Genomic DNA, 56,942 nt, shown 5'->3' on the forward strand with positions numbered 1-56,942 from the left:
CTGGACTTCCCGGGTCACGAAGAACACCGACGGTTCCTACTCCATCAAGGAGGTGGCGGGCCCCGACGAGTACAGCAACGGCGTGAACGACGCCGTCTACACCAACGCCGTCGCCGCCACCGCCCTCCGCGCCGCCACCGAAGCGGCCCGCACTCTGGGCCGATCCGCCCCCGCCGACTGGCTCACCATCGCGAACCACCTGCGCATCCCGTACGACCCGAAACGCAGGATCTTCCTCCAGTACGACGGCTACGACGGCTCGCAGATCAAGCAGGCCGACACCGTGCTGCTGATCTACCCGCTGGAGTGGCCGATGCCGGCCGGCGCCGGGGCCGCCACCCTCGACTACTACGCCCAGCGCACGGACCCGGACGGCCCCGCCATGACCGACGCCGTCCACGCGATCGACGCGGCGGCCGTCGGCGAGCCGGGCTGTGCCGCGTACACCTATCTGCGGCGGGCCTACCAGCCCTTCGCGCGCGGCCCGTTCGCCCTCTTCTCGGAGTCGCGCGGCGACAAGGCGGGCGCCTCCGACCCTCTCGCCGGCTCCCCCGCGCAGGACTTCCTCACCGGCAAGGGCGGCTACCTCCAGGTCTTCACCCACGGCCTGACCGGCCTGCGGCTGCGCCCCGACGCCCTCCACCTCGACCCGAGCCTGCCGCCCCAACTCTCGGACGGGGTACGCCTGTCGGGCCTGCGCTGGCGCGGCCGTACGTACGACATCGCCATCGGTGGCAAGACGACGACCGTACGGCTGCGCTCCGGGGCGCCCTTCGTGCTGGACACCCCCGAGGGCCGCCGCACCCTCTCCGGCACGGTCACCCTGAAGACCCGGCGCCCCGACCTCACGCCCACCACCGACCTGGCCCGCTGCCGGCCGGCGACGGCGAGCTCCTCGGAGTCCGGCCGCTACCCGGAGGCCGCGGTGGACGGCAGCCCCGCGACCGCCTGGTCCCCGGGCGCCGACCGCGCCTCGCTCACCGTCGACCTGGGGCGCCCGGTGCGGGTCGGGACGGTCCGGCCCACGTGGACGAAGCGGCCGGGGTCTTACACCGTCGAGGTCTCGGCGGACGGCCGCGCGTGGCATGCCCCGAACGGGACGCCTGCCCGGTACGTCCGGGTCACCGTGCGAGGCGGCACGGGTGCCGCTCTCGCCGAGCTCGACGTGCGCTCGTGACGGCCACATACCGGTGACAGCCGACTGCCCTGACGGGCAGGGTCAGTTGGCCTCGGCCGCCAGCCGCTGCTGCTCCTCCTCGACTATGCGGCGGGCCAAGGTGGCGTCCGATATGTCGACCGCGTCCGGGGTGGCGTCCGCGAGGTCGCTGCGGCGGGCGAACCGGTCGAAGAGTCGGTCCTTGTTCTTGAGGATGGTCAGGAGCCGGTCGTCCACGCTGTCGGTGGCGAGCATGCGGTGCACCTGGACCGTGCGTATCTGGCCCATGCGGTGCACGCGGGCCACGGCCTGGTGCTCCACCGTCGGCTTCACCTGGGGTTCGCAGAGGATGACCAGGGAGGCGGCCTGGAGGTTGAGGCCGACCCCGCCCGCGCTGATCTGGGCGAGCAGCACGGCGTGGCCGCGGGCCTGGGTGAAGTCGTCGACCAGTTGCTGCCGGCGGAGGGCCGGGACGCTCCCGGAGATCGTCCCGGTCACCCGCATGCCGGGCCCGTCCAGTGCGCGCCGGACGGTGGTCAGCACATCTCGGAAGTACGAGAAGACCACCACCTTCACGCCGTTCTCCGCGGCCTCGGCGACCAGTTCCCGCAGGCGCTGCAGCTTCGCCGACTTCTCGGCGTCGGCGTAGGCGGCCCGGCGCATCGCCATGAAGTTCCCGGCGCCGACCGCGCGGTCGTAGGCCTCGCGGTCGGCGGCGCCGAGTTCCACCCACTCGTCGACCTGGACCAGGGCGGGCAGTTCGGTGAGGACGTCCACCTGGTTGCGGCGCAGATAGGCGGGGGCGACGGACTTGCGGAAGGCCTGCGGTCCGGCCGCCGCCGTGCCGTTGCGGACCGTCGGCAGCAGTTCGGGGCGGAGATGGCGGACGAGGGTGCGGAACTCGTCCACGTGGTTCTCCATCGGCGTGCCGGTCAGGAAGAGCACGCGGTCGCAGCGCTCGGTCCACAGGGCGACCGACTTGGTGCGGCGGGTGTCCGGGTTCTTCACGTAGTGGGCCTCGTCGACGACGAGCATGCCCGGGATGGGGCCGGGCGGTGCCTCGCCCTTGGGCCTCCAGCGCTTCAGCTTCCCGCTCTCGGGCGCGGGCAGGGTGTGCAGCGTGTCGAACGTCGTGATCGCGACTCCGCCGCGCTCGCGCCACTCGCCGTAGGCGTCCTGCCGGTCCGGGCCGTGCACGGGCAGGGCGCGCAGGGTGCTGCGGGCGCCGATCTCGCGGGTCCAGTTGATGAGCACGCCGGCCGGGCAGACCACCAGGAAGTGGCTGTGTCCCTCGGCCGCGAGATGGGCCAGGACGGCGATGGCCTGGATGGTCTTGCCGAGTCCCATCTCGTCCCCGAGGACGACCCGGCGCTGGGCGAGCGCGAACCGGGCGCCGAACGACTGGTACCCGCGCAGCGAGACCCGGCGGTGGGTGTCGTCCAGCTGCTGGGCGTGCACGCGCTCGGCCAGCTCCGAGGGCAGGAAGCCCTCGCTCGCCGCATGGTCCGGCCGCCGGCCGTCGACCTCGGCGAGCTGGCTGTAGTACTCGGCGGACCGCAGCTCGAAGTCGACCAGGGCCTCGATGTCGGAGACCGGCGGGCGCAGCAGATCGGTGGAGGCCTGGGCGATCAGCAGCGGTACGTCCCGGGCCGTCGCGTCGGCGACGAGTTCATGGAGTTCGGCGACCGCGGCGAGCGCGCCGGCCCTGCGGCGGCGGCCGGCGAGCGCCATCAGCAGCCTGCTGGTGGCGGGCCGGGCCACCGGCAGCAGCGCGCCGAGCCGCTCGTCGAGCCGGGTGGCCGCGTCCAGCGCGCGGCGCAACTCGGGGCCCGCCTCGACGAGCCGCTGCAGGGCGATCACCAGGGCGGTGGTGCGGGGTTCGGGCTCGTCCACGTCGATACGGACGGAGACGGTCTCCCCGACGGCCCGCGCGATCTGCCGGGCCGCGGCGAGCGCCCGGTCCGCGGTCTGCTGCCCCACTCCGGGCAGCTGCCGCACCTCGTACCGGCTCGCCTCGTGCACCGCGCGCACCGAGGTGAGCCCCGCCGCCTCCACGGCGCCGAGCCGCAGCCGCCCCTCGGTCACGTCCTTCAGCCTGCCGACCGGGATGGACTCCAGCTCCTGGGCGACGAGTTCGGCCCGCAGCGGCTCCAGTGCGGAGCTGACGGTGTCGAGGGCGCGGGTGTGGTCGGCCCGCAGGGCGCGCGCCACGTCGTACAACCGCGTCCCTCGCGAGCACAGCTCCCTGATCTGCCGCCCGCCGCGCGGAAACTCCCCCTCCATGTCACCCCCCGCTCGCATGCGTCCCGTCGTGCGTCCATCGTGGCACCCACCACTGACAACGGGGACGGGAGCGGGCGGGCCAAGGGTTCCCGGCCGTCCGTCGGGCACGGGGACTGGAGCCGGCGGGCCGGGCTTCCAGCCGTCCGTCAGGCGTCGAACCCGGTCGCGCGGGTCCGCTTCTCCCAGGCCGCGATGTCGCCACGCACCTGGTCGAGGTGGCCGAGGACCGCGTCGACGGCGTCGTCGCCCAGCGGCAGGTGCAGCGGGGTCTCCTCCACGTCGAGGGCGGCGAGGATGAGGGCCGCCGCCTTCGCGGGGTCGCCGGCCTGGCCGCCGTCGCCGCCGCCGCCGCCGGAGACGAAGCCGCGGGTCTGGGTCACCTTGGCGTACACACCGCTGTCGGCGCTGACCCCGGCCCGGCTCGTGTCCAAGAGGGCGGTCCGGAAGGCGCCCGGCTCGACGATCAGCACCTTGATGCCGAACTCGGCGACCTCGTCCGCGAGCGCCTCGGACAGTCCCTCCAGCGCGAACTTCGTTCCGCTGTACGCCGAGAAGCCCGCGAAGGACATCTGCCCGCCCATGCTGCTCATCTGCACGATCGCCCCCGAGCGCCGCTCCCGCATGCGCGGCAGCACCGCGCGCGTGAGCGCGGCCGGCCCGAAGACATGCAGGTCGAACAGGTCCCGCAGCTCCTGCTCGGTGGTCTCCTCGAAGGCCCCGACGTGGGTACGGCCCGCGTTGTTGACGAGGACGTCGATCCGCCCGTGCCGCGCCACCACGTCCCGTACGGCCGCCTCCGCCGCCCCCGTGTCGGTGACGTCCAGCCGCAGCGCCTCCAACTGGTCGGGGTGGGCGGCCACCAGGTCGTCCAGCGCCTCGGTCCGCCGGGCAGCGCCGACCACCACGTCACCGGCGGCGAGCGCGGCCTCGACGATCGCCCGCCCGAAGCCGCTGCTGGCGCCGGTCACGAGCCACACCTTGTTCATGACGTCTCCCCTTGAGATCCCTGTTTCCATCTGCGGACCAGCCTGCTCCGGCCCCCGGCGACGCGTCCAAGACCTAAGCTCATAACCGATGGCTATGACGAGAGACGTCCATGTACGGGACCTGCGCTACTTCGTCGCGGTCGCCGAGGAACTGCACTTCACGCGCGCGGCCGAGAAGCTGTACGTGTCGCAGCCCGCGCTGAGCAAGCAGATCCGGGCGCTGGAGCGGCAGTTGGGCGCCGAGCTGTTCCGCCGCGACCGGCAGGCCGTGACGCTCACCGCCGCCGGGACGGCCCTGCTGCCGTACGCCGAGCGGATGTTGGCCCTCTGGGCGGAGGGCGCGTCCGCGCTGGCGGAGGTCAGGGCGGCCGAACGCAGCACCCTGGTGGTCGGCATGAGTACCAGCCCCGGCCGGGGCGGCCTGCTGCCCGCGATCCGCTCCCGGTTCACGGCCGCGCGTCCGGAGGCGGTCGTACGGCTGCGGCAGGTGAGCTGGGACGATCCGACGGCGGGGCTCGCGGACGGCGGCGCGGACGTCGCCTTCGTCTGGCTGCCGCTGCCCGACGCGGAGCGCTACGACTGGACGGTGGTCGCCGAGGAGCCCCGCCTGGTCGCCCTCCCGGACGCCCATCCGCTGGCCGCCCGCGCCGAGGTCGACTTCGCGGACCTCGTCGACGAGCCGTTCCTCGCCCTGCCGCCCGACGCGGGTCCACTGCGCGACCACTGGCTCGCCCTCGCCGAACGCGGTGGCCGACCCCCTCGTATCGGCGCGGAGATCGCGAGCACGGAGGAGACGTACGAGGCGCTGGTCGCCGGTCTGGGCATCTGCCTGGTGGCCACGGGCAACGCGCATCTGATCACCCTCGGCGGTGTCACCACCCGCCCGGTGTACGGCGTTTCGCCGAGCCAGTACGCCCTCGCGTGGCGGCGCGAGAACGGCGGACAGCCGCTGGTGAGGGCGTATGCCGAGGCTTGCCGGGGGGTCAGGAGTGGAGGGTGAGGCGCGTGGCTACTATGAGTCGGCTTTGGGGAGTTCGGGTCACTAGGGGGTTGTCATAAGCCCGCTCCGGATCCGCCTGGAAGGCTGCGGTGCACAACCCGGCGTCCGGCGCGGTCGCCCTGCGCTCCCAGGTGACCGACTCCACGGGCGGCACGTCGACGGAGACGGTCTACCGCGCCTACGCGATCGGCTGATCCACCTCGGCCGCCCGGTCACAGGGGCGGTCACCACCGCCCGGGGTCTCAACAGGTGTGGGGGCGGGGGAAGTCGGAGGTTCCACGGAGGGTTCCGGTGACGGTACGGAAGGGGTCGTGGGTTCCGGAGTGGTGGGCTCCGGGCTCTCCTTCACGGGATCACTCGGAGCCGGGTATGTGGGCGTCGGATCCGGATCCGTGACCACCGGTGGCGTCGGAGTGGGCGTCGGCTCCGGAGTCTCCGGCGGCGTGGGTACAGGCGTAGGCGTAGGAGTCGGCGTCTCAACCGGGGCCGTGGGAACAGGTGTTGGGCTGCTGTCCCCCACCGGTATCGCGACCGTCCCGGGTCCGCTGTCACCAAGTACGGCCGGAGGCACGGCGGTTGCGGACCCGTCCGGTGCCGATGCGGTCGAACCACCGCCGCCCGGCGTCTTCGCGGGCTTCCCCGACCCCGCCCCCGGCTGCGATGCCACCGGCGCCTGGGAGACCGGGACTTCAGCCACCGGGCCCTTCGCCACCGGGACTTCGGCGGAGTCGCTGCCGCCCAGGACGACGATCACCGCGACGGCGCCCGCGACGGCCGCGCCGACCGCCGCCCCCACCTGTGTCTTGGAGGCGCCGGCCGCCGCGTGCCGTATCCCGTGCAGAATTCCGCCGCCGTGCCCGCCCACCGCGGTGACCGCGCCCGCGGACCCCGCACCGAAGGCCAGCAGGAACTTGCCCGCGCCGCCGAGCACGAACACCAGCAGCGCCGGTGCCACGAGCGCGGGCAGCCGGTCGTTGGCGCGCATCAGGGCGGCGAGCCGGGCCCGGCAGTCGGCGCACGCGTCGACATGGCCGAGGAGCCGTTCGGACTGCCGCTCGGTGGCGCCGCCGCGCACATACGCGGGCATCCGGGCCCAGTGCACCTGGCACGCGGGATCGTCCGGAGCGCCGGTCTGCGCGCGCAGGAACGCCTGCCGCATGCCCTCCCGCGCACGGTGCAGCAGTACGGCCGTGGCCCCCTGCTTGGTGCCGAGCTGGGGGCCTATCGCCGCCAGCGGCAGCCCCTCCGCCTCGGCCAGCCACAGCGCCTTCACCCAGCGCTCGGGCAACTGCTCAAGCACCCTCACCAGCAGGTCGGTCGAGGACACCTGCTCGGCTGGATCGTCCCCGTGGAGATGCGCGGAATCGGCAACGGTCCGCTCGTCGGCCTGCGGATCCCGCGGCGTCTCGCGTACGGCGGCTCCGGCGGCGCTCGCGAGATGCTTCACCGTGGTCATGAGGTACGCCGGTACGTTGTCGATCTCGTGCCCGGCGGACAGCCTGCGCCACACCCTGAAGTGCGCCTCGGCGACGAGGTCTTCGGCGACCCAGGTGTTACGGGTGAGCGAGCGGGCGTAGGCGACGAGGCGCGGCTGCTGCTCCTCGTAGATCCGGGCGTACGCCGCGGTGGGGCCGTCGTTCATGGCAGCAACGCTCCAGTTGCCAGTGGGGCGGGGACAAGGGTTTGTACCCTAGATGGCAAAACTTTCAATTAAAGTTGCAGCCGTTACCCAAGGTGATGCAGGTCACATAAATGCTTGGGGTGATGGCGTAATCAAAGCCCTCTCCGCGTGATCAAGGAGGGTGCGTCGGCACAACGGCCGCCGCCCCGCCCGAATCGGAGACCGCCCATGAGTCCCATCACCCTGGAACAGCCCACCGGCGCCCGCCTGATCGCCGACGACGACCAGGAGTTGGCCGTGACGGTCACGCTCCGCTACTCCTCCGGCGACCCCTTCGCCGTCCAACTCCTGTTCCCCGCCTGGATATCGCTCGACGGCAAGAAGGTGACCTGGACCTTCGCGCGGGCGCTGCTGGAGGAGGGTCTCGACACCCCCGCCGGGATGGGCAACGTGCACATCAGGCCGTACGGCCCCGCCCACACGGCAGTCGAGTTCCACTCGGCGGAGGGCATCGCGATGATCCGTTTCGACACGGTCGCCCTGCACCACTTCCTGCGCCGCACCTACCGGGTGGCCGAACCCGGCCGGGAGGCCGTGGGACCGTCCCTCGACCGAGGCCTCGCCTCGCTCCTCGACGGCGCGTGACGCGAGGGGGCCGGGCAGAGCTCCAACTGCCTTCTGTGGCAGGTGAATTGTGCTTGTTATCTTCGCCCCATGAGTGAATCGCCGCAGCGGCTTCCCCAGGTGTCCCGGACGTCAACCCGCGCCGTGGTCGTCGGAGGAAGTCTCGCCGGCATGCTCGCCGCAGCCGCCGTCAGGGACCACGTCGACAGCGTCGAGATCATCGAGGCACACGACCTGCCCGACGGGCCCGAGTCACGCCCGGGCGTACCCCAAGCAGCGCATTTCCACGTCCTGTTGTCGGGAGGAGCGGACGCGATGGACGACCTCTTGCCCGGCGCGATCACCGAACTGCTCGCCGCGGGCGCCAACCGCGTACCCATGACGACCAACATGGTGCTGTTCTCCCCCGAGGGCTGGTACCGCCGCTGGAAGCGCGACAGCCACTATCTGATCGCGGCGAGCCGGGACCTCATCGACTCCGTCATCCGCAGGCAGGTACTGAAGGACCCGCGGATCCGAGTACGCCCCCGCACCAAGGTCACCGCCCTGCTGGGAAGTTCGCGCCGGGTCACCGGGGTACGGCTGAGCGCGGCCGACGGCACCGAGAGCGAGCTGACCGCGGACCTGGTCGTCGACGCCTCCGGAAAGGCGGCGCGCACTCCGCGCTGGCTGGCCGAACTGGGCGTCCCCGCCCCGGCCGAGGCCCGCATCGACTCCGGAATGGCCTACGCCAGCCGCATCTACCGCGCCCCCGTCGCCACCCGGAACTGGCCCCTGATCAGCATCCAGGCCGACCCCCGGAGCGGCGGACCCGGCCGCGCGGGCGGCATCGTCCCGATCGAGGACGGCCGCTGGCACGTCAGCCTGATGGGCACCCCGGGCGGCCAACCCCCGCGCGACGCGGCCGAGTTCGAGAACTACGCGCGCACTCTCCGCCACCCGCTCGTCGCCGACCTCCTGGCACACGCGGAACCGCTCACCGACGTTGTCATGACTCACAGCACGGTCAACCGCCGCTACTACTACGAACGCCTCAAGTCCTGGCCCGAGGGCCTGGTCGCCCTCGGCGACTCGGTGGCCGCGTTCAACCCGGTGTACGGCCACGGCATGTCGGTGGCGGCCCTGGGCGCCGTGGCTCTGCGCACCAAGCTCTCTGCCCTGGGCCTCGGCAAGGGCCTGTCCCGCACGGCCCAGCGGGCCGTCGCCGGGCCCGTCGAACTCGCCTGGAGCCTCGCCGTGGGCCAGGACATCCACTACGCGACCACAACGGGCAAGAACGCGGGCCCGGCCGACCGACTCCTGCAGCACTACGTCAGCCGCCTCTCCCGCACCGCCACCGGCTCATACCACGTGGCAACGGCAATGACAGAGGTCCTGACCCTCCAGTCCCCGGGCACGGCGTTGCTCCGGCCGGGCGTCCTCACGGCGGCACTGCTGGGGCCGCTGCGGCCTCGACTTGGCGGGCCTACGTTCACTGCCGAGGAACGACGGCTTCTGTCGGACGCGGGTGTCGCACTGCCCGGGCTCACCTCATAGGCGGGGCACCGGATTGCCAGTGGCGGCTGCTAACCCGGGGCAACCGCCCGCCCCGTCTGCTGCGAGATCATCCCCGCGCACAGACCACGGGCGGCCAACCCCTGCGCGATGCGCGGGATCGCCGTGACCGTGTTGGCCGGCCAGTCGTGCATCAGGACGATCTGGCCGGCGGTGAGCCGGCCGGCCGCCGCGACGATCGCATCGGTGCTCGCGCCGTTCCAGTCCTGGGAGTCGACGTCCCAAATGATCTCTGTCAGACCGTACTTGGACTCTACGGCCTTCACCGTCGCGTTGGTCTCGCCGTACGGCGGGCGGAAGAGTCTGGGCGTGCCGCCGCCCGCTGCCGCGATGGCCTGTTGGGTCCGGGAGATCTCCGAGTCGATCGTCGCCTGGGTCTGCTGGGTGAGGTGTGGGTGGGTGTAGCTGTGGTTGCCGACCCACATGCCGGCGGCGACCTCCGCCTTGACCTGCGTCGGGTAAGAGGCCGCGTACTGGCCCTCGTTGAACATCGTGGCCCGAAGGCCGTTCTGCTTCAGCGCGTTGAGGAGTGCGGGGGTGTTGCCGGACGGGCCGTCGTCGAAGGTGAGACCGACGTAGCCGCTGCAAGTGGCGGCCCGCGCGGGGGTGTTGACGCCAACGGCCAGGGTGCCCGCGGCGATCAGGGCGGCGACGGCGAGCGTGGCGACCGGCGTGGCCGACCGGGATCGTAACGAGAAGTGCGGTGCGGACTTCATGTGAAGTGTCCTCCCGAACTGGTTCAGCCCACCGTGATGTTGGAGTTGCCGCTGCTCTGGTAGCCCTCGGTCGCGAGGATCATGTAGTAGCTGAAGCTGCCCAGCGGCATTCCCGCGCGGGCCCAGGCGTCGAAGTGGTTGCCGGTGGTGATGGTGCCGCCGGTGCGCTTCGTCTGCCGGACGCTCCAGTACTGGTCGAAGGTCTTCGTGCCCTCCACCGAGGGGGCGTTGTACCGGGTGGTCTTGTAGATGTCGTAGGTGCCGCCGTCACTGGTGACGGTGCCCTTGTACGTCCCCGTGGGCCGGTAGGTGCCCCAGTTGTCGACGATGTAGTACTCGACGAGCGGGTTCGACGTCCATCCGTAGAGCGACAGGTAGCCGTTGCCGGACGGGTTGAAGGTGCCCGAGTACGTCACGCTCCGGCGGGCGCCGGTGCTCCAGCCCTTGCCTGCCACGAAGTTGCCGGTGTTGCTCCACGTGGTGCTGTAGTTGCCCGCGGAGTTGAGGGTCATGGAGACCGTGCCCTGGGAGTCGGTCCAGAACGAGTAGTAGTAGCCGTTGTTGGTGCCGGTCTGGTTCGTGGTGATCACGGTGGCGGCACTGGCGGTGCCGGGCAGGGTCATCGCCGCGAGGAGGGCCAGCAGCAGGGTGCAGGCACCGCTGATTGACAGCCTTAAGCGCTTCGTCGAGCGTGCGGGTGTGTTGTCCATGCGGCGTCAGTGTTGGTACGTCCCTGCCGACTGTCAATGGTTTCGGTGTTGGGTACGAAATATTCGCTGGTGTATTGGCAGGTGAGATCACCGACAATGGGCAGCTCACACAGACCGCTGGTCCGCCATCGAATGTTTCGACCGAATGTTTCGAACAATCAGCACGAGCGTCGATTGCGCCACCGGGCGACCGCCCACAACCCCTCTGGCGGCGGCAGTCGTTGACAACGGCCACCCCGTGCCCGAACTCTGGCAAGAGCACGTCAATCCCGTGGCCGTGCGACAGCTCCCACCGGAAGGACACGACATGACGAACAAGATCGAGACCCGTCCGCCGGCCAAGAAGGAGACCACCGGCGACCATGGCCCGAGCGGCAACTGACCCGCCGCGCTCGATGGACCGCTACCCCACGGTCGCGGAGGTCACCGAGTCCGCTCGGCTGCTGGTCTCCCGGTTTCCGGGGAGCGCCCGGCTGCGCCGGATCGGGGCGTCCCGCGCGGGCCGGCCGATCCTGATGCTGTCCGTGGGGCACGGGCCGCGCCATGTCCTGGTGGTCGCCGGACCGCACCCCGACGAGCCGGTGGGCGGCGCGACCGCGCTCGCGCTGGCGGAGCGGGTCGCCCGCGGCGACCGGCTGTCGGCGGCGACCGACCCCGCCCTCGTCACCTGGGACATCGTGCTGTGCCTGGACCCGGACGGCGCGGCCCTGAGCAGCAACTCCGGTTCCACCCTGAAGAGTTACTACCGCACCGCCTTCCGCCCGGTCGCGGCGGAGCAGCCCGAGTGGGCCCCGATCGTCTCGCACCCGCTCCCGGAGAGCCGCGCGCTGTTCCAACTCATCGACGGGCTGCGGCCGTTCCTCCAGTGCTCGCTGCACAGCACCGATGTGGGCGGCAGCTGGGTCCAGTTGACCCGCGACCTGCCCGAACTGGCCGAGCCCTTCCGCACTTCCGCCGACGAGCTCGGCATCCCGCTCCAGTACGGCACGTACGACGCCCTGTACTGGGAGAACCCGAGCCCCGCCGTCTACGTCCTGCCCCCGCCGGACAGCACCGGCCGACTGGCGGCCGGATCGGAGAACATCGGGCTGTCCACCTGGTGCGCGCCCCTGCGCTACGGCGGCGTCACCGCGATCGTCGAAGTCCCCATGTGGGCAACGGACTTGGCCGCGGACACGACCCCGTACCCGGCGGCCGACCACGCCCTGCGCGAGCTGGCCGAACTGGTGCTGGACGGCGGACGGCAGGTGACCGCCGTACTCGACAAGGCACGCGGATTCCTGCCGCCGGCCCAGGGCGACCCGCTCAGACGCGTACTGGAGTGGATGGCCGACGGCCTCTACGACATGGTCGCCGACTCCTGGAAACCACTCGCCCGGCAGGCCGCCGCCGCGACCCACCCCGACGATCCGCGCCACCTGACGACCGCCCAGGTCTCGGCCCTGAACATCGTGGCCCGCCGCCAGCCCATCCGCGCGGCGGGCCTTCTGCTCCGACTCCTGGAGGCGGCGGAAGACCCCGCGGCGCCGAGGCTGCACCGCGAACTGGACGAGCTCTGCACCGCGTGGTGCACGGACTTCGAGCGGGCCCTCGGGGTGCGCTGGGTGCCGGTGCGCGACCAGGTGGAACACCAGACCCGCACGGTCCTGGCCGCCGCCGAGAGCGCGCTGAAGACCCTCCGCCGACCACGCTGACCAGCGCCCCGCGCCGTTCGGCTCCCGCCACCACCCCGCCCTCGCCCTCCGGCTCTCCTCACCGCCCCGCGAGAATCGCCGCCACCCCGAACTCGAACCGCTCGTCGAAGGACCCCGGCGCGAGATGTCCGGCCACGCGGTGCAGCGCGGGGTGAGTCGTCGCGGAGATCGCGCGGGCCAGGATGTCGCCCAGCGGACGGTGGTCGACGGCCTGTTCCTCCTGGGTGAGGCCGAGGGCGAAGTAGATGACCGCCCACGAGGTCCACGCGGCCTCACGGTCCTCCAGGCCGCACGCGAGCAGCGCCTCCACCAGGGCCTCCGCGAAGGCGAGAGTGCCCGGCTCGGCGGGGTAGGTGCCGACCACCAGGGCCGCGCCGTCGCGGTGGGACAGCAGGCCGCGGCGGAAGCGACGGGCCAGTTCGCGGGCCCGTTCGGCGGGTTCGGCCGGCAGGTCGGTGAGCGGGATCTCGCCGAGTACGGCGTCCGCCATCAGGTCCAGCATCCGGGCCTTGGTCTTCACATGCCACTGCACGGTGTTGATGCGTACGCCGAGCCGGTCGGCGACCGCGCGCGTGGACACCGCGTCGAGGCCCTTCTCGTCCAGGAGGTCCAGTCCCGCGCGAATCACCGTGGCCGGATCGAGTCGGTCGCTCTGTTGCCTATTGGTCACCGACCTAGTTTACTGCACGCACAAACATTGGTCAGCGACCAAGAAGTGGGTGGTCCCGTGGAAACACAGCAGGTCGTCATCGCCGGAGGCGGACCCGTCGGGCTCTGGCTCGCCGCCGAACTGCGGCTGAACAACATCTCCGTCACCGTCCTGGAAATGCGCACCGACATCGACCAGCGCTCCAAGGCGCTCACCGTGCACCCGCGCGGCATCGAGGTACTGGCCTCGCGCGGGATCCACCAGCGCTTCCTCGACGAGAGCCTGAAGATCTCCACCGGCCACTTCGCCAACCTCGCCAACCGGCTCGACTTCTCCGTCCTCGACACCCCCTTCCCCTACACCCTCTTCATTCCCCAGGCCCGCACCGAGGCGCTCTTCGAGGAGTACGCCCTCGGGCTCGGCGCGAGTATCCGGCGCGGCCACCGCGTCACAGGCCTCACCGAGCACCCGGACTCGGTGACCGTGCAGGTGGAGGGGCCGCAGGGGCCGTACGGGATCCGGACCGAATACCTGGCGGGCTGCGACGGCACCCGGAGCACCGTGCGCGAGGCGGCCGGGATCGGCTTCCCCGGCACGGACTCGCGTTACCTCGGGTGGCTCGGTGACGTCCTCTTCGACAACCCGCCGGCGCCCGGCTTCAACCGCTTCACCGAGCGCGGCGGCCTGATGATCGTGCCGCTGCCCGACAACCGGTGGCGCATCGCCGGCACCAGCCCCGACAGCGCGACCACCGAGTGGCCCGGCGACTTCACGCTGGAGGAACTGCGCCAGAAGGTCCACCACATCGCCGGCGACGACTTCGGCATGCACGACCCGTCCTGGCTCTCCCGCTACGGCAATGCCACCCGCCTCGCCACCCACTACCGGCGTGGCCGCGTCGTGCTCGCCGGCGACGCCGCCCACCAGCACTACCCCACCGGCGGTGTCGGCATGAACGTCGGTTTCCAGGACGCCTTCAACCTCGGCTGGAAGCTGGCCGCGACGATCGACGGCTGGGCCTCGGAGGGGCTGCTGGACAGCTACCACACCGACCGCCACCCGGTCGGCGAGCAGCTGATGGAGCACAGCCGCGCACAGACCTACCTGTTCCACGCCTTCACACCCGAGGGACTCGCCCTGCGCGACCTGCTGAGCCGAATGGTCCCGGAATCAAGGGAGTTCAGCGACGTACTGGCCGGCCGTCTCACCGCGCTCGACGTCGCCTACCCGAGCGCCGACCCCACCGCCCATCCGGTCACCGGCACCCGCACCCCCGACCTCGCCCTCCCCGGCACGGACAGCACCCTGTTCGGCGCGCTGCGGGCGGACTCGTACCTCCTGCTCGACCTCACCGCCGACGGCGCGCTCGCCGACCGCGCCGAGCAGCGGATCACCGTGCACGGCGGGGCGCCCGACCGGACCCGGGACGCCTGGGAGGACGTACGCGCCGCGCTGATCCGCCCCGACGGACATGTCGCGTGGGCCTGGACGGAACAGGACGACATCAAGCTGGCGGCACAGGTGGACACCGTCATCACCACCGCCCTCGGACGCTAGAAGGGGACCGGATTCATGGATCTCGGACTGAAGGACAGGGTGTACGTCGTCACCGGTGGCACGCGCGGTCTCGGCTACGCCGTCGCCCGTGAACTGGTCGCCGACGGCGCCAAAGTGGTCGTCACCGGCCGCGACGAGAAGCGCGCGGCGGAGGCGGCGGCGGAACTGGGCCCGAACGCGGCCGGAGTCGGCGTCGACAACGCCGACCCGCGGGCACCGCAGCAACTGGTCGCCACCGCGCGGGAGTTGTTCGGCGCGTTCGACGGCCTCCTCGTCAGCGTCGGCGGCCCGCCCGCGGGCAATGTCGCGGACAACACCGACGAACAGTGGCAGGAGGCCTTCGAGTCGGTGTTCCTGGGCGCGGTCCGCCTCGCCCGCGCAGCCGCCGCGGAACTGCGGGACGGCGGCGCGATCGGCCTCGTCCTGTCCATCACGGCACACGAACCGACCCCCGGCATGGCCATCTCCAACGGCCTGCGCCCCGGACTCGCCGGTTTCGCCAAGTCCCTCGCGGACGAACTGGGCCCCCGCGGAATCCGCGTCTTCGGCCTCCTCCCCGGCCGCATCGGCACGGACCGCATGCGCGACCTCGACGGCCTGGCACCTGACCCGGAGAGCAAACGGGCCGCCAACGAGGCCGCGATTCCGCTACGACGGTATGGGGCGCCGGAGGAGTTCGGGCGCGTGGGGGCGTTCGTGCTGTCGCCGGCGGCTTCGTACGTCACCGGGGTGATGGTGTCGGTGGACGGCGGGGTGCGGCGGGGGTTCTGAAGCCGTACGGCCAGGGGGCGCGGGGGAATCGCGGGATCCCCGGCGCCTCGTGGCCGTCCGGCGACCGCCCGGAGCGCGATGTCACAGACCGATGCGGTGGGGCATGGAATTGCCTCGCCTGCTGCTCGCCACTCAGAGCGGCCAGGCTGTCAGCAAGTTGCCGGGGCCGTAGGCGGCGTCGAGCCCCGGACAGTCGACTCCGCTGCGCGAGACCGCCACGACGGGAACAGGTTCGTCGGTGAGGGCGGCCCTGTGTCGAAGGAGGGCGGCCAGGTCGTGCCGGTCGAAGGGCGACTGCTCCAGCCACTTGACGGAGCCTACGAAAAGAAACTCCTTGGCAATGGGGGCGCGGTCCGCCCCGACGATGTCGATTTCGACGTCGTTGGTGCGGGTCCAGTAGCCGCCCACCGCGGGGGCTGCGGGCAGTTGGGCGTCGGGCAGTATCCGGGCAAGCGCCTCGCGGATGAGCGGCTCGATCGCCCGGCCGCGCCAGCTGGTCCAGTTCTCCCGGATGCGCGCGAGGGTCAGATCGCCTCGCCCCCGCTCGATCTCTTCCATGGACGGGCCGAGCAAGTGCAGCCAAAACCGCAGGTAGGGATCTGTCACCCGGTAGCGGCGGTCCTTCGACGGACGCAGCGAGACAGGCAGCTCCCCGGCGACGATCCGTTTGTCCGTCAGCAGTTCCAGAGCCCGCTGCAGTGGCGTGGCCCCGATCCCGCCGGCTGCGCGGGCGATGTTGGTAAAGGTCCGTTCGCCACTACCGATAGCAGCCAGCACCGTACGCGCCTGAGCCTGCGGGGGGAATTCGGCAGCCAGCGAGCGCTCGGCCGACACGAGCAGGGCCGAGACCGGATCGCTCAACGCCTCGCCGAGGAAGTCCCACAGCCCTGCGCCGCGCGGCCACTCGGCGCAGATCAGCGGCAGTCCGCCGGTGATCAGGGCAGCGTCGAAAGCCTCCGCCGGATCCAGCCCAAGCATCTGTCCCACCTCGGCGGGGTTGAGTGGTCCCAGCACCATCTCCCGGCCGCGCTGGTGGAAGGGTCGCCCGTAGCTGTTCAGTGCCTCCATCATCGACAGATCGGAGCCGATGAGGACGAGAAGCACCGGCTTGGTTTCCAGCACCCGATCCCAGGCCCGCTGCAGCACCCCCTCAAATGCGCCATCGGTATCCATCAGGTACGGCACTTCATCGATGACCAGCACGCTCTCCCGGTCAGCGGGCAGCGCCGCAGCCAGCACGTCGAACGCGGCATCCCAACTTCCCGGCCGCGCGGCGGCCACCAGCCCCGCCAACGGCAGCGTCGATGCCTGTGCGTCCCGGGCCAGCCGCGCCAGATCGTCCAAGGGGGACGCACCGGTCGCCGCGTAGAACAGGAACGGGGCTCCGGAGTGCTCCGCAAACCGCTCGACCAGTCGCGACTTGCCCACTCGGCGCCGCCCGCGCAACATCACACACCGACCGGGCCGCTCCCTGCCAACCCCGGCCGCCACCTTCTGCAGCTCTCGCTCCAGCGTCGCCAGCTCCTGGCGACGGCCTACGAAGTCCACCATGTCCGCCGACCTCCACCCATGAAACTAACGACGATGTTACTAACATAGACGTTAGTGGGGAGGAGGGGCGATCGACCGTGCGGAGGAAGCAGCGGTTTCGAAGTAGCCAGGTCACTCGCTCAGACGTTGAACCGGAACTCCACCACATCCCCGTCGTGCATCACATACTCCTTGCCCTCCATCCGCGCCTTCCCCTTGGCGCGGGCCTCCGCGACCGACCCCATCTCGACCAGGTCGGTGAAGGAGATGACCTCCGCCTTGATGAAGCCCTTCTGGAAGTCGGTGTGGATGACTCCGGCGGCCTCGGGGGCGGTGGCGCCCTTCTTGATGGTCCAGGCTCGGGATTCCTTGGGGCCGGCGGTGAGGTACGTCTGCAGGCCGAGGGTGTCGAAGCCGACGCGGGCGAGGGTGGCGAGGCCGGGCTCCTCCGCGCCGACCGACTCCAGGAGTTCCATCGCGTCCTCCTCGTCCAGCTCGGCGAGGTCCGCCTCCAGCTTGGCGTTGAGGAAGATCGCCTCGGCGGGGGCGACCAGGGCGCGCTGCTCGGTCTTGAAGTCCTCGTCGACCAGTTCGTCCTCGTCGACGTTGAAGACGTAGAGGAAGGGCTTGGTCGTCAACAGGTGCAAGTCGTGGAGGAGTTCCTCCTTGCCCGAGCCCTGGACGATGCCCTGGGAGAAGAGGGTGTCGCCCTTCTCCAGGATCTCCTTCGCCGCCTCGACCGCCGCGACCTTCGGGACGACGTCCTTCTTGATGCGCGAGTCCTTCTGGAGGCGCGGCAGGACCTTCTCGATGGTCTGGAGGTCGGCGAGGATCAGCTCGGTGTTGATCGTCTCGATGTCGTCCTTGGGCGAGACCTTGCCGTCGACGTGCACGACGTTCTCGTCCTTGAAGGCGCGGATGACCTGGCAGATCGCGTCGGACTCACGGATGTTGGCGAGGAACTTGTTGCCCAGGCCCTCGCCCTCGGAGGCGCCCTTGACGATGCCCGCGATGTCGACGAAGTCGACGGTCGCCGGGAGGATCTTCTGGGAGGAGAAGATCTCGGCCAGTTTCGTCAGGCGGGCGTCGGGGACGCCGACCACGCCGACGTTCGGCTCGATCGTGGCGAACGGGTAGTTGGCCGCCAGCACGTCGTTCTTGGTCAGGGCGTTGAACAGGGTCGACTTGCCGACATTCGGCAGACCGACGATTCCGATCGTGAGCGACACGTTGCGACTTCCCGTACGTGAGAGGCGTGAGAGCGATGGAGGGGGACTGCGGGCTGACGGGGACTGGGCCCGGGGCCGATCAACCAGTCTACGGCGTGAGCCGCCCCGCCCCGGCTCCGCGTCGAACACGTGGCCAAGGTCTGCCCATCGGCGTGTCTGAGGAGCTATTCGGCACATAAACCGACCTAAGTTGGTCCAGTGGAGCAACACAGGACGCGACCCCCACAGCCCGGCGCAAGACGCGGAGCCCCGCCGCTGCCTCCGCAGGCGGGCCGGGGCCCGAACGGCGGCCCGGCCCGGACGACCCGGCCCGGACCCCAGCCACGCGGTACCGCGCAGCGCCGTCCGGCCGCCGTACGACGCCCCGGCCCGGCGGCGCCCCAGTCCGTACGGCCGTTGCCCAACCCCCGGCTCACCGGGCTCGGCGGCGGCCTGTTCTGCGCGGCCGTGATGATCGTGCTCGGGTTCCTCGACCAGCTGCTGTTCGGGGCGTCGCTGACCGTGTACGGCGTGCTGTTCCTGCCGGTGTGCGTGCTGACGGCGGTCTGGATCCGACGCGGCGACCTGCTGACCGCGCCGGTCGTCGTGCCGATCGCCTTCGCAGTCGGCCTGTTCCCGGTGGCCGACGGCAGCGGCGGCCTCGGCAACCGCCTGATGGGCCTGGTCACCGCCCTCGCCACCCAGGCCGGCTGGCTCTACGGCGGAACACTCGTCGCGGGCCTCATCGCGACGGTCCGCAGAATCCAGCTGGTGAACCGCCGCCGACGCGGGTGATTCGGGGCGGCTGACGGGGGGCTAGTCGTCCCCCGCCGCATGCATCGCCGCCCCCACGATCCCCGCGTTGTTCTGCAGCTGCGCCGGGACGATCTCGGCCTTGATGTCCTCGATGAAGTGCAGGAACTTGTCGGCCTTGCGGCTGACTCCGCCGCCGATGATGAAGAGTTCGGGCGAGAACAGCATCTCGACATGGGCGAGGTACTTCTGGACGCGGTGGGCCCAGTGCTCCCAGGTCAGCTCGCCGTCCTCCTTGGCCTTGCTGGACGCCTTCTTCTCGGCGTCGTGGCCGCTCAGTTCGAGGTGGCCCAGCTCTGTGTTCGGCACCAGGACGCCGTTGACGAAGAGGGCGCTGCCGATGCCCGTGCCGAAGGTCAGCAGGATCACCGTGCCCTTACGGCCCTGGCCGGCGCCGAAGTGCATCTCGGCGACACCCGCCGCGTCCGCGTCGTTGACGACGGTCACGGGGAGGCCGCCGAGTCTGTCGCTGAACAGCGCGCCCGCGTCCGTGTCGATCCAGCTCTTGTCGACGTTCGCCGCCGTACGTATCGTGGCACCGCCGGTGACCACGCCCGGAAACGTGAGCCCGACCGGTCCCGTCCAGCCGAAGTGGTCGACGACTTCCTTCACGCCGTCGGCCACCCCGTCCGGCGTCGCCGGATGCGGGGTCAACACCTTGCACCGCTCTTGGGTCAAATCGCCCTTGTCCAGGTCCACAGGGGCGCCCTTGATCCCGGATCCACCGATGTCCACGCCGAAGATCTGCATGGATCCACGCTACGACGAACGACTGACAGTCACTGCCCCGAGGGGTTCGTACGGGCCGTACCGGTGCGCTCGGCGACCAGTGCCGCCGCCTCTTCGCGCAGGTCACGGCGGAGTTCCTTGGGCAGCGAGAACGTGATGGACTCCTCGGCCGCCTTGACCAGCTCGACGTCCTCGTAACCGCGCCCGGACAGCCACTCCAGGACCTGCTCCACCAGGATCTCCGGTACGGAGGCCCCGGAAGTGACGCCGACCGTGGTCACGCCCTCCAGCCAGGCCTCCTCGATCTCGTCGGCGAAGTCCACGAGATACGCGGCGCTGGCGCCCGCCAGCTTGGCGACCTCGACGAGCCGTACCGAGTTGGAGGAGTTCTTCGAGCCGACCACGATCACCAGGTCGGCCTCCTCGCCCATCTGCTTCACGGCGAGCTGACGGTTCTGCGTGGCGTAGCAGATGTCGTCGCTGGGCGGGGAGATGAGCTGCGGGAACTTCTCCTTCAGGGCGTCCACCGTCTCCATGGTCTCGTCCACGGAGAGGGTCGTCTGGGAAAGCCAGACCACCCGGGACGGGTCGCGCACCTCGACCTTGGCGACGTCGGACGGGCCGTCGACCAGGGTGATGTGGTCGGGGGCCTCCCCGGAGGTGCCGATGACCTCCTCGTGGCCCTCGTGCCCGATGAGGAGGATGTCGAAGTCGTCGTTGGCGAACCGGACGGCTTCCTTGTGGACCTTGGTCACCAGGGGGCAGGTCGCGTCGATGGTGGCGAGATTGCCCCGCTTGGCCTCGTCGTGGACGACGGGCGCGACGCCGTGTGCGGAGAACATCACGATGTTCCCCTCGGGGACCTCCTCGGTCCGCTCGACGAAGACGGCGCCCTTCTTCTCCAGGGTCTGGACGACGTACTTGTTGTGCACGATCTCGTGCCGGACGTAGATCGGAGCCCCGTACTGCTCAAGGGCTTTCTCGACGGCGATCACGGCGCGGTCCACACCCGCGCAGTAGCCCCGGGGGGCGGCGAGCAGGACACGGCGGCCAGACGAAGCAGTCATGCGTCCCATCGTAAGGCCGCGCTCGACGGGTCAAAGATCGCGCCGGTGGAGAGACTGGCGGTGGAGTGGGAGTGGTGGGGCCGGACACTACGTACGGGAGACGCGAGATGGCCGACACGGACAGGGATACGACGACCACTGCCGGCGAGGGACCTCAGCTGCGGCGCAGCCTCGGTTTCCGCGATCTCGTCGTCTACGGGCTCCTGTTCATCGCCCCGATGGCGCCGGTCGGCGTGTTCGGCACCCTGGACGCCAAGTCGCACGGCGCGGTCGCGCTCGTCTACATCGTGGCAACCGTCGCGATGGCGTTCACCGCTTTCAGCTACGCGCAGATGGTGCGGGTCGTCCCCCAGGCGGGCTCGGTGTTCGCCTACGCGCGCGTGGGGCTCGGCAGGGAGGCCGGGTTCATCGCCGGCTGGATGGCGATGCTGGACTACGTCCTGATCCCCGCCGTCGCCTATCTCTTCTCCGGGATCGCCATGAACGCGCTCGTCCCGGACGTCTCCCGGTGGGTGTGGACCGCGCTGGCGGTCGTCCTCACGACCTGCCTCAACCTCTGGGGCGTGCGGGCCGCCGCGCGCGTGGGCTTCCTGGTCCTCGCGATGGAGATCGTCGTACTCGCCGTCTTCGTCGTGTCGGCGATCGTCGTCCTCGCGCGCGACGGCGCCGAACGGGGCTGGCTGTCACCACTCTCCGGGGACGGCACCCAGGGGGCGTTCGCGCTGTCGGCGGTGATCGGCGCGGTCTCCGTCGCCGTGCTCTCCTACCTGGGCTTCGACGCGGTCGCCACCTTCGCGGAGGAGGTCACCGGCGGCTCCGAGAAGGTCGCCAGGGCACTGCTGTTCTGCCTCGCGCTGGCCGGTGTCCTCTTCATCGCCCAGACGTACCTGGTCGCCCTCCTGGAGCCGACGACCTCCGCACAGCTCGCCACCGACGCCGGAAAGCAGGGGTCGGCGTTCTACGACGCGGTCGACGTGTCGGTGGGCGGCTGGCTGCACAATCTGGTGGCCGTCAGCAAGGCGATCGGCGCGGCCTTCGCGGCGCTCGTCGGGCAGGCCGCGGCGGGGCGCCTGGTGTTCGCGATGGCCCGCGACCGACGGCTGCCCCGCGCCCTGTCGCAGACCGACGACGGCGTACCGCGGGTCGCGCTCCTGTCGGCGGCCCTCATCACCCTGATCGCGGCGGTCTGGGCGGCCCGCCGGGACGACGGTCTCGACCACCTGGTGTCGGTCGTCGACATCGGCGCGCTGACCGCCTTCACACTGCTGCACGCGAGCGTGGTGGGCTGGTTCGCGGTACGGCGCCGGGGCGGGCCTGTGGTGTGGTGGCGGCACATCCTGGTGCCGGTGCTGGGGGCGGCGATCACCGTCGCGGTGATCGTGGAGGCGTCCGGTACGGCACAGGTGGTGGGCGCGATCTGGTTGGCGGCGGGGCTGGCGGTGCTCGCGGTGCAGGGCAACCGGAACAAGGCCGACACGGAGACCGGTTGACGGTCGCACGCTCCTCACCTCGACCGCGTTGTCAGACGCGGCCGTTACTCTCGGGCGCATGGCTCTCAACACGGCTCCGGACGCCCCGCTCCCCGTCGGTGAGGTCTCCCGGCTGATCGGCGGGTGGATCGACCGGCTCGGCGCGGTGTGGGTCGAGGGGCAGATCACCCAGCTGTCGCGGCGCCCGGGTGCCGGTGTCGTGTTCCTGACGCTGCGCGACCCGTCGTACGACATCTCGGTGAGCGTGACCTGCTTCCGGCAGGTGTTCGACGAGATCGCCGATGTCGTCAGCGAGGGTGCGCGGGTGGTCGTACTCGCGAAGCCGGAGTGGTACGCCCCGCGCGGGCAGTTGTCGTTGCGGGCCACGGAGATAAGGCCGGTGGGGGTGGGTGAACTCCTCGCGCGGCTGGAGCAGTTGAAGAAGTCCCTCGCAGCGGAGGGGCTGTTCGCGGCCGACCGGAAGAAGCCGCTGCCCTTTCTGCCGCAGCTGATCGGGCTGGTCTGCGGGCGGGCCTCGGCGGCCGAGCGGGATGTGCTGGAGAACGCGCGGCACCGCTGGCCCGCCGTCCGCTTCGAGGTGCGCAACGTGCCCGTGCAGGGCGTGCACGCCGTGCCTCAGGTGGTGCAGGCCGTCAAGGAGCTGGACGCGCTCGACGGCGTGGACGTGATCATCGTGGCGCGGGGCGGCGGCAGCGTGGAGGACCTGCTGCCGTTCTCCGACGAGCAGCTCGTACGGGCCGTGTCGGAGTGCCGTACGCCCGTGGTGTCCGCGATCGGGCACGAGCCCGACAACCCGCTCCTGGACTACGTGGCCGACCTGCGCGCCTCCACCCCCACCGACGCGGCGAAGAAGGTCGTACCGGACGTCGGCGAGGAGTACGAGCGCGTACGGCAGCTGCGCGACCGGGCGCGGCGGTGTGTGGTGGCGTTCGTCGACCGGGAGGAGCGCGGGCTGGCGCAGGCGCTGGCACGGCCGTCGATAGAGGATCCGCACCGGATGATCGACGAGCGGGCGGATCATGTCGCCGCCCTCCTCGACCGCGGCCGGCGCACCCTCGGCCATCTCCTGGACCGCGCCGACTCGGAGCTGACCCACACGCACGCGCGCGTGGTGGCCCTCTCCCCCGCGGCGACCCTGAAGCGGGGGTACGCGGTGCTGCAGAAGGCCGACGGGCACGCCGTCCGGGACCCGGAGGAGGTGGCCGCCGACGAGGTGCTGCGGGCGCGGGTCTCCGAGGGCGAGTTCACAGTTCGAGTCGATACGGCACATGCATAGGGTGGGCGGATGACCAGCAAGGTTGACGAAGGTGCCGGGACGGCAGAGGCGCTCGGGTACGAGCAGGCGCGCGACGAGCTGATCGAGGTCGTACGGCGGCTGGAGGCGGGCGGTACGACGCTGGAGGAGTCGCTCGCGCTCTGGGAGCGGGGCGAGGAGCTGGCCAAGGTGTGCCGGCGCTGGCTGGACGGGGCCCGGGCGCGGCTGGACGCGGCGCTGGCGGAGGAAGAGGCCGTGGAGGGCGACGCCGGATAAAGGCGCCGAGTAGCGGCGGCCGGTAGCGGCAACAGTGGTTCGCTGTGAGGCGGATCACCATACTCCGTTTTTGGTTGAACATTGAACCTCCCGTCACGTACGGTCGGTCTCGTCAGCTTAACCGGACCGCGGTCCGGTAATCCGCTTCCGGCCCCCCGAGGAAGTTCTCGCATGTCTCTCGTTCTTGACTCCGCCGCCCAGGACCTGCTGTTCCGCGAGGCCCGCACCGCGAACACCTTCACCGACGAGCCCGTGACCGACGAGCAGGTCCAGGCGATCTACGACCTGGTCAAGTACGGCCCGACCTCGATGAACCAGTCGCCGCTGCGCGTCACCCTGGTCCGCTCCCCCGAGGCCCGCGAGCGCCTCGTGCAGCACCTCGCCGAGGGCAACCAGAAGAAGACCGCCGCCGCCCCGCTGGTCGCGATCCTCTCCGCGGACAACGAGTTCCACGAGGAACTCCCGCACCTCTTCCCGCACTTCCCGCAGGCCAAGGACGCCGTCTTCGGCGAGCGCGAGGTCCGCGAGGGCAACGCCGCGCTGAACGCCGCCCTCCAGGCCGCGTACTTCATCATCGGCATCCGCGCCGCCGGCCTCGCCGCCGGACCGATGACCGGTCTCGACTTCGCGGGTGTCCAGAAGGAGTTCCTGGACGACGACCACACCCCGTTCGTCGTCATCAACATCGGCAAGCCGGGCGAGGACGCCTGGTTCCCGCGCTCCCCGCGCCTGGCGTACGACGAGGTCGTCACCACCGTCTGATCCGCACGACACGCAGAAGGCCCCGGCACGGACAGTGTCCTGTCCGTGCCGGGGCCTTCGGTATTCGGCGTTGCCGTGACGCTCGGTGGGGCACTAGGGTCCGTCAGGTGACTGCCGGGTCGGCCATTGGCCATTCACGAGTGGGGCACCCGGCCTCGGCGTGAGCACGAGGCGGGCAAGAGCCCCGCCGTTCCTCCTTGTCTTCCCTCCTGGCGCCCGCACGTGGCGCTCTCGTCGGACCCAAGACTCGGAGACCCGCTCACACATGCCAGTGCCAACCACCGTCCAGCTGAACCACACCGCCGTCTACGCCACGGACCGGCAACTGTCGGCCGAGTTCCTCGCCGCGATCCTGGGTCTGGAGGTCGGCGCGCCCTTCGGGCCGTTCGTCCCGGTCGACCTGGGCAACGGCGTGACACTCGACTACTACGAGAAGCGCGACGAGCCGATCCAGCCGCAGCACTACGCGTTCCTCGTGCCCGACGACCAGTTCGACACCATGATCGATCGTCTGGAGGCGGTCGGCGTCACCTACTACGCCGACCCATACCACCAGGAGCCCGGCCGGACGAACCACCTCTTCGGCGGTCGCGGCGCCTACTTCGAGGACCCGAGCGGCCACAACATGGAGATCATGACCCGGCCGTACGTCCGGCCGTAGCGCGGGAACACCTGTCGGGCTACTTCGTCTTCAACGCCTGTGCCATCTCGGTCAGTTGGGCGAAGGAGCCCGTGCCCGCCACCACCGTCGTCGAGCCCTTGCCCGCGAGCACGAGGGCGTCATAGCGGCCGCCGGTGTAGCGGGTCCAGGTGTGGCCGTCGATGTTCTGGGTGGTCTTCGTCGCGGCGGCACCCTGGCTGGCGGTGTCGACGAAGTCGGACGGCTTCTGAGTCGACTGCTCTATCTGCACGTACTGACCGCCGGGGGCACTGAACCCGAGGTGCCAGGCGTCGAACGCGGCGCCGTCGTAGCGGACCGAGGTCGCCTTCCAGCTCTTGGACAGGCCCTCCGGCGCCGCCACCGGGTACGGCGCCGCGCGGCGTGCGGTGAGCAGCTCCACGCGGTAGTCGACCCGCTTGACGTCCGGAGCGTGGTCGCTGTGCGGGATGAAGATGTAGACGATCGCCGCCGCGATCCCGATCAGGCCCAGGGAGAGAATCATGTCCCGGACCGTCTTCTGCTTGCCGTTCGAACCTGCCACGTCCCTATCGTCGCAGGTGCCCTGGTCCGCTCATCCGTGGGGCCCCCTGCTCATTTTGTCCGCCTGGCGATAGAGTCGTGGCCATACCCTCATCCGGCCGTCGTCGTATCAGAAAGGTGCGCTCCGATGACCGAGCATCATCATCTGCCGTCCGAACTCGAAGTCCCCTCCGAGGCCCCCGACCGCAACCTCGCCCTGGAACTCGTCCGGGTGACCGAAGCCGCCGCGATGGCCGCGGGCCGCTGGGTCGGGCGCGGTGACAAGAACGGCGCCGACGGTGCCGCCGTGCGTGCCATGCGGACCCTCGTCTCCACCGTCTCGATGAACGGCGTCGTCGTCATCGGTGAGGGCGAGAAGGACGAGGCGCCGATGCTCTTCAACGGCGAGCGCGTCGGTGACGGGACCGGGCCCGAGTGCGACATCGCCGTCGACCCGATCGACGGGACCACCCTCAACGCGAAGGGCATGCCGAACGCGATCGCCGTGCTGGCCGCCGCGGACCGGGGTTCTATGTTCGACCCGTCCGCCGTGTTCTACATGGACAAGCTCGTCACCGGGCCCGAGGCCGCCGAGTTCGTCGACATCGAGGCTCCGATCTCGGTGAACGTCCGCCGGGTCGCCAAGGCCAAGCGGGTCACGCCCGAGGACGTCACCGTCGTCGTCCTGGACCGGCCGCGGCACGACGGGATCATCAAGGAGATCCGGGAGACCGGCGCGCGGATCAAGCTGATCTCCGACGGCGATGTCGCGGGCTCGATCCTGGCGCTGCGCGAGGGCACCGGCGTCGACCTGCTCCTCGGCATCGGCGGCACGCCCGAGGGCATCATCTCGGCCTGTGCCGTGAAGTGCCTCGGTGGTGTGATCCAGGGCAAGTTGTGGCCCAAGGACGACGCCGAGCGGCAGCGGGCGCTCGACGCGGGGCACGATCTGGACCGGGTGCTCACCACCGACGACCTGGTGTCCGGCGAGAACGTGTTCTTCGTCGCGACCGGGATCACGGACGGGGAGTTGCTGCGGGGGGTGCGGTACCGGTCGGAGACCGCGACCACCGACTCCATCGTGATGCGGTCGAAGTCCGGGACGGTGCGGCGGATCGACTCGGAGCACCGGCTGAGCAAGCTGCGGGCTTACAGCGCGATCGACTTTGATCGGGCCAAGTAGCGCGCCTAGGCCGTGTTTACCGGCCCCGCGTGAAAGAGGCGCCCCCGGTGCGGTGGGGGCGCCTCTTCTACGTCGGTCAGCCTGCCGCTGCTATTCGGCCCGCCGCCCTCGCCTTCTGGAGCTCCAGGTCGCGGCGGCGGCGCCTGGCCAGGACCACTCGGCGTTCGGCGGCGGTGAGGCCACCCCAGACTCCGTAGGGCTCGGGTTGGAGGAGGGCGTGTTCGCGGCACTCGACCATGACCGGACAGCGCGCGCAGACGCGCTTGGCGGCGTCCTCGCGGGAGAGCCGGGCGGCGGTGGGTTCCTTGGAGGGTGCGAAGAACAGGCCGGCCTCGTCGCGCCGGCACACCGCTTCGGTGTGCCATGGAGCGTCTTGGTCCCTGTCTCGCGCAGGCACCCGCTGGGCCGGAACAGCAGCTACCTGCAGGGACGAATGCGGCGGTTGCAGCACGGTCTACTCCTGACGACGGCTTCGCGAGCGAGAGACGATGCAGCAAGGCCTACCCGCTGTGCGCGCGCCTATGCACTGAGTTCCGAACCGCTGGTTTCCGTGTGCTTGTGCGCGATGTCAGGGGCGGACCGGCATGGACCGATCAGCTCCACATGTGTCCCGATTCACAACCGTCAACGGTCCAGGTGTTTGCGCAAACCCTTGTCGACCTTGCGCTGAACCCGATCGAGAATGTCCGCAACGAGCTTGCCGCGCTTGGGTTTTGCCTCGATGTTTCCGAGTACGGCCCACCCGTCGACGTAGATCACGGGCGCGTCCGGCTCCAGTGAGTCCAGCGTGTCCACCTCGAAGTTGCCGAGGACTCCGCCGCCGGTGCCGCGCAGCGACACGTTCTCCGGGACGCGGATCTCGACGTTGCCGAACACCGAGATCGCCTTGATGACGACCTGCTGGTACTCGAAGATCGCCTCGCTGAGGTCGATCTCGACACTGCCGAACACGGCGTACGCGTGCATGCGGCGGCCGGCGCGCCAGCGGCCCTTGCGCATGGCGGAGCTGAAGACCGCCACCACGTTCTCGTCGGCCTCGGCGGGGATCGCGCCCTCCGTCGGACGGTTCGGCGCGGGGCTGTACGAGGCGGCCGTCGCCCGGTGTCCATGGGCGGCCGGCAGATCCTGGATGAAGACCTCCAGCTCACCGACCGTCTTGGCGCTCAGCACCCCCTCGACCCGCTCGGCGTGCTCGTCGGCGCTCAGCCGCCCCTCGGCCAGGGCGTCACGCAGGATGTCGGCGATGCGGTCACGGTCGGCGTCCGAGGCGCGCAGCGCGGACGCGGCGGGCGCGGACTGCGGGGCCGTGGGCGCGGATGCGGGCTGCTTCTGAAGGTCCACGACAGCAGAGTACCGAAACGCGATAGATCGCGACTAGGGGTGTGGACAACGTTGGCGTGGCGCACCTCCTGGCGAACTGAGCCTTACCTCACAAGCCCGCTGTCAGCGGCAGGTTCTACGCTGGTGGACGCCCGCCAATGGAGGCTGGCTGCCGGCGAGTGGGCCGAACGGGCGCGCCTGTGTCGAGAGTCCGAGCGCGCGGAGGCCCGAAGGGTCGAGCACGGTCGGGGTCCCGACACAGGCTTTGGCACCCCGGAGGCGAACCGAGCCAAAGACACAGTCTGTCGAGTGAGGAATGGGCGACATGCCTGAGTTCGCGTACACCGATCTGCTCCCCATGGGAGAGGACACCACCCCGTACCGGCTGGTGACCTCCGAGGGTGTCTCCACCTTCGAGGCCGACGGGCGGACGTTCCTCAAGGTCGAGCCGGAGGCGCTGCGCAAGCTCGCGGCCGAGGCGATCCACGACATCCAGCACTATCTGCGGCCGGCCCACCTCGCTCAGCTGCGCCGGATCATCGACGACCCCGAGGCGTCGAACAACGACAAGTTCGTGGCGCTGGACCTCCTGAAGAACGCGAACATCGCGGCGGCCGGTGTGCTGCCCATGTGCCAGGACACCGGTACGGCGATCGTCATGGGCAAGCGCGGACAGAACGTCCTCACCGAAGGTGAGGACGAGAAGGCCCTGTCCCGCGGCATCTACGACGCGTACCTCAACCTCAACCTGCGGTACTCGCAGATGGCCCCGCTGACCATGTGGGACGAGAAGAACACCGGGTCGAACCTGCCCGCGCAGGTGGAGCTGTACGCGACCGACGGCGGCGCCTACAAGTTCCTGTTCATGGCGAAGGGCGGCGGCTCGGCCAACAAGAGCTTCCTCTACCAGGAGACGAAGGCGGTCCTCAACGAGGGCTCCATGATGAAGTTCCTGGAGGAGAAGATCCGTTCGCTGGGTACGGCGGCCTGCCCGCCGTACCACCTGGCGATCGTGGTCGGCGGTACGAGCGCCGAGTACGCGCTGAAGACCGCGAAGTACGCCTCCGCGCACTACCTGGACGAGATCCCGGCCGAGGGCTCGGAGCTGGGCCACGGCTTCCGGGACAAGGACCTGGAGCAGAAGGTCTTCGAGCTGACGCAGAAGATCGGGATCGGGGCGCAGTTCGGCGGCAAGTACTTCTGCCACGACGTGCGCGTGGTGCGGCTGCCCCGGCACGGCGCGTCCTGCCCGGTCGCCATCGCCGTCTCCTGCTCGGCCGACCGCCAGGCCGTCGCGAAGATCACCCCCGAGGGCGTCTTCCTGGAGCAGCTGGAGACCGACCCGGCGCGGTTCCTGCCGGAGACGACCGACGAGCACCTCGACTCGGCCGGGGAGGACGTCGTCCGCATCGACCTCAACCAGCCCATGGACGACATCCTCGCCGAGCTGACCAAGTACCCGGTCAAGACCCGGCTCTCGCTCTCCGGCCCGCTGGTCGTGGCCCGCGACATCGCGCACGCCAAGATCAAGGAGCGGCTGGACGCGGGCGAGGAGATGCCGCAGTACCTGAAGGACCACCCGGTGTACTACGCGGGCCCGGCGAAGACCCCCGAGGGCTACGCGTCCGGTTCCTTCGGTCCTACGACGGCCGGTCGCATGGACTCCTACGTCGAGCAGTTCCAGGCGGCGGGCGGCTCCAAGGTGATGCTCGCCAAGGGCAACCGCAGCAAACAGGTCACCGACGCGTGCGACGCGCACGGCGGTTTCTACCTCGGCTCCATCGGTGGCCCGGCGGCCCGGCTCGCCCAGGACTGCATCAAGAAGGTCGAGGTCGTCGAGTACGAGGAGCTCGGCATGGAGGCGGTCTGGAAGATCGAGGTCGAGGACTTCCCGGCGTTCGTCGTCGTCGACGACAAGGGCAACGACTTCTTCCAGAACCCGGCGCCGGAGCCGACGTTCACCCACATCCCGGTGCGGGGGCCCGGACTGGTGTAGTGCGTCCGGGGTGACAGGGGGCTCCGCCCCCTGGACCCCCGGTCGGCCTGGACGGCCTCGTCCTCGAACGCCGGACGGGCTGGTTGGTGCCGGCCCGGGCTCAGAAGCCGAACGGCTGAGTCGTGTCCCGGGACGCTCGGGATCCCGCCCCGTCCCAATTCATCCCAGGAACAAGCGGGACGGCATCTCTGCCCGCTTTGCCGGAAACGCTCCGTGCTGACTGGATCACAGCCCGTGGTCCCCGGTCGACTCGGAGGAACCCCCCATGATCCGACGCACTCTGCGCAACGGTCTCGTGGCCGCACTCGCAGCCGTCGCCCTCTTCCCCGCAGCAGCCGTCGCCGCCCCGGCCGGCCACTCGGCGCACCCCACCCGGCACCACATCGCCGCCCACACCTGGGGCACCGTCACGACCCGCCACTACACCCGTCTGAACGTCCGTTCCGGCCCCGGCACCGGCTACCTCATCGTCGGCACGCGCCCCGTCGGGCGGGTCCTGCCCATCGTCTGCAAGACGCACGGCTCCGGCGTCTTCGGCAACCACCGCTGGTACAAGCTCCCGCACCACGAGGGCTACGTCTCCGCCCACTACGTCCGCAACCACAGCGCCGTCCGCTGGTGCTGACACCCGGCTGAGCAGCGGCACCACCCGGCGGGACAGCGCAGTACGTCCCGTCGGGTGGTGTCAGGTCAACACCCCTTCATATTCCGGCGATCCGGGTGTGGCCCCGCACCGCCCCCGGGAACAGATCACGGCGGTCACCCCGGTACGGCGAGGCAGCAGGGAGCAGGATGGAAAGCCACTCGACGGTCGAGAGACAGCGCCTCCTGACGGAACGGCTCCGCCTCCTCAAGCAGCGGACCGGTCTGAGCCTGGCCGCGCTGGCCGCCGTCACCCCGTACAGCAAGTCGACCTGGCACCGCTATCTGCACGGCGACCAGTTCCCGCCCCGGGCCGCGGTCGAGGCGCTCGCCCGGCTCGCACACACCGACCCCGGCCCGCTGCTCTCCCTGTGGGACACGGCGGTTCAGGAGCAGCCCAGGCCCACCCCTCCTCCGCAGCTCCCGGTCCCGCCCGTACGCCCCCGCCGGCTGCGCATCCCCGCCCGCGCCCTCGTCGCCCTCGCCGCGATGGCCGCCACGGTCGCGGTCACCGCCGGTGCCGCCGACGTCCTCGACCGCGATGCCGGGGCGGCGCGGCAGGCCGCGGCCTCCTGCCGTGCCGGTGGCTGTCAGGGGGAACTGCCCTCCTCCGGGACGTGCGCCCGGAACGCCCGTACGGAGAGCGTCGTCGCGCGGGCCGCCCAGGTCGTACGGCTCCGCTACTCGCCGTCCTGCGCGACCGTCTGGTCCGAGCTGCGCACCCGGGTCGGCGGCGCGCGGGAGATCTCGATCAGGTCGGGCCGGGACGAACTGTCCGCCGAGTACCCGGGTGACCGCTCGGACGGCTACAGCAGCCCGATGCTGGCCGCCGCCGACCCGCGCGGGGCGCAGGCGTGCGCCGAGGTGGCCGGAAAGCCCGTCTGCACGGCCCCGGACCACTGACCCGGAACACTCCGTTTCCGTCGCCTGCGGTGGGAACACGGATGACGTCCGCGATGCTGTCCCCCACAGGAGGTGATCGGCGATGGCCGACGGTCAGGCAGAGGGCGCGTTCCGTATCGAGCACGATTCGATGGGGGAGGTGCGAGTCCCGGTCGACGCGAAGTGGCGCGCCCAGACCCAGCGGGCGGTGGAGAACTTCCCGATCTCGGGGCAGCGCATCGAGCGCGCCCACATCGAGGCGCTGGCCCGGATCAAGGGTGCCGCCGCCAAGGTGAACGCCGAACTGGGCGTGCTGGACAAGGACATCGCGGAGGCGATCCAGGAGGCGGCCGGTGAGGTGGCCGGCGGGGCCTGGGACGAGCACTTCCCGATCGACGTGTTCCAGACGGGGTCCGGCACCTCGTCGAACATGAACACCAACGAGGTGATCGCGACCCTGGCGACCGAGCGGCTCGGGCGCGATGTGCATCCGAACGACCACGTCAACGCCTCGCAGTCGTCCAACGACGTCTTCCCGTCCTCCATCCACATCGCGGCCACCGGTGCCGTGATCCACGATCTGATCCCGGCCCTGGAGCATCTCTCGGGCGCGCTGTCGCGCAAGTCCGTCGAGTTCGCCGATGTGGTGAAGTCGGGGCGGACCCACCTGATGGACGCGACGCCGGTGACGCTGGGGCAGGAGTTCGGCGGGTACGCGGCCCAAGTGCGGTACGGCGTCGAGCGGTTGCAGGCCTCGCTGCCCCGGCTGGCCGAGCTGCCGCTCGGCGGTACCGCGGTGGGCACCGGGATCAACACCCCGCCCGGTTTCTCCGCCGCCGTGATCGCGGAGGTCGCCCTGGTCACCGGGCTGCCGCTGACCGAGGCGCGGGACCACTTCGAGGCGCAGGGTGCCCGGGACGGGATCGTCGAGACCAGCGGGCAGTTGCGGACCATCGCCGTAGGACTGACGAAGATCGCCAACGATCTGCGGTGGATGGCGTCCGGGCCGCGCACCGGGCTGTCCGAGATCTCGCTGCCGGATCTGCAGCCGGGGTCCTCGATCATGCCCGGCAAGGTCAACCCGGTGATCCCGGAGGCCGTGCTGATGGTCGCCGCGCAGGTCGTCGGCAATGACGCGACCGTCGCCACCGCCGGGGCCGCAGGCAACTTCGAGCTCAATGTGATGCTGCCGGTGATCGCCAAGAACGTCCTCGAATCCATTCGGCTGCTCGCCAATGTGTCGCGGCTGCTCGCCGACCGGACCGTGGACGGGATCGTCGCGCACCGGGAGCGCGCGCGGGAGTACGCCGAGTCGTCGCCGTCCGTCGTCACCCCGCTGAACAAGTACATCGGGTACGAGGAGGCCGCCAAGGTGGCCAAGAAGGCACTGGCGGAGCGGAAGACGATCCGCCAAGTCGTGCTGGAGAACGGCTATGTGGAGCGCGGCGACCTGACCGTCGCGCAGCTCGACGAGGCCCTCGATGTCCTGCGGATGACGCGTCCGTAACCAATTGTCGCCATGGCGTGAACCGTGACGCGCGCCGCAGCGTCGTATGCCCGGGGCACCTAATATCTCTTCATGGCAGACGGTGGAGCGGTGAGAGCGGTGGAAGCGGGTACGTCTACGGCCTTCTGGGCGCCCGGGAGTCAGATCCTGTGGCGTTATCGGGAGAACGCCGGACCGCGCTTCCACATCGCCCGCCCCGTCACGGTCGTCCGCGACGACGAGGAGCTGCTCGCGGTCTGGATGGCGCCCGGCACCGAGTGTGTGAAGCCGGTGCTCGCGGACGGCACGTCCGTGCACGGGGAGCCACTGGAGACCCGGTACACCAAGGCGCGCACGGTGCAGTTGGACCGCTGGTTCGGTACGGGCGTGCTGAAGCTGGCGCGGCCGGGTGAGCCGTGGTCGGTGTGGCTGTTCTGGGAGCCGGGATGGCGGTTCAAGAACTGGTACGTGAACCTTGAGGAACCGCTGGCCCGTTGGGCCGGCGGGGTCGACTCCGAGGACCACTTCCTGGACATCACCGTGGAGCCGGACCGGAGTTGGCAGTGGCGTGACGAGGACGAGTTCGCGCAGGCCCAGCGGGACGGGCTGATGGATCCTCAACTCGCCGAGCGGGTACGGAAAGCGGGCTGGTCGGCGGTGGAAGTGATCCGTGCGTGGGGTTCGCCGTTCGCGGACGGCTGGCAGCACTGGCGCCCGGATCCGTCCTGGGCTGTACCTTCACTTCCGGAGGACTGGGACCGCACCCCCGCGCACATGTCCACATGAGACCCTTGATGCGCCCCCGGTGCGCAACCGTAGGATCGTCCTCCGCAAGGGCACCGCGACAACTCCCGGCGCATGCACCGGGACTGACCAGATGTCACCGAGGGGCGGCAGGACGTGAGCGAGGGGTACAAGGGCAACACCGGTGGCACAGGAACAGCCTCTGACCACGCGGGAATTCCGTTCCTGGGACACGTATTCCGGGTATCGGCATTTCGGCGGGACGAACCGTACGCATGGCGTGCGGTCCCGGACGGACGGATTCGACACGCGTGACGGAGCACCCCACCTCCTTCGAGCGCCCACAGGGCGCCGACCCCACGGACCCCCGTGGGGCGCTTCTGCGTACCTCGACGCCGCCGCCCAGGCCGTCCGGTGCCCCGGCCTTACCGGCTCAGGCACGCACCGGTGAGCCGTCCTCGGCGCCGGGTACGAGCACGTCCCGCGCCAAGGGGAAGGACCCGGCAGGTACCCCTGTGAAGCCCGACACCGCAGGCGGCTCCGAGCACTCCCAGCCCTCGGCCGCCGAACCCGACGCCCACCGCCCGCGTCCCGCGCCCGAGGGAATCCCGGCCCAGCCGGGGGTCGGCGAGGTCCCCGACGCCGCCGCCAAGGAGCGCCGTACGGGACAGGGGCTGCCCCCGGGCGGTCCCATGCCGATGCGGCGGGACGGGGACCGGCTGCGCTTCGTGGGCGCCGCGACCCGGCGGATCGCCCGCGGCATCGACCTGGACGAGATCGTGATGGGGCTGTGCCGGGCGACCGTGCCGACCTTCTCGGACGCGATTCTGGTCTATCTGCGCGACCCCCTGCCGGTGGGTGACGAGCGGCCCACGGGTCCCGTCGTGCTGCGGCTGCGCCGCACCGACCGGATCCCGGAGGAGCGGGACACGGAGAACGGCTTCATGCCCGCGCTCCAGCCCGAGCAGCCGTCCGAACTGTCGGCGGTCACCGCCGAGTTGTGCGAGGTCAGGCCCGGCGGCGCGCTGAACGAGGTGCTGCGGGGCGTACGTCCCGTCTTCGCCGACTCCCCGGCCGCCCGCGCCGCGCTGCCCGAACTGCTCGGCGAGGGCGGCGAGTTGATCGTCCCGGCCGGCCAGCGGGCGATCCTCGCGCCGCTGCGCGGCCGACGCCGGGTGATCGGTGCCGCGCTCTTCCTGCGCCGCCCCGAGCGCATGGCGTTCGAGGCCGACGACCTCCTGGTCGCCGCCCAACTCGCCACGCACAGCGCCCTGGGCATCGACAAGGCGGTGCTCTACGGCCGTGAGGCGTACATCGCCGACGAGCTGCAGCGCACCATGCTCCCCGAGACCCTCCCGCGCCCCACCGGCGTGCGGCTGGCCTCCCGCTATCTCCCGGCCGCCGAGACGGCCCGGGTCGGCGGCGACTGGTACGACGCGATCCCGCTGCCCGGCAGCCGGGTCGCCCTGGTCGTCGGCGACGTCATGGGCCACTCCATGACCTCGGCCGCGATCATGGGCCAACTCCGCACCACCGCACAGACGTTGGCGGGTCTCGACCTGCCCCCGCAGGAGGTCCTGCACCACCTCGACGAACAGGCCCAGCGCCTGGGCACCGACCGCATGGCGACCTGCCTCTACGCGGTCTACGACCCGGTCTCGCACCGCATCACCATCGCCAACGCGGGCCATCCCCCGCCCGTGCTGCTGCACCTGGGCGGCCGGGCCGAGGTCCTGCGGGTGCCGCCCGGCGCCCCGATCGGTGTCGGCGGGGTCGACTTCGAGGCCGTGGAACTGGACGCGCCCGCCGGAGCGACTCTGCTCCTCTACACGGACGGGCTGGTCGAGTCGCGGCTGCGGGACGTGTGGACCGGGATAGAGCAGCTGCGCGAGAAGCTGGCCGCGGTCGCGCAGCTCACCGGACCGGACCATCCGCCGCCCCTGGAAGCCCTGTGCGACGAGGTGCTCGACATGCTCGGCCCGGGCGACCGGGACGACGACATCGCGCTGCTCGCCGCCCGCTTCGACGGGATCGCGCCGAGCGACGTGGCGTACTGGTTCCTCGATCCGGAGGACTCGGCGCCCGGCCAGGCCCGTCGGCTGGCCCGGCGGGCGCTGGCCCGCTGGGGCATGGAGGACATGAGTGACTCGGTGGAGCTGCTGGTCAGCGAGGTGGTGACGAACGCCGTGCGGTACGCCTCGCGGCCGGTCACGCTACGGCTGCTGCGGACCGATGTGCTGCGCTGCGAGGTCGGCGACGACGTGCCCCAGCTGCCCAGGCTGCGGCAGGCGCGGGCCACGGACGAGGGCGGTCGCGGGCTCTACCTGGTCAACAAACTGGCCCGTCGGTGGGGAGCGACCCGGCTCAGCACCGGAAAGGTGGTCTGGTTCGAACTGAACCGGAATTAGACCCAGTCCAAAAGTTGCCGATGTCCCGGCTTGGGAGTTGACTGCTGGGGTACGCGAAGCGAAAGCGACCTACTTTCTTCCGAACAGGAGGACGCTCGTGACGCAGGCACCCCAGCACACTCCGTACACCACGAACAATGCCGGCATCCCGGTGGAGAGCGACGAACACTCGCTCACCGTCGGACCCGACGGCCCGATCCTGCTCCAGGACCACTACCTCATCGAGAAGATGGCCCAGTTCAACCGGGAACGGGTCCCCGAGCGGGTGGTGCACGCCAAGGGCAGCGGAGCGTACGGCTTCTTCGAAGTCACCAACGACGTCAGCCAGTTCACCCGCGCTGACCTCTTCCAGCCCGGCAAACGCACCGAGATGCTGGCCCGGTTCTCCACCGTGGCCGGCGAGCAGGGCTCGCCCGACACCTGGCGCGACCCGCGCGGCTTCGCCCTCAAGTTCTATACAGAGCAGGGCAATTACGACCTGGTGGGCAACAACACCCCGGTCTTCTTCGTCCGCGACACCATCAAGTTCCAGGACTTCATCCGCTCGCAGAAACGCCACCCGGTGACCGGGCTGCGCAGCAACGACATGCAGTGGGACTTCTGGACCCTCTCCCCCGAGTCGGCACACCAGGTGACCTGGCTGATGGGCGACCGGGGCATCCCGAAGACGTACCGCCACATGAACGGCTACAGCTCCCACACCTACATGTGGATCAACGGCGCCGGTGAGCGGTTCTGGGTGAAGTACCACTTCAAGACCGACCAGGGCATCGAGTACCTCACCCAGGCCGAGGCCGACGAGCTGGCCGGGTCCGACGGCGACAAGCACCGCCGGGACCTGTACGAGTCGATCGAGTCCGGGAACGCGCCGAGCTGGAGCCTGAAGGTCCAGATCATGCCGTTCGAGGACGCGGCGGACTACCGCTTCAACCCCTTCGACCTGACGAAGGTCTGGCCGCACGGGGACTATCCGCTGATCGACGTCGGCCGGATGACCCTGAACCGCAACCCGGACGACTACTTCGTCCACATCGAGCAGGCCGCCTTCGAGCCCTCGAACCTGGTCCCGGGCATCGGCCCCTCGCCGGACAAGATGCTGCTGGGCCGGCTGTTCTCCTACCCGGACACCCACCGGTACCGGATCGGCCCCAACTACGCCCAGCTGCCGCCGAATCGGCCGCACTCCCAGGTCAACTCGTACGCCAAGGACGGCCCGATGCGGTACGAGGCGTCCAGCGCGGCACGCCCGTACGCCCCGAACTCCTACGGCGGACCGGCGGCCGACTACGCGCGGTTCGGCGACCCGGCGAGCTGGCAGACCGCAGGTGAACTCGTGCGCGAGGCAACCAAGTTGCACCGCGAGGACGACGACTTCGGCCAGGCCGGCACGATGGTCCGCGAGGTCCTCGACGACGCGGCCCGCGACCGGCTGGTGTCGAACGTCACCGGCCACCTCAAGGCCGACGTGTCCCGCTCGGTCATCGACCGCGCCCTGCTCTACTGGCGACACGTGAACAAGGCACTCGGCGACCGGATCGCCGCGAACTTCGAGTAGCGGTACGCGAGAGGGCGCCCGGCGATGTGCCGGGCGCCCTCTCGCTCGTGTGACCCGACTACTGGCCGAACTGGTCGAGCGGCTGGTCGGTGATGCCGTCGCCCGGTGTCGTCGGCGAACTGGTCGTCGGCGTCGGGGTGGGTGTCGGGGTCGGAGTAGGGGTCGGGGTCGGCGTGGGTGACTCCGTCGTCGGGGTCGGCGAGGGACTCTTCGTCGTCGGCGTCTCGGACGGCGTCACCGACACGGTCGCGCTCGGGGTCGGCGTGAAGTCCGGCTCGACGGCCGCGCCCTGGTCGGTCTCCAGGTCGAACTTGCTGTTCGCCTTGGTCACTCCGAACATGTACGTCGCCCAGATCTGCGCCGGGTAGCCACCACCGTTGATACGGCCGCCGCCCGCGGTGATCAGGCCGGTCGCACCGGTCAGCGGGACCTGGGCGCCGCTGCCCTTCTTCTCGCCGAACAGGCCCACCGAGGTGACCAGGTCGGGTGTGTAGCCGGTGAACCAGGCCGACTTGTTGTTGTCTGACGTACCCGTCTTGCCCGCGACCTGCTGCCCGTCGCGCTTGCTGTTCTCGGCCACCGACACCTTCGCCGTACCGTCGTCGACCACACCGGTCAGCACCGAGGACACCGTGTCGGCGGCCTCACGCGGGATGACCTGGGCACCGATCGGGTTCGGCATGGTGACCGTGCGCGTGTTGTGCGCGACCGACTTGATGATCGCCGGGGTGACCTTCCGGCCGTGGTTGTCGAAGGTGGCGTAGACGCCGGCCATCTCCATCGGACTCGCGCCCATGGTGCCCAGGGTCTGCGCCGGTACGGCCTTCAGGTCGCCGGGGTCCATGCCCAGCTGCTCGGCGGTCTTCATCACCTTGTCCATGCCGACGTCGACACCGAGCTGCGCGAAGACCGAGTTGATCGACTTGTTCATCGCCGTCTGGACGGTGACCTTGCCGTAGTTCTGGTCGTCCTCGTTCTGCGGCGCGAAGGCGATGTCGCTGCCCACGACCGGGCGCTTGCTGGTGCCGTCGTAGAGCGTGTCGGTGGTGATCGTCTTGCCGGACTGCGTCTTGGCGTCGTCCGCGAGGGCCGCCGCCAGGATCACCGGCTTGAAGGTGGAGGCGGGCTGGTAGTCGGTGCGGGTGGCGTTGTTCGTGAAGTGCTCCGTGTAGCCCGCACCGCCGTACATCGCCACGACCGCGCCGGTCTTCGGGTCCACGGACACCGCGCCCGGCTGGACGTTCCCGTCGACCTTGCGCTTCTTGGCGTTGAGCTTGCTGGTCAGCTGGGACTTGACGGACTTCTCCAGCCGGGCCTGCTTCTTCTTGTCGATGTTGAGTGTGATCGTCCAGCCGCCCGCGTCGACCAGCGCCTCGGCCTCCTTGGTGTTGGCGGCCTGGCCACTGGAGACCAGCTGCTTCTCCAGCGCCGCGTTGGCCTCGGTCACCAGGTAGCCGTTCTGCCCCTCCATGCCGGCCTCGGCCTTGGGCGGCTTGGGGGTCGGGAACGTCATCTTCTGGCGCTCGGCGGAGCTCAGCCAGTTCTGCTCGACCATGTTGTCCAGTACGTAGTTCCAGCGCGCCTTCACCAGCTGCTTGCCGGTGTCGGTGGCTATCGCCCAGTCGTACTGGTTCGGCGCCTGCAGCAGCGCGGCGAGATAGGCGCCCTGCTGGACCGAGAGTTTCCTCGCGTCGACCTGGTAGTAGGCCTGCGCGGCGGCCTGGATGCCGTAGGCGCCGCGGCCGTAGTAACTGGTGTTGATGTATCCGGCGAGGATGTAGTCCTTGGACTTCTCGCGGTCCAGCTTCAGCGAGATGACCAGTTCCTTCAGCTTGCGCGTGACGGTCTGGTCCTGCGTCAGGTAGTAGTTCTTGACGTACTGCTGGGTGATCGTCGAACCGCCCTGCGCGCCCTTGCCGGACAGCGTGTTGAGCAGACCGCGCGCGGTGCCCTTGAGGTCGACGCCGGCGTCCTTGTAGAAGGTCTTGTTCTCGGCGGCGACGAACGTCTCCTGGACGGCCTTCGGGACCTGCGAGAGGTCCACGTTCTCCCGGTTGACCTGGCCCCTGCGGGTCAGGATCGAGCCGTCGCTGTACTTGTAGACGTTGCTCTGGAGCTTCGCGGTCGCGTTGCCCGCGGGGATGCTGATCATCATGTAGAGCACGATGAACGCGCCGATGCCGAGCAGACAGAGGCCGAGGAACGTGCCGAGGATCTTCTTCCAGGTGAAGAGTCTGCGTATGAAACTCTTACCGCCCTTGGCGTCCTTGCCACCCTTGGCATCCGCGCTGCCCGTGCCGGCCGAGGCGCTGCCGGCCGGCTTTGTGGCTGTGGCGGTGGCCCCCGACGAACGGCGGGTCTTGGGCGCAGCGCGGCGGCCACCGCGTTGTCGCGCTCGTCGCTCTTCCGCTCGTCCCATGAGTCCGTCTGCTCCGCTTCCGTCTCGGCCGTGTCTGCAAGTCAGCTCAGAAAGCTAACACCGCCAGTTGTGACAAAGGTCTGCCGATCCTGTCTTTTACGGACGTGAGAATCAGCACCTGTCTCAACGGAACCGACGTGCGAGAGGGGCTGAGGGTTGCCGTGCGGTGGTAAAGTGATATCACTTTGCTTCAACCGAGATATGGGGGAACACCATGGCCGCGGACTCACCCACAGCCGACGTACCCGAGATGCCCGCCCCGCGTGTGCGCGAGTTCGCTGCGCACAGCATCGGCGGCGCACTGGCCCTGATCCTCGGACTGGCCGGGCTGCTGCTCGCCGCCGGACTGCTCGCCGCCGCCACCGCGGTCACCGCGCCCGGCGGCAAGGCCGCGCTGATCGTCGGTGGCCTCCTCGTCTTCCTGGCCGCGGTCATCGCGATGCGCGGACTGAACACGGTGGCGCCGGGCGAGGCGCGGGTCGTGCAGCTCTTCGGGCGCTACCGGGGGACCATCCGCCAGGACGGGCTGCGCTGGGTGAACCCCTTCACCGCGCGCACCAAGATCTCCACCCGCGTCCGCAACCACGAGACCGCGGTCCTCAAGGTCAACGACGCCTACGGCAACCCGATCGAGCTGGCCGCGGTCATGGTGTGGAAGGTCCGCGACACCGCGCAGGCCACCTTCGAGGTGGACGACTACAGCGACTTCGTCGCCATCCAGACCGAGGCGGCCGTACGGCACATCGCCATCGAGTACCCCTACGACTCCCACGACGAGGGCGGGCTCTCGCTGCGCGGCAACGCCGAGGAGATCACCGAGAAGCTCGTCCTCGAACTGAGCGCGCGCGTCGAGGCGGCCGGTGTCCAGATCATCGAGTCCCGCTTCACGCACCTCGCCTACGCGCCCGAGATCGCCTCGGCGATGCTCCAGCGGCAGCAGGCCGGGGCGGTCGTCGCGGCCCGGCGGCAGATCGTGGACGGGGCGGTGGGCATGGTCGAGGCCGCGCTGGCCCGGATCACCGAGAGGGACATCGTGGAGCTGGACTCCGAGCGGAAGGCGGCGATGGTGTCCAACCTGCTGGTGGTGCTCTGCGGGGACCGGTCGCCGCAGCCCGTGCTGAACACGGGGACCCTGTACCAGTGACAGATTCCTCCGAGCCCTCCGGGGCGAAGCGCCGGCCGCAGCAGGAGCGCAAGCAGGTCCTGCTGCGGCTGGACCCCGCGGTGTACGAGGCCGTCGCCCGGTGGGCCGGGGACGAACTGCGGTCCGCCAACGCGCAGATCGAGTTCCTGCTGCGCCGCGCTCTCGCGGAGGCGGGGCGGCTTCCCGGCGAAGCCGGGCCACTGCCGCGTCGCGGCCGGCCGCCCCAGTGACAGAACCGTGACAATCAGCCCCCACCTGCGGGGCCGTACCCCCCGCCATGATCTACACACCGTGCGTATACACACCGGGTATACGCCGTGTGTAGAGTGCTCCGCATGTCCATCGGTCACACCCTTCTGGGGCTCCTTGAGTCCGGCCCGCGCCACGGTTACGACCTCAAGCGGGCCTTCGACGAGAAGTTCGGTCACGACCGGCCGCTGCACTACGGCCAGGTCTATTCGACGATGTCCCGCCTGCTGAAGAACGGCCTCGTCGAGGTCGACGGCATCGAGGCGGGCGGCGGTCCCGAGCGCAAGCGGTACGCGATCACCGACGCCGGGATCACCGACGTACAGAAATGGCTCGCGACGCCCGAGAAGCCCGAGCCGTATCTGCAGTCGACCCTCTACACCAAGGTCGTTCTCGCGCTGCTCACGCACCGCAACGCGGCGGAGATCCTCGATGTGCAGCGCTCCGAGCATCTGCGCGGCATGCGGATCCTGACCGACCGCAAGCGCAAGGGCGATCTCGCGGACCAGCTGATCTGCGACCACGCCCTCTTCCATCTGGAGGCCGACCTGCGGTGGCTGGAGCTCACCGCGGCGCGTCTCGAAAAGCTCGCCGAGGTGGTGGCCAAGTGACGACACATCCCGCCGGTTCCCTGCTCGCGGCCGAGGAGCTGCGCAAGGCCTACGGGCCGACGACCGCGCTCGACGGCGCCGAGTTCTCCATCCACCCCGGTGAGGTGGTCGCCGTGATGGGGCCCTCCGGGTCCGGGAAGTCGACGCTGCTGCACTGTCTCGCCGGGATCGTGCCGCCCGACTCGGGCTCGATCACGTACAACGGGCAGGAGATGGCGACGATGAGCGACGCCCAGCGCAGCGCGCTGCGCCGCTCGGAGTTCGGGTTCGTGTTCCAGTTCGGCCAGTTGGTGCCCGAGCTGACCTGTGTCGAGAACGTGGCGCTGCCGCTGCGGCTGAACGGCACCTCCCGCAAGGAGGCCGAGCGCGCCTCGCTCCTGTGGATGGAGCGGCTTGAGGTCGACGACCTCGCCAAGAAGCGGCCCGGAGAGGTCTCCGGCGGTCAGGGGCAGCGCGTCGCCGTGGCCCGCTCGCTGGTCACCAACCCGCGGGTGCTGTTCGCCGACGAGCCGACCGGCGCGCTCGACTCCCTCAACGGCGAGCGGGTGATGGAGCTGCTGACCGAGGCGGCCCGATCCACCAACGCGGCCGTCGTGCTGGTCACGCACGAGGCCCGGGTGGCCGCGTACTCGGACCGCGAGATCGTCGTACGGGACGGCAAGTCCAAGGACATGGAGCGGATCGTATGAACCTGCGTCAGTGGGTGGCCGATCTGGCCATGGGGGTGCGGTTCGCCTTCGCCGGCGGGCGTGAGGGCTGGGTGCGGGCCGTACTGACGGCGGTCGGCGTCGGGCTGGGGGTGGCGCTGCTGCTGCTCACCACCGCGCTGCCGAACGCGCTCTCGCAGCGCGACGACCGCGGCAACGCCCGGATGGACTTCACCTACAGCGGGAAGCAGCTGCCGAAGGCGGACAACACCCTCGTCATCGCCAACTCCGACACCACGTTCCGCACCAAGGACGTGCGCGGCCGGCTGCTGGAGCCGGACGGCACCAAGGCACCGCTGCCGCCGGGTCTCACGAAGTTCCCGGCGACGGGCGAGATGGTCGTCTCCCCCGCGCTCGACGAGCTCCTGAAGTCCGGCTCCGGGAAGCTGCTGCGTGAGCGGCTGCCCTACCGGATCACCGGCACCATCGCGCAGACCGGGCTCATCGGACCCGCCGAACTCGCCTACTACGCGGGCGGCAAGGACCTCTTGCAGCACCAGGACGGCAGCAATGTCGAGCGCATCAACTACTTCGGGCCCTCCCCCAACAGCACGCCGGACAAGCTCGACCCGATCCTGCTGCTGCTGATCCTGATCGTCTTCGTCGTCCTGCTGCTGCCGGTCGGCGTGTTCATCGCGGCGGCCGTACGCTTCGGCGGCGACCGCCGCGACCAGCGGCTCGCGGCGCTGCGCCTGGTCGGCGCGGACGGGCGGATGGCGCGCCGGATCGCGGGCGGCGAGGCGCTCGCGGGGGCGCTCCTCGGGCTCGTCCTCGGCACCGGATTCTTCCTGGCGGGGCGGCAGTTGGCCTCGCTCATCGAGGTGCGGGACATCAGCATGTTCCCCAGCGACCTCAACCCCTCGCCGCTGCTCGCCCTGGCCGTCGCCGTCGCCGTGCCGGCCGCGGCCGTGCTGGTGACGCTGTTCGCGTTGCGCGGGGTCGTCATCGAACCGCTCGGGGTGGTCCGCAAGGCGAAGCCGCCGCGGCGGCGGCTGTGGTGGCGACTGCTGATGCCGCTGGTCGGCCTCGCGATGCTCTACCCGATGATCGGCCAGGGCAACAGCAACGGGAACTTCAACCAGTGGCTGGTGATCGGCGGCACGGTCCTGCTGCTCGTCGGCATCACCGCCCTGCTGCCGTGGATCGTCGAGGCCACCGTGGCCCGGCTGAACTCCGGCTCGGTGTCCTGGCAACTCGCCGTCCGCAGACTCCAGTTGAGCAGCGGTACGGCGGCCCGCATGGTCAACGGCATCGCGGTCGCGGTGGCCGGTGCGATCGCGCTGCAGATGCTGTTCGCCGGCGTCGAGGGCGACTACACCAAGGAGACCGGCAACGACGTGAACCGGGCCCAGATCGAGGTCTCCGTCGACGGCGGCACCTCGCTGACCCAGGCCAACGGCCGGCTCGCCCGGACCAAGGGCGTGCGGCGGACGTCGCCCATCTCCCTCACCTCGGTCGGCGACCGGGCCAAGAACCCGGACGGCGAACTGGAAGTCGCCGTCGGCAGCTGTGCCGAGTTGCAGGAGGTGGCCCGTCTGACGGGCTGCCGCGACGGCGACATCTTCCGGATCACCGGCGGCGGCACCGACGCCGCCCTCCAGACGGCGCAGACGGCCAAGGCGGGCAGGACGGTGTTCTTCGACCCGTCGTACGACTCGTCACCGGCCCACACGGTGGCCTGGAAGGTGCCCGCGGGCCTGAAGACCGCGGCACACCGCGAGGACCCGACCGGCTACGCCCGCGACGGACTGCTGATCACCTCGGGCGCGCTGCCCGCGAACGCGGCGCAGAGCCTGAACCAGCATGTGTTCGTCACGCTCGACACCACGGTGCCGGACGCGACCGACTACGTGCGCAACACCGCCGCGAAACTCGACCCGCTGGCGGACGTGTTCACCCTGGCGGCCACCCGGCAGTCGGCGCAGTTCACGTCCATCCGCACCGGACTGCTGGTCGGCGCGACCTGTGTGCTCGTCCTGATCGGCGCCAGCCTGCTGGTGTCGCAGCTGGAGCAGTTGCGCGAGCGCAGGAAGCTGCTGTCGGCGCTGGTCGCCTTCGGCACCCGGCGGCGCACGCTGAGCCTGTCGGTGCTGTGGCAGACGGCGATCCCGATCGGCCTGGGCCTGGCCCTGGCCTCGACGGTGGGGCTGACCCTGGGCGCGGTGCTGCTGAAGATGACGGCCACGCCGGTGGTCGTCGACTGGGCGAGCGTGCTGATGATGACCGGCATCGGTGGGGCGGTCGTCCTGGCGGTGACCCTGCTCAGCCTGCCGCCGCTGCTGCGGATGATGCGGCCGGACGGGCTGCGCACGGAATAGCAGTTCCGCCCGCAGCCGTCCGCCCGCCGGTGTCTCAGAGCCCGTACTCCCGCACCACGCGCCGGACTTGGGCGAACAGCATGCCCACGTTCACCGACTTGCGGCAGACCACCACGGCGACGACGTCCTGTTGCTCGGTCATCCGCACGAACAGATGGGTGAGGTTCTCGCTGTTGACGAGGATCTCCTGGAAGAAGTGGTGGTCACTGGTGATCCCGCGACGCTCCTTGAAGACGTCCTCGATCATCACGACCGTCCGGCCCTGGAACAGATCGAGGGTCGCACCCGCCAGCAGGTCGAGGACCTCTGGCGGGTGGTTGTCGATGGTCTCGTACGACAGCAGCATGCCGGTGGACATGTCGACCACGCCCGAGGCCACACAGTCGGGGGCGTCGGTCCGGAGGGTTTTGACCAGGCCCATCACCTGGTCGGAGAATCCTGGGGTCATACGCTTCGTCGCCATCCCTTCACACTCCTTCTGATGCCTTCTCGGTGAGGATCGACTCGATCCGGTCGAGCGTCGGCCGGGCCGCCAGATGCAGCCGGTCCACGTCCATCCCCTCGTCGCCGAGCACCACCATCAGCGCGGTGTCGCCGACGGCGTAGGTCGCGGCGCAGCCGTGGCTGCCGTACGTCACCGTCTGGCGCAGCGTGCCGCGGTCGGTGGCCTCGGCGGTGCGCCGGGCCAGGCCGAGGCCGGCCGCGGCGAGCGCGGCGAGGGCCTCCGGGTCGATCGAGTCGGCGGTGTCCGCCGCGATGAGCAGTCCGTCGGCCGCCGTGAGTGCGGTGTCGGTGATTCCGGTCACCTGTTCCCGCAGTGTGCGCATTTCCAATGTCAGGGCTTTGTGATCCACTTACTCAACTCCCCTAAAACTGATCGCATTTGTCCGTCAGGGTCATTTCGAGGTTCCGTTCCGCAGGCGGAAGAACCCTTTCCAGCCCGCCCCGCTCTTTTCGGGGACGAGAGATTCGGTGATGCCGCTGGCCCCCGGATCCCGGCGGGGCAGCGCGGTGGGCGCGGTGAACCGCGGTGGCGCGGGCGCCGGTTCACGACGGCGTACGACGGGCCCCTCGGGCGGCACCCGGACCGGGATCGGCACCGGGGTGTCGGAGCACTCCAGCAGGCCTTCGGCGAGCATCCGAGCGACCTCGGCGGTGACCGGGTAGACCCCGCGCCCGGTACGGAAGGCGAGATCGCGGGCGGTACGGCGGCCGTCGACATGGTTGAGCAACTCCCGTTGCAGCATGCCGAGTCCGGCCTCGTCGAGACCGCCGGCCGGGGCCCGGGGGCGTTCCCGGTCGGGCCGTACGGGGTACGGGAGCGAGGCGATCGCGGCGAGTTTGCGAGCCCCGTCCTGGAGCAGCCGGATCGGGGGTTCGCCGATGCCGACGGGGGCCAACGGCCTTGCGTCCGGGGCGCGTTCGCAGTTGTCGACGTCTCCGGCGACGACCGCGAAGGCCGCGTCGTGCAGGGCCAGCACACATACGATCCGCAACTGGGCGGCGCCCGCGTACCCGTGGGCGATCAGTCCGGCCACCGGCCAGCGCGAGCCGCCCGACTCCCGTACCAGCTCGGCCCATTGCTCGCCGCTGACCCGGCCGGAGCGCAGCAGCAGTGCCTCGGGGCCCGGCGCGCCGGGACTCTCCACCGCGATGACGAGCCCGCCGCGCAGATGGAAGATGCCGCCGGGTCTGCCGGACACCCGCAGTCCCCCGGTGAACTCCTCGCGCCCGCAGGCCGAAAGAGCCGCCGCGAGCAGGTCGTGACCGACCCGGCCGAGGGAATCCCGAATGCCCGACATCACTCCCCTAGGCTTTTCGTACACGCAACTGACGTGTAGCGCTGAGGGGTGAAGGTGTATCAGTCCGTGCGCATATTCCGGACGGGTTCTTCCTACCTGCCTGCGGGTGACGGAAGTTGAGAATTCCCGCCGTTCGATTTCCTTTGTCCGACGCTCATTTGACCGAACGGGGGCGGGTCAGTTGCCGGTGCCCAGCACCCGTACCGGCAGCGGGCGCAGGGTCTCGCGGAGGGCGGCGGCCAGCTCCTGGTACTCGGCGCGGCGGGCGGCGCCGGTGCGCATCGCGAGGGCGATCCGGCGGGTCGGGGCGGGCTCGGTGAAGCAGCCGGTGAGGAGCTGGTCGCTGCGGGTGGTCTCGACCCGTACGGCGGTGCGCGGCAGCAGAGCGACCCCGAGCCCGCCGGCGACGAGCTGCACCAGCGTGGACAGCCCGGCCGCTGTCGTGGTGACGGGGGCGTCCGCCCGCCCCGCCTCCCGGCAGGTGTCGAGGGCCTGGTCGCGCAGACAGTGCCCCTCGTCCAGGAGCAGCGGGTTCAGCTCGCGCAGCGCCTCGCGCGGGATGCCGCTGCGCCCGCCGAGAGGATGGCCAAGAGGCGTGACGAGCACGAAGTCCTCGTCGAACAGCGGGAGTTCGACCACTCCGGGCACCCCGAGGGGCACCGCGAGCAGCAGCAGGTCGAGCCGTCCGGTGGCCAGTCCGTCGAGCAGGTTCGCGGTCTGCTCCTCGTGCACCTGGAGGTCGAGGTCCGGGTACCGGTCGTGCACCAGCCGCAGCACGGTCGGCAGCAGATACGGCGCGACGGTCGGGATGACCCCGAGGCGCAGCGCCCCGGTGAAGGGAGCCCGCACGGCCTACGCCTCCGCCAGCAGCGCCCCGACCTCCTCCAGCACCGCCTTCGCCCGTACGGCGAGCCGCTCGCCGGCGGGCGAGAGGAGCACCTTGCGGGTGGTGCACTCCAGGAGGGTGACGCCGAGGGTGTCCTCCAGGGCGGCGACGGCACCGGACAGGGCGGGCTGGCTCATGCCGATCGCGGCGGCGTCCCGGAAGTGGAGGTGTTCGGCGACCGCGGAGAAACCCATTCCCCTTGGGTGCTTTCCGCTGCAAGGAGAGCCAGTGCTCACTGTCGGTGACAAGTTCCCGTCGTTCGATCTGACCGGAAACTGAACGACGAGTTCGCCGACCGTGACGCGCAGGTGCTCGGCTTCTCCGGCGACTCCGAGTTCGTCCACCACGCCTGGCGCAAGGACCACGACGACCTGCGCGACCTGCCGTTCCCGATGCTGGCCGACTCCGGGCACGAGCTGATGGGAGCCGACATGTCGCTGGACACGCTGAAGTCCGCCATACCGGACTACGCCAAGGACCTGAAGCTCAACCTCGGTTCGGTCATCGGCAACTCCGAGCTGCCCGCGCAGCAGCTGTGGGGGACGGTCCTCGCCACGGCAATCGCCTCCCGATCGGCCGTCGTACTGCGGGAGTTGGCGCCGGAGGCGAAGACCCGCCTGTCGGCGGAGGCCTACACCGTGGCACCTCTCGACTGACGGTAAACGGGTGGGTGGGTGGGAAAGGTCGTTACGGGGCCTGGTCCGGCGGTGAGGGGGCAACCGGCGTCGATGACACCGCCGTAGCCCCCCTCGGCTTCGGCGACTGCCGAGGGGCCGGCTCCGTGCCCTGGGCGTACGCCTTCAGGTAGCTCACCACCGTGTTGGTGACTGCCACCAACGGGACTGCCACCACCGCTCCGCCGATCCCGGCGATCATGCCGCCCGCCGCGACAGACAGGACCACCGCGAGGGGGTGGACCCGGACCGCGCGGCCCAGGATGAAGGGCTGGAGGATGTGGCCCTCGATCTGCTGGACGGCGAGGACGACGCCCAGGGTGAACAGGGCCACGACGACGCCCTGGGTGACCAGCGCGACGACGACCGCCAGCGCGCCGGACGCCACCGCGCCCACCAGCGGGATGAACGAGAACAGGAAGATGAAGACGGCGAGCGGCACGGCCATCGGTACGCCGAGGAAGTAGATGCCGATGCCGATGCAGACGGCGTCGATGAGGGCGACTATCACCGTGCCGCGGACGTAGGCCGTCAGGGTGCGCCAGGCGCGCGGGCCCGCGCCCGCCATCGCCGGCCGGGCCGCCGCGGGCACCAGTTTCAGTGTCCACTGCCAGATGCGCGGGCCGTCGTAGAGGAGGAAGAGGGTCGAGAAGACCGTCAGGAGGATGCCGGTCAGGGCCTCGACGATTACCTGGACGCCCTCCAGGCCGGCCGAGGTGATCTGGTCGGTGTTGGCGCCGATGGCCTCGCGGAGGTTCTTGGCGATCTGGTTGATCTGCTTCTCGGTGACGTGGAACGGGCCCTTGAGCAGCCAGTTGCGCAGATCGTCGACGCCGTTCTGGACCTGGCCTGAGAGGTTGTCGATGTTGGCCATGACCTGCCAGGTCACGAACCAGCCGATCAGGCCCATCACGACGAAGCCGAGGATCGCGGTGAGGGCGGTGGCCACTCCGCGCGGGAAGCCGTAGCGGATCAGGCGGGTCACCGTCGGCTGGAGCAGTGCCGTGATCAGGAGTGCGGCGACGAAGGCGAGGACGACGAGTTGGACGGCGCTGATGACCCGCATCAGCACCCAGACCGTGCCGGCCAGGATCAGCAGCCGCCAGCCGGCCTCGGCGGCCACCCGCACACCCCAGGGCACGGCGAGCGCGGGGTCGGGGCGGTCACGGGCGATGGTGACGGGTACCGGGGCGGGCTCCGGGGGTTCGGGGTCGGCGGCCGGCAACTCGGGCCCGGCGTCGGTGTGTTCCTTCGCCACCTCGGCACGGCGCTCGTCCAAGCGCTCCCCCATCTCGCTCAGCCCGTTGCCGAGCCGGCCGAGCCACCCTGGTACTCGCGACATGATCCGCCCTCTTCCCCCGTCCGTCCCCACCCCACTCCCCCTTGGAGCCGTTGCGCGTCCGACCGTACAGGGCGAAGGCCCCTCCCCCTAGGACGGGGAGGGGCCTTGCAAGGTTGAGCGGCCCGGGGCGGGCGTCCGACCTAGTACCAGCTGTTCGCCTGCCAGAACGACCAGGCCTCGCACGGGCTGCCGTAGCGGCTGTCCATGTAGTTGAGGCCCCACTTGATCTGGGTGGCGGGGTTGGTCTGCCAGTCGGAGCCCGCGGAGGAGTACTTGGAGGCGGGCAGTGCCTGGAAGAGACCGTAGGCGCCGGAGGAGGCGTTGACGGCGTGGTAGTTCCAGCCGGACTCGTGGGACACGATGTTGCTGAAGCACTGGAACTGGCCGCTCGGCACCATCTGGGCTGCCATGGCCTGGATCTGCGAGGTCGTGTACGAGCTCTGCACGGGGAAGCTGGAGGAGGAACGGCTGGCCGCGGACTTCGCCGCGGCGCGCTCCTTGGCAGCCTTCTCCGCCTTCTCGGCTGCTGCCTTCTTGGCGACCGCGGTCTTGGCGGCGGCCAGGCGGGCCGACTCCTCGGCGTCCTTCTTGGCGCTCGCGTCGGCCTGGATCGCCTGGGCGTCGGCCTGCTGCGTCAAGGAGGCGGTCTGGACCTGGGCCTGCTGGCCCGTGGGGATGTCCGCCAGGAGCGTGGTGTCGGCTGCCGTCGTCTCGGCGTCATTGTTCTGCGCCTGAGCGACGCTGCCAGAGGCAACGCCCACGACGCTTCCGACGGCGGTGACCGCGGTGGCCGAGGCCACTGCGAATCCCCGGACCGAAATCCGGCTCACACGGTTTCCTTCCAGCATCGTCCGCTTCGGTGACCCTGGCGGACGCAATCGTGCCCCTGAACGCTGGCCTCCCAACTGCGGGGTCACGGGAGGCACGGGCCCGGTGGGCAACTCCCGCTCGGGGAGCGCCGCGTGAAGAGCGGGCGGCATACGACTTCGCTGTGGAGTTGGCTGTGATGCTCAAGTTGGTGCGTACCGCTGGGGGTACACGTGTGTCGTATGCGGGGCCTGACAGGAGTGAGACTCTGCCGTAACCGGACGCCGGGTGGCAATTCTGAGTTGCGTGTGAAAGCTCACATCCCGTTTGCCCCAGGGGATTTGGAGAAACAGCAGGACGCCAAAGCGCCGCCCCGCTAAGCTCTTTCGCTTCACGGGGCGGCGCCAACTGACCTGCAACTACCTCAGATTTGGCCGTCCTCCAGCATTTCGGTCACAAGCGCCGCGATCTGGGACCTCTCGGACCTGGTGAGGGTCACATGCGCGAAGAGCGAGTGACCCTTCAGCTTCTCCACCACGGCGACGACACCGTCGTAGCGGCCGACCCTCAGGTTGTCCCGCTGGGCCACGTCATGGGTGAGAACCACCCTTGAATTGGCACCAATTCGGGACAGGACGGTCAGCAGGACGTTCCGCTCCAGGGACTGCGCCTCGTCCACGATCACGAACGCGTCGTGCAGCGAGCGTCCGCGGATGTGGGTGAGCGGCAGGACCTCCAGCATCCCGCGGGCGGTGACCTCCTCGATGACCTCGCGGCTGGTGACCGCGGACAGCGTGTCGAAGACCGCCTGGGCCCACGGGCCCATCTTGTCGGCCTCGGAGCCGGGCAGATAGCCCAGTTCCTGTCCGCCCACCGCGTACAGCGGCCGGAAGACCATGACCTTCTTGTGCTGGCGGCGCTCCAGGACCGCCTCCAGACCCGCGCAGAGCGCGAGCGCGGACTTGCCGGTGCCGGCCCGGCCTCCCATGGACAGGATCCCGATGTCCGGGTCGAGCAGCAGATCCAGCGCGATGCGCTGCTCCGCGCTGCGGCCCTTGATGCCGAAGGCCTCGCGGTCGCCGCGCACCAGACGGACATTGCCGTCGGCGGTGACCCGGCCCAGCGCCTTGCCGCGCTCGGACTGGATGGTCAGCCCGGTGTGCACGGGCAGATCGGCCGCTTCCGGGACGTAGATGTGGCCCTCCTCGAAGAGGATGTCCACCTGTTCGCCCGGCAGGGTCAGTTCGGACATTCCGGTCCAGCCGGAGGAGCCCGTGATGGCCAGTTCCGCGCGGTACTCCTCGGCGAGGAGTCCGACGGACGAGGCCTTGATCCTGAGCGGAAGGTCCTTCGACACGACGGTGACGTCGTACCCCTCGGCCTGCAGATTGCGGGCGACCGCGAGGATGCGGGAGTCGTTGTCCCCCAGGCGGTACCCGCTGGGCAGCACGCTGGGGTCCGAGTGGTTGAGCTCGACCCTGACGGTGCCGCCGAGTTCCCCGATCGGGATGGGGGCGTCGAGGCGACCGTGCCGGACCCGGAACTCGTCGAGCAGGCGCAGGGCCTGCCGGGCGAAGTAGCCGAGTTCGGGATGGTGCCGCTTGGCCTCCAGCTCTGTGACCACGACGATCGGCAGCACGACTTCGTGCTCGTCGAAGCGGTTCAGTGCGTTCGGGTCGGCCAGCAGGACGCTGGTGTCGAGAACATAGGTGCGCCGGTCAGGCAGGCGGCGCTTTGTGCTGGTCACCACGGAAGGACGTACCCCCTCGGAAGAGGTCGGGGAGCGACGGAGAGGAGCTGGACCGGTCCGGACCGCAGTGCGCGGGCCGAGGACCGGCCCTCCGTCTCGCCCGTACTGACCGCACGGTCGAACTGGTGCAAAGGGCCTCCCGGGCGGACGGCCCCGTGCCGTCCGCTGAGATACGACACCCGTGGTTCGGGCGTCGACCTGCTTGGCTTATGCCCTCGAACATGCGCCGCCATGCCACGGCATATGACGACGCCCTGGTGAACTCCTTGTTACTTGTGCACCAAACGGGGTAGTCGCGGCAGCTTGTCCGTCATCCGCCGTAACGTCTGTGTCGCGCCGCGTAGTCGCGCATCGCGCGCAGGAAGTCGACCTTTCGGAAGGCCGGCCAGAAGACTTCACAGAAGTAGTACTCGGAGTGGGCCGTCTGCCAGAGCATGAATCCGGACAGCCGCTGCTCTCCGCTGGTACGGATCACCAGATCGGGGTCGGGCTGATCGCCCGTATAGAGGTGCTTGCCGATGAGTTCGACGTCCACGTGGTCGGCGAGCTCCTCCAAGGAGGTGCCCTTGTCGGCGGCGTCCAGGATCATCGAGCGGACCGCGTCGGCGATCTCCTGCCGGCCGCCGTAGCCGATGGCGACGTTGACGAGTATCCCGTCGATGTGCGCGGTGGACTCCTCCGCCTCCTTGAGGGCGGACTGCATCCCGGACGGCAGCAGGTCGAGGGTGCCGACGTGGTGGACGCGCCAACGGCCGTCCGCGGCAAGGGAACTGACGACGTTCTCGATGATGCCGAGCAGCGGGCCGAGCTCCTCCTGCGGGCGGTCGAAGTTGTCCGTCGACAGCAGCCAGAGGGTGACGACCTCGACGTCCGTCTCGCTGCACCAGCCGAGGAACTCCTCGATCTTGTCGCCGCCGGCCTGGTGCCCCTGGACGGTGGTGGAGCCCGCGGCCTTCGCCCAGCGCCGGTTGCCGTCCATGATGACGCCGATGTGCTTGGGCACCGACGCGTGGTCGAGATGGCCTCCCACCCTGCGTGCGTAGAACCTGACCAGCAGGCGGCGCAGGGTGTCGCGCACGTTCACGTGTTGTCAGCCCCTCCGTGGATGGCAGTCCCCGGCGTCGAAGCCTACCCCCGCTGGAGCCCGGTTCCCCCAAGGGATGTCTGGGCTCATCCCGGTTCGGCACGAAGGTCGGGCCCAGTTCGGCACGGGGGCGGTACGGGGTCGGTACGAGCGTCGGCCCCGGCCCCTCGCCGGCCCGCGCGGGGGTCGTCACCGCGGGGCACAAAAAATCGGGCCGGTCCGTGGGGGGGATACGGACCGGCCCGAGGGGGGGTTTCCACCATAACCCTTCGTAAGTGATGCTGCGTGCATCGGCGTGCCACAACTACTCTCCGAAGTCGGCCGACAACGCGTCGAGGGGTCCGGAAGCCCCGATTCCAGGCCTGATCATGGCCGGTTCACAGCGGATTCAGAGGAGAGCATGGAGGTTTTCCCCCACCCCCCGGCGTGTCGCTCGCAGGGGTGACACCGCCGGCGAACGTCCGCTTGACGGGGACAGTGCACCGCGCAGCCCCCTCCACCGCGCGGTGCCGACCGCGCAGCTTTGCTCACGCGAATTATCTTGGTCTGAACCTACGTGAGGAGATGGCCGGGACGCGAGTCGATCTCGATAACGATGTGGAAACCGCGTGGACGTATGGAGGACGTCCGGTGACCTAGTTCGGCTCTAGCGTCGCGGCATGACCGTGAAGATCACCTGGGACCGGGCGAGCGCCCGCCGCCTCGAACGGCAGTTCCTGGACACCCCGGCCGGGACCGGCACACCGGTCGCCGACGTGGTGGCGTCGATGCTCGCCGCCCACGCGCAGGTGCTGTCGGCGGCCGAGGTGTCGGTGGGGGTACGGGCCGCCGGGCGGACCCGGACGGACGTGCGAACGGCGTTGTGGCAGGCCGACGGCTCGCCCGCCTCCCTGCTCAAGACCCACGGCCCGCGCGGGACCGTCCATCTGCTGCCCACCGGCGAACTCCCGCTGTGGAGCGCCGCGTTGACCGCGATCCCGGGCACCGGCCGGTTCGCCCCCGACATCCGGCTCACCGACGCGCAGGCCACCGAGGTGGTCGCGGCCGTCGCCGACGCCCTGGACGGACGGACCCTGACCATCGACGAACTCGACGAGGCGGTCGTCGCCCGCACCGGTCCTTGGGCCGGGGACCGGGTGATGCCGGCCTTCCAGGACCTGTGGCCGCGCTGGCGCCAGGTCCTGCACCGGGCCGGCCAGTCCGGCGCCCTGTGCTTCGGCCCGAACCGCGGCCGCAAAGTCACCTACACCCGCCCGCCCCGCTTCACCCCGCTCGCCACGGCCGAGGCCCTGCGCACCCTCGTACGGCGATATCTGCGCGCCTATGGTCCGGCGACCCCACCGGATTTCGCCAAATGGCTCGCGGCGCCCGGAGGTTGGGCGACGGCGCTCTTCGAGACCTGTGCCGCCGAGGGCGGGATCGAGGAGGCCGACTTCGAGGGCACGCGCGCGTGGCTGGCGGCGGGCGACACGACATTCCCCGAGGAACCCGTCCGGGGCGTGCGCCTCCTCCCCTACTTCGACGCCTACGTCATCGCCGCCCAGCCCCGCGAGACGCTGTTCCCGGGGGCCGCGTACCGGCGGGCGCTGGCGGGCGGGCAGGCCGGCAACTACCCCGTGCTGCTGGTCGACGGGGTGGTGGCCGGGGTCTGGCACCAGCGCAGACGCGGACGGCGTACGACCGTCACGGTGGAGCCGCTGGGACGGCTGACGGCGCGGCAGGAACGGGAGTTGGGCGAGCGCGCGGAACGGGTGGGCGAAGTGCTGGAGGCGCAGGCGGAGTTGGTGATCGGGAAGGTGACCTCCGGACCGCATGCCTGAATCAGGCGGGCGTCACACGAGCGGCTTGCGTACGTCGAAGAGGTGCCGGGTGCTGTGGGTCACGAACGGGCCCGTGGCCTCGATCTGCTCGTGCAGGGAACGGAGTTGGGGCTCGTAGGCCTCGACCGTGAAGTCCGGGACCATCCAGATCACCTTGCGCAGGAAGTGCACGACGGCCGCGATGTCATGGAACTCCATGCGCAGCCGCTCGGCCCGCAGGCCGACGACCTCCAGCCCCGCGGCCTCCGCGCCGGCCCGCTCCCGCTCGGGGTCGCGGGCACCGCTCACGCCCTCCGGCTGGGGGCCGAGGAAGTGCTCGACGAGTTCGAAGGCGCTGCGGGGGCCCACGTGTTGGGCGAAGTAGGTACCGCCGGGGCGCAGGACGCGGGCGATCTCGGGCCAGTGGGCGCGGACCGGGTGGCGGCTCAGGACGAGATCGAAGGCGGCGTCGGCGAAGGGCAGCGGGGCGTCCTCGGCCGCCGCGACCACCACGGCCCCGCGCGAGCGGAGCCGGGCGGTGGCCTTGGCGACGTTCGGCGGCCAGCCCTCGGTGGCGGCGACCATCATCGGGGGCTGCGCGGCGGCCCGGCCCAGGGCGAAGTCGAAGACCTCCCCTCCCCCGGTCTGGACGTCCAGGGCGGTGGTCGCACGGGTGAGCCGGTCCCCGGCGGAGCGCGCGTACCCCCACGAAGGCCGTTCCTCGGTGGCCCGCCCCTCGAACCACGAGAAGTCCCAGCCCTCGGTGGGGACGGCGGCCCCTTCCGCGACAAGATCCTCAAAGCTCCTGCTGTTGCCCATGGGGCGATGGTCGCAGGGCGTTGTCAGTGGGCGCTGCTAATTTCCGAAGCATGGCCGATGACGGGGATGTGGGCATGCCGTACCACGGCGACGAGAAGGCGACGCTGCGCGCGAGCCTGGACCGGGTCCGGGACGCGGTGCTGTGGAAGCTGGACGGTCTTGACGAGGAGCAGGTCAGACGCCCGATGACACCCTCGGGCACGAGTCTGCTCGGGCTGGTGAAGCATCTGGCGTCCGTGGAGTACGGCTGGTTCGTGGAGAGCTTCGGCCGCGAGGTCGAGCCACTGTGGTTCGACCCGTACAAGGGCGAGGACATGAGCGCCGCCCCGGACGAGACGACCGAACAGATCGTCGCCTTCTACGGCCGTGCCCGCGCCGCCGCCGACCGGGTCATCACGGAACTGCCGCTGGACGCGGTCGGCCGCCCGGTGTGGCGCGAGCACTCCGTGTCGCTGCGCTGGGTGCTGGTCGATCTGATCGAGGAGACGGCGAGACACGCGGGGCACATGGACATCGTGCGGGAACTCGTCGACGGGGCGGCCGGGGATCACCGGCCTCCGGGGGCCTGAGGGGAGTCAGGGGACGAGTGCCCCGACCTCCTCCGCCGCGAACCGTACGAAGGCCTCCGGGTCGGGTTCGTCGCCCGTGGGCTGGAGGACGACCGTGTCGGCGCCGGCCTCGGCG

The 56,942-nt window shown here is 70.2% G+C and carries 51 protein-coding genes and 3 pseudogenes (2 of these 54 running past the window's edge); 30 read left to right on the top strand and 24 right to left on the bottom strand.

Going from position 1 to position 56,942, the window contains the following annotated elements; genetic code table 11:
• Window positions 1–1,177 carry the end of a discoidin domain-containing protein gene (locus OH768_RS18945; protein WP_406455124.1) on the top strand. 1,427 nt of this gene lie to the left of the window's left edge, so only the last 1,177 of its 2,604 coding nucleotides appear in the window; the start codon falls outside the window, past its left edge; it ends in the stop codon at window positions 1,175–1,177.
• Between the two features lie 42 nt (window positions 1,178–1,219).
• On the opposite strand, the gene OH768_RS18950 is transcribed toward OH768_RS18945, so the two are convergent.
• Entirely contained in the window at window positions 1,220–3,439 is a 2,220-nt protein-coding gene (locus OH768_RS18950; RefSeq protein ID WP_406455126.1) for a DEAD/DEAH box helicase, read from the bottom strand.
• Window positions 3,440–3,585: 146 nt separating this feature from the next.
• Window positions 3,586–4,425: an oxidoreductase gene (locus tag OH768_RS18955; protein ID WP_406455128.1), complete on the bottom strand. Its 840-nt coding sequence runs from the start codon at window positions 4,423–4,425 to the stop codon at window positions 3,586–3,588.
• An 88-nt stretch (window positions 4,426–4,513) separates the two neighbouring features.
• Here OH768_RS18955 and OH768_RS18960 point away from each other — a divergent pair, with 88 nt between their 5' ends.
• A complete protein-coding gene (locus tag OH768_RS18960; protein WP_406455130.1) occupies window positions 4,514–5,425 on the top strand; it encodes a LysR family transcriptional regulator in 912 nt (303 codons plus the stop codon).
• A 178-nt stretch (window positions 5,426–5,603) separates the two neighbouring features.
• On the opposite strand, the gene OH768_RS18965 is transcribed toward OH768_RS18960, so the two are convergent.
• Window positions 5,604–7,067 carry a sigma-70 family RNA polymerase sigma factor gene (locus OH768_RS18965; RefSeq protein WP_406455132.1) on the bottom strand — a complete coding sequence of 488 codons (1,464 nt, stop codon included), beginning with the start codon at window positions 7,065–7,067 and terminating at the stop codon, window positions 5,604–5,606.
• A 207-nt stretch (window positions 7,068–7,274) separates the two neighbouring features.
• Here OH768_RS18965 and OH768_RS18970 point away from each other — a divergent pair, with 207 nt between their 5' ends.
• A complete protein-coding gene (locus OH768_RS18970) occupies window positions 7,275–7,691 on the top strand; it encodes an SsgA family sporulation/cell division regulator (RefSeq protein ID WP_406455134.1) in 417 nt (138 codons plus the stop codon).
• Between the two features lie 69 nt (window positions 7,692–7,760).
• Entirely contained in the window at window positions 7,761–9,206 is a 1,446-nt protein-coding gene (locus OH768_RS18975; RefSeq protein WP_406455136.1) for an NAD(P)/FAD-dependent oxidoreductase, read from the top strand.
• A gap of 29 nt (window positions 9,207–9,235) precedes the next feature.
• Here the strand turns inward: OH768_RS18975 and OH768_RS18980 are convergent, their stop codons facing one another.
• Both OH768_RS18980 and OH768_RS18985 read right to left on the bottom strand, forming a co-directional pair.
• Window positions 9,236–9,940, bottom strand: coding sequence for a polysaccharide deacetylase family protein (locus tag OH768_RS18980; RefSeq protein WP_406455138.1), 705 nt, complete (start codon window positions 9,938–9,940; stop codon window positions 9,236–9,238).
• Window positions 9,941–9,963: 23 nt separating this feature from the next.
• Entirely contained in the window at window positions 9,964–10,650 is a 687-nt protein-coding gene (locus OH768_RS18985) for a glycoside hydrolase family 11 protein (RefSeq protein ID WP_406455140.1), read from the bottom strand.
• A 395-nt stretch (window positions 10,651–11,045) separates the two neighbouring features.
• Here OH768_RS18985 and OH768_RS18990 point away from each other — a divergent pair, with 395 nt between their 5' ends.
• Window positions 11,046–12,344: a M14 family zinc carboxypeptidase gene (locus OH768_RS18990; protein ID WP_406465334.1), complete on the top strand. Its 1,299-nt coding sequence runs from the start codon at window positions 11,046–11,048 to the stop codon at window positions 12,342–12,344.
• Window positions 12,345–12,402: 58 nt separating this feature from the next.
• Here OH768_RS18990 and OH768_RS18995 read toward each other — a convergent pair whose 3' ends face one another.
• Window positions 12,403–13,014, bottom strand: a complete 612-nt coding sequence (locus OH768_RS18995; protein WP_406455142.1) for a TetR/AcrR family transcriptional regulator C-terminal domain-containing protein — start codon at window positions 13,012–13,014, stop codon at window positions 12,403–12,405.
• Between the two features lie 57 nt (window positions 13,015–13,071).
• Between OH768_RS18995 and OH768_RS19000 the strand changes: the two genes are divergently transcribed.
• Both OH768_RS19000 and OH768_RS19005 read left to right on the top strand, forming a co-directional pair.
• Window positions 13,072–14,550 (top strand): FAD-dependent monooxygenase, encoded by a 1,479-nt coding sequence (locus tag OH768_RS19000; protein ID WP_406455144.1) that lies wholly within the window; start codon window positions 13,072–13,074, stop codon window positions 14,548–14,550.
• A gap of 15 nt (window positions 14,551–14,565) precedes the next feature.
• Window positions 14,566–15,321, top strand: coding sequence for an SDR family oxidoreductase (locus OH768_RS19005; protein WP_406455146.1), 756 nt, complete (start codon window positions 14,566–14,568; stop codon window positions 15,319–15,321).
• A gap of 132 nt (window positions 15,322–15,453) precedes the next feature.
• Here the strand turns inward: OH768_RS19005 and OH768_RS19010 are convergent, their stop codons facing one another.
• Both OH768_RS19010 and ychF read right to left on the bottom strand, forming a co-directional pair.
• Window positions 15,454–16,872, bottom strand: a complete 1,419-nt coding sequence (locus tag OH768_RS19010; protein ID WP_406455148.1) for an ATP-binding protein — start codon at window positions 16,870–16,872, stop codon at window positions 15,454–15,456.
• A 119-nt stretch (window positions 16,873–16,991) separates the two neighbouring features.
• The gene (gene ychF / locus OH768_RS19015) at window positions 16,992–18,080 is read right to left on the bottom strand and encodes a redox-regulated ATPase YchF (RefSeq protein WP_406455150.1); all 1,089 of its coding nucleotides are present in this window, start codon (window positions 18,078–18,080) and stop codon (window positions 16,992–16,994) included.
• A 198-nt stretch (window positions 18,081–18,278) separates the two neighbouring features.
• Between ychF and OH768_RS19020 the strand changes: the two genes are divergently transcribed.
• Complete coding sequence (locus OH768_RS19020) at window positions 18,279–18,854, top strand: DUF6542 domain-containing protein (protein WP_406455152.1); 576 nt, start codon at window positions 18,279–18,281, stop codon at window positions 18,852–18,854.
• Window positions 18,855–18,875: 21 nt separating this feature from the next.
• Here the strand turns inward: OH768_RS19020 and ppgK are convergent, their stop codons facing one another.
• Together ppgK and OH768_RS19030 are read right to left on the bottom strand one after the other, a co-directional pair.
• Window positions 18,876–19,622: a polyphosphate--glucose phosphotransferase gene (gene ppgK, locus OH768_RS19025; protein WP_406455154.1), complete on the bottom strand. Its 747-nt coding sequence runs from the start codon at window positions 19,620–19,622 to the stop codon at window positions 18,876–18,878.
• Between the two features lie 29 nt (window positions 19,623–19,651).
• Complete coding sequence (locus tag OH768_RS19030; protein WP_406455156.1) at window positions 19,652–20,677, bottom strand: 4-hydroxy-3-methylbut-2-enyl diphosphate reductase; 1,026 nt, start codon at window positions 20,675–20,677, stop codon at window positions 19,652–19,654.
• A 98-nt stretch (window positions 20,678–20,775) separates the two neighbouring features.
• On the opposite strand from OH768_RS19030, the gene OH768_RS19035 reads away from it, so the two are divergent.
• The 5 genes from OH768_RS19035 (at window position 20,776) to OH768_RS19055 (ending at window position 25,112) form a co-directional block, all read left to right on the top strand.
• Window positions 20,776–22,158 carry an APC family permease gene (locus OH768_RS19035; RefSeq protein WP_406455157.1) on the top strand — a complete coding sequence of 461 codons (1,383 nt, stop codon included), beginning with the start codon at window positions 20,776–20,778 and terminating at the stop codon, window positions 22,156–22,158.
• A gap of 58 nt (window positions 22,159–22,216) precedes the next feature.
• Window positions 22,217–23,434 (top strand): exodeoxyribonuclease VII large subunit, encoded by a 1,218-nt coding sequence (xseA, locus tag OH768_RS19040; RefSeq protein WP_406455159.1) that lies wholly within the window; start codon window positions 22,217–22,219, stop codon window positions 23,432–23,434.
• A 9-nt stretch (window positions 23,435–23,443) separates the two neighbouring features.
• The gene (locus OH768_RS19045; protein ID WP_406455161.1) at window positions 23,444–23,689 is read left to right on the top strand and encodes an exodeoxyribonuclease VII small subunit; all 246 of its coding nucleotides are present in this window, start codon (window positions 23,444–23,446) and stop codon (window positions 23,687–23,689) included.
• Between the two features lie 171 nt (window positions 23,690–23,860).
• Window positions 23,861–24,451, top strand: coding sequence for a malonic semialdehyde reductase (locus OH768_RS19050; protein WP_406455163.1), 591 nt, complete (start codon window positions 23,861–23,863; stop codon window positions 24,449–24,451).
• Window positions 24,452–24,716: 265 nt separating this feature from the next.
• The gene (locus OH768_RS19055) at window positions 24,717–25,112 is read left to right on the top strand and encodes a VOC family protein (protein ID WP_406455165.1); all 396 of its coding nucleotides are present in this window, start codon (window positions 24,717–24,719) and stop codon (window positions 25,110–25,112) included.
• 19 nt (window positions 25,113–25,131) lie between these two features.
• Here the strand turns inward: OH768_RS19055 and OH768_RS19060 are convergent, their stop codons facing one another.
• Entirely contained in the window at window positions 25,132–25,653 is a 522-nt protein-coding gene (locus OH768_RS19060) for a DUF4245 domain-containing protein (RefSeq protein WP_406455167.1), read from the bottom strand.
• Window positions 25,654–25,779: 126 nt separating this feature from the next.
• Between OH768_RS19060 and glpX the strand changes: the two genes are divergently transcribed.
• On the top strand, window positions 25,780–26,814 hold the full coding sequence (gene glpX, locus OH768_RS19065) for a class II fructose-bisphosphatase (RefSeq protein ID WP_406455169.1): 1,035 nt from the start codon (window positions 25,780–25,782) through the stop codon (window positions 26,812–26,814).
• A gap of 76 nt (window positions 26,815–26,890) precedes the next feature.
• Here glpX and OH768_RS19070 read toward each other — a convergent pair whose 3' ends face one another.
• Entirely contained in the window at window positions 26,891–27,265 is a 375-nt protein-coding gene (locus OH768_RS19070) for a WhiB family transcriptional regulator (protein ID WP_026150672.1), read from the bottom strand.
• A gap of 173 nt (window positions 27,266–27,438) precedes the next feature.
• Window positions 27,439–28,155 carry a DUF1707 domain-containing protein gene (locus tag OH768_RS19075; protein ID WP_406455171.1) on the bottom strand — a complete coding sequence of 239 codons (717 nt, stop codon included), beginning with the start codon at window positions 28,153–28,155 and terminating at the stop codon, window positions 27,439–27,441.
• Window positions 28,156–28,459: 304 nt separating this feature from the next.
• Here OH768_RS19075 and OH768_RS19080 point away from each other — a divergent pair, with 304 nt between their 5' ends.
• The 7 genes from OH768_RS19080 (at window position 28,460) to OH768_RS19110 (ending at window position 37,847) form a co-directional block, all read left to right on the top strand.
• Window positions 28,460–30,130: a fumarate hydratase gene (locus OH768_RS19080; RefSeq protein WP_406455173.1), complete on the top strand. Its 1,671-nt coding sequence runs from the start codon at window positions 28,460–28,462 to the stop codon at window positions 30,128–30,130.
• A 265-nt stretch (window positions 30,131–30,395) separates the two neighbouring features.
• Window positions 30,396–30,755 carry an SH3 domain-containing protein gene (locus OH768_RS19085; RefSeq protein ID WP_406455175.1) on the top strand — a complete coding sequence of 120 codons (360 nt, stop codon included), beginning with the start codon at window positions 30,396–30,398 and terminating at the stop codon, window positions 30,753–30,755.
• A gap of 167 nt (window positions 30,756–30,922) precedes the next feature.
• Complete coding sequence (locus OH768_RS19090; protein WP_406455177.1) at window positions 30,923–31,675, top strand: DUF2690 domain-containing protein; 753 nt, start codon at window positions 30,923–30,925, stop codon at window positions 31,673–31,675.
• A gap of 82 nt (window positions 31,676–31,757) precedes the next feature.
• Window positions 31,758–33,161: a class II fumarate hydratase gene (locus OH768_RS19095; RefSeq protein ID WP_406455179.1), complete on the top strand. Its 1,404-nt coding sequence runs from the start codon at window positions 31,758–31,760 to the stop codon at window positions 33,159–33,161.
• Between the two features lie 72 nt (window positions 33,162–33,233).
• On the top strand, window positions 33,234–33,926 hold the full coding sequence (locus tag OH768_RS19100) for a DUF402 domain-containing protein (protein ID WP_406455181.1): 693 nt from the start codon (window positions 33,234–33,236) through the stop codon (window positions 33,924–33,926).
• A 269-nt stretch (window positions 33,927–34,195) separates the two neighbouring features.
• Window positions 34,196–36,292 (top strand): SpoIIE family protein phosphatase, encoded by a 2,097-nt coding sequence (locus OH768_RS19105; protein WP_406455183.1) that lies wholly within the window; start codon window positions 34,196–34,198, stop codon window positions 36,290–36,292.
• 97 nt (window positions 36,293–36,389) lie between these two features.
• Window positions 36,390–37,847: a catalase gene (locus OH768_RS19110; protein ID WP_406455185.1), complete on the top strand. Its 1,458-nt coding sequence runs from the start codon at window positions 36,390–36,392 to the stop codon at window positions 37,845–37,847.
• Between the two features lie 58 nt (window positions 37,848–37,905).
• On the opposite strand, the gene OH768_RS19115 is transcribed toward OH768_RS19110, so the two are convergent.
• A complete protein-coding gene (locus OH768_RS19115; RefSeq protein WP_406455187.1) occupies window positions 37,906–40,266 on the bottom strand; it encodes a transglycosylase domain-containing protein in 2,361 nt (786 codons plus the stop codon).
• Between the two features lie 214 nt (window positions 40,267–40,480).
• On the opposite strand from OH768_RS19115, the gene OH768_RS19120 reads away from it, so the two are divergent.
• From OH768_RS19120 to OH768_RS19140, 5 genes are all read left to right on the top strand, one after another.
• The gene (locus tag OH768_RS19120; protein ID WP_406455189.1) at window positions 40,481–41,410 is read left to right on the top strand and encodes an SPFH domain-containing protein; all 930 of its coding nucleotides are present in this window, start codon (window positions 40,481–40,483) and stop codon (window positions 41,408–41,410) included.
• A complete protein-coding gene (locus OH768_RS19125) occupies window positions 41,407–41,640 on the top strand; it encodes a hypothetical protein (RefSeq protein ID WP_406455191.1) in 234 nt (77 codons plus the stop codon). Before OH768_RS19120 ends, OH768_RS19125 begins: the two co-directional genes overlap by 4 nt.
• A gap of 105 nt (window positions 41,641–41,745) precedes the next feature.
• Complete coding sequence (locus OH768_RS19130) at window positions 41,746–42,270, top strand: PadR family transcriptional regulator (RefSeq protein ID WP_359602800.1); 525 nt, start codon at window positions 41,746–41,748, stop codon at window positions 42,268–42,270.
• Window positions 42,267–42,959 carry an ABC transporter ATP-binding protein gene (locus OH768_RS19135; RefSeq protein WP_359602802.1) on the top strand — a complete coding sequence of 231 codons (693 nt, stop codon included), beginning with the start codon at window positions 42,267–42,269 and terminating at the stop codon, window positions 42,957–42,959. Before OH768_RS19130 ends, OH768_RS19135 begins: the two co-directional genes overlap by 4 nt.
• Window positions 42,956–45,295 (top strand): ABC transporter permease, encoded by a 2,340-nt coding sequence (locus tag OH768_RS19140; RefSeq protein ID WP_406455194.1) that lies wholly within the window; start codon window positions 42,956–42,958, stop codon window positions 45,293–45,295. Before OH768_RS19135 ends, OH768_RS19140 begins: the two co-directional genes overlap by 4 nt.
• Before the next feature lie 34 nt (window positions 45,296–45,329).
• Here the strand turns inward: OH768_RS19140 and OH768_RS19145 are convergent, their stop codons facing one another.
• From OH768_RS19145 to OH768_RS19160, 4 genes and pseudogenes are all read right to left on the bottom strand, one after another.
• The gene (locus OH768_RS19145; RefSeq protein WP_019072752.1) at window positions 45,330–45,758 is read right to left on the bottom strand and encodes a hypothetical protein; all 429 of its coding nucleotides are present in this window, start codon (window positions 45,756–45,758) and stop codon (window positions 45,330–45,332) included.
• Between the two features lie 4 nt (window positions 45,759–45,762).
• Complete coding sequence (locus OH768_RS19150) at window positions 45,763–46,122, bottom strand: roadblock/LC7 domain-containing protein (RefSeq protein WP_043684600.1); 360 nt, start codon at window positions 46,120–46,122, stop codon at window positions 45,763–45,765.
• A gap of 69 nt (window positions 46,123–46,191) precedes the next feature.
• A complete protein-coding gene (locus OH768_RS19155) occupies window positions 46,192–47,097 on the bottom strand; it encodes a MarR family transcriptional regulator (RefSeq protein WP_406455196.1) in 906 nt (301 codons plus the stop codon).
• A 177-nt stretch (window positions 47,098–47,274) separates the two neighbouring features.
• Window positions 47,275–48,177 (bottom strand): annotated as a pseudogene (locus tag OH768_RS19160) (hydrogen peroxide-inducible genes activator).
• Window positions 48,178–48,255: 78 nt separating this feature from the next.
• Here OH768_RS19160 and OH768_RS19165 point away from each other — a divergent pair.
• Window positions 48,256–48,405, top strand: a pseudogene (locus OH768_RS19165) (redoxin domain-containing protein); the annotation flags it as partial.
• A 9-nt stretch (window positions 48,406–48,414) separates the two neighbouring features.
• Window positions 48,415–48,627, top strand: a pseudogene (locus tag OH768_RS19170) (alkyl hydroperoxide reductase); the annotation flags it as partial.
• Window positions 48,628–48,670: 43 nt separating this feature from the next.
• Here OH768_RS19170 and OH768_RS19175 read toward each other — a convergent pair.
• The 4 genes from OH768_RS19175 to OH768_RS19190 form a co-directional block, all read right to left on the bottom strand.
• Complete coding sequence (locus OH768_RS19175) at window positions 48,671–49,999, bottom strand: AI-2E family transporter (RefSeq protein WP_406455198.1); 1,329 nt, start codon at window positions 49,997–49,999, stop codon at window positions 48,671–48,673.
• A gap of 140 nt (window positions 50,000–50,139) precedes the next feature.
• Window positions 50,140–50,829, bottom strand: a complete 690-nt coding sequence (locus OH768_RS19180; RefSeq protein WP_406455200.1) for a lytic transglycosylase domain-containing protein — start codon at window positions 50,827–50,829, stop codon at window positions 50,140–50,142.
• 401 nt (window positions 50,830–51,230) lie between these two features.
• The gene (locus OH768_RS19185; RefSeq protein WP_406455202.1) at window positions 51,231–52,556 is read right to left on the bottom strand and encodes a PhoH family protein; all 1,326 of its coding nucleotides are present in this window, start codon (window positions 52,554–52,556) and stop codon (window positions 51,231–51,233) included.
• A gap of 310 nt (window positions 52,557–52,866) precedes the next feature.
• Window positions 52,867–53,640: an isoprenyl transferase gene (locus OH768_RS19190; protein ID WP_406455204.1), complete on the bottom strand. Its 774-nt coding sequence runs from the start codon at window positions 53,638–53,640 to the stop codon at window positions 52,867–52,869.
• 659 nt (window positions 53,641–54,299) lie between these two features.
• Between OH768_RS19190 and OH768_RS19195 the strand changes: the two genes are divergently transcribed.
• Window positions 54,300–55,460, top strand: a complete 1,161-nt coding sequence (locus OH768_RS19195) for a winged helix DNA-binding domain-containing protein (protein WP_406455206.1) — start codon at window positions 54,300–54,302, stop codon at window positions 55,458–55,460.
• Window positions 55,461–55,472: 12 nt separating this feature from the next.
• Here the strand turns inward: OH768_RS19195 and OH768_RS19200 are convergent, their stop codons facing one another.
• Complete coding sequence (locus OH768_RS19200; protein ID WP_406455208.1) at window positions 55,473–56,258, bottom strand: class I SAM-dependent methyltransferase; 786 nt, start codon at window positions 56,256–56,258, stop codon at window positions 55,473–55,475.
• A gap of 50 nt (window positions 56,259–56,308) precedes the next feature.
• Here OH768_RS19200 and OH768_RS19205 point away from each other — a divergent pair, with 50 nt between their 5' ends.
• Entirely contained in the window at window positions 56,309–56,827 is a 519-nt protein-coding gene (locus OH768_RS19205) for a DinB family protein (protein ID WP_406455210.1), read from the top strand.
• Window positions 56,828–56,833: 6 nt separating this feature from the next.
• On the opposite strand, the gene OH768_RS19210 is transcribed toward OH768_RS19205, so the two are convergent.
• Window positions 56,834–56,942, bottom strand: the final stretch of a protein-coding gene (locus tag OH768_RS19210; protein ID WP_406455212.1) for an LLM class flavin-dependent oxidoreductase. The gene runs 764 nt beyond the window's last position; the window shows 109 of its 873 coding nt (coding positions 765–873); its start codon lies off the right edge, out of view; it ends in the stop codon at window positions 56,834–56,836.

The organism is Streptomyces sp. NBC_01622, assembly GCF_045209635.1.
Lineage (GTDB): Bacteria > Actinomycetota > Actinomycetes > Streptomycetales > Streptomycetaceae > Streptomyces.

Bases quoted from the DNA above. Each gene is read 5' to 3' on its own strand.
- OH768_RS19035 (WP_406455157.1), top strand. From the start codon at position 20,776: ATGGCCGACACGGACAGGGATACGACGACCACTGCCGGCGAGGGACCT.
- OH768_RS19005 (WP_406455146.1), top strand. From the start codon at position 14,566: ATGGATCTCGGACTGAAGGACAGGGTGTACGTCGTCACCGGTGGCACG.
- OH768_RS18960 (WP_406455130.1), top strand. From the start codon at position 4,514: ATGGCTATGACGAGAGACGTCCATGTACGGGACCTGCGCTACTTCGTC.
- OH768_RS19155 (WP_406455196.1), bottom strand. From the start codon at position 47,097: ATGTCGGGCATTCGGGATTCCCTCGGCCGGGTCGGTCACGACCTGCTC.
- OH768_RS18985 (WP_406455140.1), bottom strand. From the start codon at position 10,650: ATGGACAACACACCCGCACGCTCGACGAAGCGCTTAAGGCTGTCAATC.
- OH768_RS19175 (WP_406455198.1), bottom strand. From the start codon at position 49,999: ATGTCGCGAGTACCAGGGTGGCTCGGCCGGCTCGGCAACGGGCTGAGC.
- OH768_RS19090 (WP_406455177.1), top strand. From the start codon at position 30,923: ATGGAAAGCCACTCGACGGTCGAGAGACAGCGCCTCCTGACGGAACGG.
- OH768_RS19115 (WP_406455187.1), bottom strand. From the start codon at position 40,266: ATGGGACGAGCGGAAGAGCGACGAGCGCGACAACGCGGTGGCCGCCGC.
- OH768_RS19205 (WP_406455210.1), top strand. From the start codon at position 56,309: ATGGCCGATGACGGGGATGTGGGCATGCCGTACCACGGCGACGAGAAG.
- OH768_RS18975 (WP_406455136.1), top strand. From the start codon at position 7,761: ATGAGTGAATCGCCGCAGCGGCTTCCCCAGGTGTCCCGGACGTCAACC.
- OH768_RS18965 (WP_406455132.1), bottom strand. From the start codon at position 7,067: ATGAACGACGGCCCCACCGCGGCGTACGCCCGGATCTACGAGGAGCAG.
- OH768_RS19055 (WP_406455165.1), top strand. From the start codon at position 24,717: ATGCCAGTGCCAACCACCGTCCAGCTGAACCACACCGCCGTCTACGCC.
- ppgK (WP_406455154.1), bottom strand. From the start codon at position 19,622: ATGCAGATCTTCGGCGTGGACATCGGTGGATCCGGGATCAAGGGCGCC.
- OH768_RS18955 (WP_406455128.1), bottom strand. From the start codon at position 4,425: ATGAACAAGGTGTGGCTCGTGACCGGCGCCAGCAGCGGCTTCGGGCGG.
- OH768_RS19080 (WP_406455173.1), top strand. From the start codon at position 28,460: ATGCCTGAGTTCGCGTACACCGATCTGCTCCCCATGGGAGAGGACACC.
- OH768_RS19045 (WP_406455161.1), top strand. From the start codon at position 23,444: ATGACCAGCAAGGTTGACGAAGGTGCCGGGACGGCAGAGGCGCTCGGG.
- OH768_RS19200 (WP_406455208.1), bottom strand. From the start codon at position 56,258: ATGGGCAACAGCAGGAGCTTTGAGGATCTTGTCGCGGAAGGGGCCGCC.
- OH768_RS18990 (WP_406465334.1), top strand. From the start codon at position 11,046: ATGGACCGCTACCCCACGGTCGCGGAGGTCACCGAGTCCGCTCGGCTG.
- OH768_RS18970 (WP_406455134.1), top strand. From the start codon at position 7,275: ATGAGTCCCATCACCCTGGAACAGCCCACCGGCGCCCGCCTGATCGCC.
- OH768_RS18950 (WP_406455126.1), bottom strand. From the start codon at position 3,439: ATGGAGGGGGAGTTTCCGCGCGGCGGGCGGCAGATCAGGGAGCTGTGC.
- OH768_RS19120 (WP_406455189.1), top strand. From the start codon at position 40,481: ATGGCCGCGGACTCACCCACAGCCGACGTACCCGAGATGCCCGCCCCG.
- OH768_RS19010 (WP_406455148.1), bottom strand. From the start codon at position 16,872: ATGGTGGACTTCGTAGGCCGTCGCCAGGAGCTGGCGACGCTGGAGCGA.
- OH768_RS19095 (WP_406455179.1), top strand. From the start codon at position 31,758: ATGGCCGACGGTCAGGCAGAGGGCGCGTTCCGTATCGAGCACGATTCG.
- OH768_RS19085 (WP_406455175.1), top strand. From the start codon at position 30,396: ATGATCCGACGCACTCTGCGCAACGGTCTCGTGGCCGCACTCGCAGCC.
- OH768_RS19150 (WP_043684600.1), bottom strand. From the start codon at position 46,122: ATGCGCACACTGCGGGAACAGGTGACCGGAATCACCGACACCGCACTC.
- OH768_RS19050 (WP_406455163.1), top strand. From the start codon at position 23,861: ATGTCTCTCGTTCTTGACTCCGCCGCCCAGGACCTGCTGTTCCGCGAG.
- OH768_RS19145 (WP_019072752.1), bottom strand. From the start codon at position 45,758: ATGGCGACGAAGCGTATGACCCCAGGATTCTCCGACCAGGTGATGGGC.
- OH768_RS19140 (WP_406455194.1), top strand. From the start codon at position 42,956: ATGAACCTGCGTCAGTGGGTGGCCGATCTGGCCATGGGGGTGCGGTTC.
- OH768_RS19100 (WP_406455181.1), top strand. From the start codon at position 33,234: ATGGCAGACGGTGGAGCGGTGAGAGCGGTGGAAGCGGGTACGTCTACG.
- glpX (WP_406455169.1), top strand. From the start codon at position 25,780: ATGACCGAGCATCATCATCTGCCGTCCGAACTCGAAGTCCCCTCCGAG.
- OH768_RS18980 (WP_406455138.1), bottom strand. From the start codon at position 9,940: ATGAAGTCCGCACCGCACTTCTCGTTACGATCCCGGTCGGCCACGCCG.
- OH768_RS19195 (WP_406455206.1), top strand. From the start codon at position 54,300: ATGACCGTGAAGATCACCTGGGACCGGGCGAGCGCCCGCCGCCTCGAA.
- OH768_RS19030 (WP_406455156.1), bottom strand. From the start codon at position 20,677: ATGGGACGCATGACTGCTTCGTCTGGCCGCCGTGTCCTGCTCGCCGCC.
- OH768_RS19130 (WP_359602800.1), top strand. From the start codon at position 41,746: ATGTCCATCGGTCACACCCTTCTGGGGCTCCTTGAGTCCGGCCCGCGC.
- xseA (WP_406455159.1), top strand. From the start codon at position 22,217: ATGGCTCTCAACACGGCTCCGGACGCCCCGCTCCCCGTCGGTGAGGTC.